This is a genomic window from Phormidesmis priestleyi ULC007 (assembly GCF_003003695.1).
Classification (GTDB): Bacteria; Cyanobacteriota; Cyanobacteriia; order Leptolyngbyales; family Leptolyngbyaceae; genus Phormidesmis_A; species Phormidesmis_A priestleyi_A.
The window spans coordinates 1-48,331 of sequence record NZ_PVWG01000035.1; the positions used below are offsets into that span (position 1 = coordinate 1).

Here is a 48,331-nt window from a genome sequence, read left to right on the forward strand (position 1 = left end):
ACGACAAAAAGGGGGATGATTTTGTGAAGATTTCTAGAAGTGTCGGACTCTGCCGCCTAACAGCGGCGCGGGAACCCCTTGTACATCCCCATATCTGAAGCTAGGGGCTTTAAGGGTTCCCGAACCCTCCGTTCCGGTAAGTATGTTTGGCGAATCGTTAGATTTGAGAAGTCACGATCGTGTAACGTGCTCTCTGCGTCGCTCAAATCACTGTGCAGTTGCCAGAACAAATTCAGCAAATTCCCGGCTCCATAGCCACTTTCCAACAATTCGTTGTGTGGAGCAACTAATAGACGGTTGAGGTGATTTTCGAGGTTCTGCTGATTTTCAAATGCTGACAGCAGCTTGTCTTTAACAGGTTGCAGAATCAAACGGATTTGGGCTTCTCGAATGTAATCTTTTGCTTGCGCCTTGACTAAAGCGTAACGGTTGAAGAAAGTCAATTTGTGAGCAGAAATGTCGTAGTAGAATTGTCTCACCAACTGCTCGGTCAGATATTCCATCACCACAGGTTGTTGGGAGAAACCAACAGCATTGATCTCTATGAGACTTCGTGCCTGCAATGACGATAAAGCCTCTAACAATTTCCGCTGTGAGACTTTGGGCACAATGTCATCTCGCAATTCCTCCAGTGTCACCTGTTCACGGGAGATCGCTAACCAGTACATCACCTGCTGTTCTAAATCTGAGAGACGGTTGAACTGCTGGTCGAGTAGCTCACTAATGTTGCCAAAGACAACCGTTCCCTGCGTCAAGAAAGCCTCAATATTGCCGTCAAACAGCGATCGAATGGTTGTGGCTGCAATTTTAAGTGCCAGAGGGTTGCCGCTATAGTGTTCAATCAGTGGTTGACAGTTTGCATCGAATAATCCCTTCTCATTCAGAATCTTTTGTCCTTCTAAGAGTGGCAGCCCCGTTAATTGCAGCGATCGGACAGGTAGAGTATGTCCTTCTCGAATGCTGACTTCTGCTGGCTTCTCTCGACTAGTCAACACCAAACAACTTTGATGCCGCCCATCACTCACCCGTTCAAGCAGTTGACTATAAGATTCGTAGCCTTGACGATAGCGTCCAGTCCGTTCACCGCTCTGAAGAATTGATTCCACATTGTCCAACACCAGCAAACAGCGATGCTGGCGCAGATAGTTCATCAAGCACGAAATCTGGCTGTCAACCGATTCTGGTAACTTCACTTCCTGCTGATTTGAGAGCAAGGAAATCAGGTCGGCTAACAATTCTTGCAGCGATGGAGCATGACGTAAACTGCGCCAAATTAGATAGTCAAACTCGTTCTGCACCTGCTCGGCTAATTTGACAGACAGAGACGTTTTGCCCATTCCACCCATGCCCAGAATGGTCACTAAACGGCAGCGATCGTGCTGAATCCATTGGGTTAGTTGAGCTAATTCGTGGGTGCGATCGTAAAAGATAGAAACATCGATCGCTTCGCCCCAGTCTTGATGAGAGGTGAGGTGTGGGGTATATGTAGCATTGTTGTGCATAGGAGTATAGGTATTTCCTCCTACCTCTTCATTGTTCGATCGCTGCTGCCTCATGACTCGCTTCAGCACAACTTGAAAGTCGCGCCTCGTCACCTTCTCTCCCAAGATATCAGAGAGCAGTTTCCAGAGGTCAGAACCTGTATCCTTGATGTAACCAAGGCTGTAATCAAACTGTTCGGCAATCTCTTTATAAGACTGACCTTCCCATGAGTGCCGAAACACAACTTCCTGAACTTTGCTTAACTGTCCCTTTGGTAAAACCTGCTCAATAAGCTCTAGTCCTTTTTCAACGGTCACGACCCCAATCTCCTCAGGCGAACGGACTCAATGCGGTAGCAGAACAAGTGCTCTGCTAGATTTTTGGTGTTGTAGCGATCGACCCCTGATTTCTTCCAGTTGAGTTACCCGCTTCCAAAGCCGAAATTTATCTCTATGAAGAGATTCAGCTTTAGAAGCCTGCCTTCCGGCAAATTTCTCAGTAATTTTTCTCAACCTGTTTCTAAATTTAATCAGGCTTGCTGGTAAATTTGCTGGTCTTTATCTGACTTTTATCCGACCTTTATCCGACCTTTTCCCGACTGACGAAGGTTATGAACGGAAGCTAGATTACATTCAGCAGAACTCAATGTGTTTCAGTACAAGAATCTGGAGATGAAGCTATGGCAACAGTAACGACACAAGGTCTCGACAGAAGTTCTCTGTCTGAAAAAGAAAGCCATGCCTTGGATATTTTGGTGAATCTACCTGTCGATAAGTTCAACACACTCAAGCAAAGATTGGAGTTAGATGTACCTGGAGTCGTGGGTCGCACCACATTAGATAAGTTCATTCAATTTTGCGACGGCAAAGGTTTGGATTTCTCAGCGAATGGAGTAAGTGCTTTCAAGGCTGCACGTAAGCTCGGTGATTCTGGAGTGCTAAAGGGTGTCATCGGTCCACAAACGGCTGGGATTTATTTTGATGTCCTAATGGCAACTCAGGCTTTTTCCTCACAGAGCCGAAGGATTAACCAGGCAGGGCTAGATCTCATCAAAGAATTTGAAGGTTATCACCGTGGGGTATTTCAATCGGGTCCCCAAAAAGGTCAGTCCGTCCCAGATGGAAATGTAACAGCCTACTTTGATCCTGTTGGTGTTGCAACAATTGGATTTGGAAACATTGATTCTGTAAAGCCAAGTGATGTTGACATCAAAGTCATCACACTTCAGGAGGCAGAAGATCTGCTCAGACGCGATTTGGCAACGGCTGAAGATGCAGTAAGTGAGTTGATTACCGTTCCATTAGACGATAACCAGTTTGCTGCTCTTGTTAGCTTTACTTTCAATTTAGGGGCAGGAACTCTGGAAGCTTCTACCTTGAGAAAGCTTCTGAACGATGAAGACTATCAAGGAGCAGCCGATCAAATCCTCCGTTTCGTTTTTGGCGGAGGGGAAGCTCTGCCAGGTTTAGTTAGAAGGAGAACTGCGGAGAGAAAGCTGTTCTTGTCTCCCTAAATCTGCTTATTCGTCTAACTGCATTTGTCCAGTCACAAAGATCGATGGAGAACAACTATGTCACGACTTAAAATTCTTCAAGACACATTTCTCAAGCAAAGCCCGGAGCAAGCTTCTACACTTCCTGATGACGAGAAACAATTTCTGACTGCGGGAACAATTCTGGCTCTTCATTCAGAGTCAGATGCCCCTAACAATCACATCAAAGTTGCCTTCAAAGATACTGCATTCAAAGGGCTAAACACATGGTTTGCTTTCGCAGATCACGTTGATGTGATTGCAGACACAGTTAAATTAACCGTGACTACTTCACTAGCATCTCAAGAAGAACCGTTCCCAGCAGAGGTTAGGCTTGATGTTAAACATCTCGACCAACTTGATAATCGTTTTGCACCAACAACTACATGTAACGTTACCTGCTGTGCAATGATTCTTCAGTTTCATGGAATCAAGCAACGTAAACAAGGCGCTAGTTTTGAAGATGAATTGTATCTATGGATAGAGAGTCAGGGTTTAGATCGCTACAATCATACACATCTAGTTAAACTCCTTCAAGAGTATGGTCTTGAAAATGAGTTTGTAACTACAGCAACCTGGAAAGAAATCAAGCGGCATCTTGCTAGTGGCAATCCCGTGATCTGCCCAGGAGATTACACTCCTAGTGGACACATTATCGTTCTCTCAGGCTATAACTCCGAAGGATTTATCGTTCAAGATCCAAACGGAGAAATCTTCTGGTCACCCGGCAATGATCCTTTCTACGAGCACAACTCAGCAGCAGAGCCACACCGGGGTGCTAATCTAACCTACTCATACGATCTGATGAATACGTTAGCTGGTCCTAACGGTAGAGTATGGGCGCATTTTCCCCGAAAGTAATAGTTGTGTAACTATTGCAAACCAAATCTGCGATCGCTCTTTATCCCTCAAGGAGTTGAAGAGCGATCGCACTCAACAAATCAACCAACAGGAGATTTCATCATGGATAAACTCATCCAAATGATTGTTGCTCATAAAGGACAATCAACAGACTATCGGATTGTCATCAAAGGTGTTCATGTATTCCCACTCGGTGTTGAACTGGACATCATTCACTTGCCAAGTAATGAGCATGCGACGTTAGTTGTTCCATAAGGGGCAATTAGAGTTTTACGATCGCTCTTCACCAATTAACAAGTTGAGGAGCGATCGCACTCATCCTCTGCATTGATTGAGTATTGGATAGATTTGCGATCGTCACTTGTGATCAAAATCAACAATGTTCACACACATACGCTACGGAATTCTAACTCATGAACAAACTCCAAATTCCTGCAAACTCCGAATTCGACTCCCTTCGAGCAATGGAACTTGCCAATTTGATTGAGCGCGCCTATCAGCAGTATGACTCTCATCAGGCAGGTCAAACCTGGCTACCTGACCCTGGACAAACAGGAGTGTTAACAGGCTCTACAACGCTCAATCTTAATGCGACTGATGCACAGACCGGAAAAGTCGAATACAAAATCCTCAATACATTTTACTACACGGGATTTTGGATGCTGCAACCTGAAAAAGTGCCCTTTGGCTTCATCGCTCAACGACAGCTTGAGAACGGCACCTTTGAGATTTTTGTTGTATTTAGAGGAACACAGAAAGAGTCAGAATGGATCAGCGACTTTCAAAATAGACAAGTTCCGTTCCTGTGGGACGAAAACTTAGGATGGGTTGGTCGAGGATTCAATAAAATCTACACCCGTCCTAATGCAGAACATCCTGAATTTCTTATTTCACCAGTCGAACACGCCTCAATAAGCAAGGTTGTTCTCGATACACTGAGCGCCTGTTCCCCAGGTTCTCAAGTATTCGTGACAGGACACAGTTTAGGCGGTGCTTTAGCGACACTGGCAACGCTTCATATAAAAAATGCTACAAGCTTCAAACAACCCACTCTGTATACATTTGCCAGCCCCAGAGTAGGCGATCCAACGTTTGCTGCCCATTTCACAGGTTTGGAATGTTTCCGAATTGCTAACAGTGAAGATATTGTTCCCACTGTGCCACCAGCAACTACTAAGCTCATTGGAGAAGATATGCTCAAGCCTGAGTTTCGTGGTCAGGTTAACGATGATGATGCAAGTGATGAAGAAATGCTGAGTCGGCTTTCTCCTGGAAGATTTGAAACAGCCAAATCTCTGCGGCAGCTTGAAACTCGATTTCTTACCAATACAGTGCCACGCAAACAACTATATCAGCATATTGGAATGTCGCTGTACTTTACTGATCAGCGAGGTAGTGTTTCCTATAACCATAATATGGCTAAGACTTATCGTGAGGCTTTGCCTTAAGGGAATGCTTGAGTTGAAACTAGCGCGCGATCGTCACTATCTTTAAAGAAGAGCAGTTAAGTTAAGTCATTCTTCTCTGTGTGAGTGGCAATGTTGGGGTTCCTTTCGCCAACCCAACCTACACAGCAGACTCAGCTAAAGAAAGTGTGTGATCGCTCTTCACCAATTAACGAGTTGAAGAGCGATCACCCCTACCTCAAATTCACGAATGGTTATCAGCTCAAATAGAGATTAAAAAAGCGAGTAAGTGCTACCGCTTATGCAATAACCAGACAAGTTTTGTCATACAGAGAGGAGGCTTTAAGTGAACATAGAAGATGGATTTTCCAGTTTATCTGCAATTATGCAATTTGAGGTTTGGTTCTTGTTAGTAAGTCTGGCATCGTTGATATTTTACTTGATTTTGACAGGAAAAATCAACACAAAAGGTCTGTTTCTTGAGGGAAATAGGAGCCAAACTTACAGTTGGGAGAAAGCTCAAGTGATTATTCTCACGCTGGCATTTGTTGCTTACTATTTGATTCAGGTTAAATATAGCCTTCACTCAGGTGAGCTACCAACGATTCCTCCAGAGTTTCTCCTGATATTAGGTGGAAGCAACCTCATTTATCTCTGGAATAAACTCTTCTCGATTTTGAAAGATAGGAGAACATCGCGTGTTTAATATATCTATTTCTTCAGCTTTTGCTTTTTTAGGACTAGCGATCGGCTGGATAGTTGCTCTCTTTATCCTAACTTTGGAGATCCTCATTTTACAGTTTATCTGGGTGGGAACAAACAGTAGACCGAAGTACGACAAGGAAAGAAAGGAATGGTATAAGCCCAAAGGAATTAATCTTGAAAAAGTAATTAGTGACGAAAAAGGTGATGCAAGTCTGGCACGTTTTCAGTTTCTAATTTTTACCTTCATCATTTCCATGAGCTTAGTCCTAATCATTGTTAGCGGACGGGACGGGCCTGCATTTCCTACAAAGATACCCCCAGAGATACTGGGTTTACTAGGTATCAGTAGTGCTTCGTATGTACTTGCAAAGGGAATTCAGGCAGGTCGAGATGTGAACTTACAGGAGAACAATCTCGCGGAGTCGCCGGACGGTTTAAACAAAATTCCACCGCCAAATCAAGCTGGAGCTACTGTTTCTCCCGCTTCAACAGAGCCTCAACCTAGAGTAGACATATTTGTTCATCTGCCTTCGGCTCAAATTACGGCTGATGCCACCAACCAAACCCCATCTCCAGAGCCAACTGATCCAAATGACACTCATGAAACCTCCGAGAGCGAAGGGACTGTTAGCAAAGCGTGAGGGGTTTGCAATCAAAGTGTTTTTTCTAACCCATATCATCGTCGCTGGCATCTACGGTGCCGCTACGATATAACCGTCAATTCTAGTGTTTCAAAAGCTCCCTGCTGCCGTTGCTTTGCTTCTAGTATGGCTAGAACATCACGGTTATGCAGAATTGATATGAGCAACTGATGCGATCGTTCTCCATAATTAGACAAAGCGCGATCGTCCCCTTCACCCTTCATTTCAACAAGTTTCTGAAATTTTGAGGACTCCGTTTATGCGTTTAGCACTTTACAAATGGCTGACACTTATCAGCTTTGTTTTGTTCATCGGCTTAATCCCATTCACAAATCCTGCTGTTGCGGCAACCAGTACTGCAACAGTATTGAGTGATAATGCTGCTGCTGATGTAATTACTAAAGACATCGAGAAGTCAGCAGAGCCAGGATTACGAGCACAGCACCCAAAAGCACACGGGGTTGTTTGGGCAGAATTTACCGTTGAGCCTAACCTGCCAGAAGATCTAAAAGTTGGTGTTTTCAAAGAACCTGGGAAAACTTTCCCCGCCTGGGTTCGTTTCTCCAATGCCGTAGACAAAGACGATACAAAAAATGGTGTTCACGGCATGGCAATCAAGCTGATGGATGTCGAAGGCGAAAAAGTATTGCGGGATGAGAAAGATGCCAAAACTCAGGATTTCATCTTAGTGGATCATCCAGTTTTCTTTCTTCGTAATGCTCAAGATTCTGCTGATTTCTTCAATGCTTTGGCTCAGTCTCCCGGTAAGCCTCCACTCAAGTTCTTCTTTTCTGGAGCAAATCCACTCAAGTGGCATACTCATGAACTCCAGATTCTGATGGCAATGAAGCAAAAGAAGATTGACAGTCCGATCGCGACTCAGTATTGGAGTACAACTCCCTATCAACTGGGTTCAATGGCAGTCAAGTTTTCTACAAAACCTACTAGTTCTTCAATAGAGCGATCGGCTAACAAAACGCCAGACTATTTGCAGACCGCAATGGTTGAGCAACTAAAGACTCAAGACGCATCCTTTGATTTTCTAATCCAACGACAAATTGATCCGGTCAAAATGCCCGTTGAAGATCCAACGGTTGAGTGGAGCGAAAAAGAGTCGCCTTTCCAAAAAGTTGCAACGATTAGAATTCCTCGCCAAGCGTTTGATTCCCCTGAGCAAAAAGCGTTTGGCGAGAGCCTATCCTTTACTCCCTGGCATTCTCTACCTGAACATGCTCCCTTGGGAAGCATCAACCAGGCTCGCAAAATCATTTATCAATCACTTTCAGAGCAACGTCACCAATTTCAAAGAGTGGCTTCTCAAGAACCGACTCTGCAATCTTTTACTCCTTCGTTGTTGAATTCTGACGATCGCCCTTCATGAGTTAACGTGAATTTGATGAAGCTTTTCGCTGCGGTTGCAAATCCGGGCTGCCCCCTAAATCCCCCAATTCTGGGGGACTTCAAGCCCAGAATTTAGTGTTCAAAGTCCCCTAATTTTGGGGGATTTAGGGGGCTGAAGCGCTGAAGAACGAAGCGAAAGAACTCATCGAACTCACGTTAAAGAGGTGCGATCGCCTCTTTAACAAAGAAATATAAGGGTACATCACCCAGGTTAACCATTCAAATATTAAGAGCGATGATGGCTGTCAATATCAATCCCAATGAAATTTGGAAGTTGATGAGGTTTCTAGATCAATACGGTAGCTCAAACATGAATGACTATCAGTTTGTACTTGATCCGAGTTTTAGAGGACTGAACTTGAAGGTCGATTTAAGTGTTACATACCTACCTCAAAATAAGACGCTTACAGTGACTCTCGATCCTTAGCCAGTTTAAGTGGGTGAGAAGAAGCGGCAATCTATTGCTAATGATGATGGCAATCATGTATCGACTCAGTGAGGACGGTAGACATTGCTTAAAGAGTTTTAGCAGCAAGTGCTTCGGTTTGTCAGTCAGTAAATATTCAAGCCTTAAAATCTAAGGAGGTTCATCATGGTTACAGTTGCAAGAGTTTCTTAAAAGAAAACAATTTAGCAAACATCTCCAACGATGGAGCAGATTCACTTGATCCATAACCACCGATGCTCATAGTCGTTCTGCTGCCAATAGCGCGGGCATTAATACAGCATCAATGACATGAATCACGCCGTTATCAGTGAGAATATCGGTTTGGGTGACTAAGGCATCATTGACATGAACCCCATTTTTTTGATCGACCGCAAGGATTGACCCCTCGACAGTAGGTGCTTCATCAATTTGGGCTAGGTCGTCCGATCGCACGTCACCAAACAAGACGTGATAAGCCACTACCCGCTTAAGCTTGGCAGGATTGTCTAGTAAATTGTGCCGCAAATCTTCTGGCATTTTTGAAAACGCCTCATCGGTCGGTGCCAGCAGAGTAAAAGGCCCAGGCTGTTCTAGGGTTGGCTTTAATCCTGACTTCTCAACGGCTTCTAACAGTTTTGTAAATGAGCCTGCATTTTTAGCGGTTTCTAAAAGACTTGCCATTGTGAAATCCTTTCAAACTAATTCCTCTTCTAGAAATAGAGGCAGTAGGCTTAAATTTCATCCTTCAAAGGTCAGGTTATCGTCCTAGCGTTAGTTCATCTTTGTTGCCCAAAATTCCTTGGGGTCGCCAGAGCATCAGTAAGATCAGCAGCAAACCAATCAGCATGATTCGCAGTGCCCCAATCTGATCGGCAGCTAGAGGAACGAACTGATCAAGCGATCGAGTCAGCGTGGTGTAACCCCAAAAAATAGCCGCTCCTAGCAAAGTCCCGCCGTTACTTCCGGCACCCCCTAGCACCACGATCGTCCAGGCAGTAAACGTCAGATCCGTCTCAAAGCTTCTCGGATAAATGGTGCTGAGTTGCCACGCGAGAAATGCTCCGGCGATTCCGGCAATAAACCCGCCCAGCATAAATGATTGCAGCTTATAGGCAAATACATTCTTGCCTAACGCTTTGGCAACTTGCTCGTCTTCTCGAATCGCTTTAAGAACTCGTCCCCAAGGCGATCGCACCAATCGTTCTAGCGCCCAAAACGTCACTGCCAGGACAATCACCGACAAAAACATTAGCCCATTCCGAGCCGGATTCTCACTGTAGTTGTAGAGCGCGATCGCACTGACGACATAAAGGCAAAACCCGAAGAGGGAGAGCACGATCGTAGACAACAAAACTGCCCCAGCTTCCCAGGCAGGCAGTTTGGGTAGAGTGCGGCGGGCAACCCCCTGATAGAGCCAGACAACTGCTGCCAGCGATGCAACTAGCAAAGCGCCTTGCAGCCATGCGGGTAAAGCATTCGCGACTTTTAGATTGTGAAAGACTGTGCCAATACCGGATAAAAATAGTGCTAGAGAGCTTGAGTAAGCGCCCAGAACCAGAACACTTTTAACCAACAGAGAGGATTCTACTCGCTTTGTTTGCTGTCGTGCCCACTTCCACAGACTGCGAAGCGCTAGACCCGCGATCGCTGTGATCACTGCAATCATTCCCCAGCGAGTCAAAATCGTCGGTCGAGTCAGACCCGCGAGGGGCAAAGCATAGCCCTGTACGCCGAAGGAGCCACGAGTCAACCATTCTTCATTTAGTGCGACTAGACGCACGACTTCAGACACGCCGATCGTCACGATCGCCAAATAATCTTCTCGCAATCGCAGCGTTGAAAAGCCAATTAACAACCCCAGCAGCGCTGCTACGGCTCCCCCAATCAACACTGCCCAAATCAGCGGCACCCCCGCCAAACTCAGTAGCACTGTGGTGTAGGCTCCGAGTGCCAAAAATGCCGCGTGTCCAAAGTTGATTAAGCCCGTAAACCCCCAGTGTAGATTTAGACCCAAGCTAAACAGCGCGTAGACTGCCGTGAAAACAATGAGCGAGACGAGATAACCGACCATAGAAAGGGGAATGGAGAATTAACTGAAATCGTACCGCACCAAGCGACGCGATTCGTATCTGTTGCGACGCTTGCAATCTTTTCTGACCGCGATATCCGATAAAAAATTGGGCACTCTCAAACTCAGGACTTACGCATTTTGACCAAAACCTCGGAGGTTTAAGCCCCTATGTTGGTCACGATGCTTGATTCTTGGTTAAAACTTCCGAGGTTTGCGTAAGTCCTAAAACTATCAGAATTGCCGATCGTGGCTTCAGTATGTACCATTATGAACCTGTTTCGCAGTCGTGCTCATCACCTTATTGACAACCTCTCTGATCAGGAAGTAGAAGGCTTGTGGATCGAGTTAGAAACGCTTTATCACGATCTCTATATGCTGAAAGCAGTAGAAGCTTCGCAGCATACTCACCGCCCCGGAGACACGCTGACCCGTGAAGATGCTCTGCGCTTGCTGCCCCTGATCCATTCCTCTTCGCGCGCCTTATGAAAACTAATAAATCAGGCTCGATGGGTGGACTGTTGCTTCCAGCGAGGCTTGAAGTTCGTTACGATCGCATCTTTCTAATCGATCTGAAAAGCCTCGAATCCTCTGCGTTTCAAAAAATTCAGCAATTTGTCTTTGGCGAGTTTTTTCAAATCAATCAGCTTCAAGATTTACACGAGTTTCAAACGCTCGGCTCTAGCCAAATTCTCTATCGCTTTACCCTCGACAGCTATTTGATCAGCATCGAGATCACGGGTCAGATTATTAAGTTCTTGCGAATTTTGCCAAAACCGAATATTTGAACCGCGATCGACAACCGCTTCGGCAATTCTCTCAAATGCTTGATATTAAAGAATATCTATACTATCTATTGCTCGTTCTCTAGTCCATATTCTTAAATTTCTCCCTCAAGTTTTTCGCACCTGGTCACTAGCCCCTATAAACTGTTGGGTGGCGACCTCACAAAGGGCAAAGGATTTTATGAACTCGGCTGCACTCTGGCAACGCTATCAAGACTGGCTGTACTACCACGCAGGGTTGGGATTCTATCTTGATGTCAGTCGGATGCGGTTTGATGATGGGTTTGTTCAACAGCTAAAACCCAAATTCGACCAGGCATTTCAGGAGATGGCGGCACTAGAATCTGGCGCGATCGCCAACCCCGACGAAAACCGTATGGTCGGGCATTACTGGCTCCGTGACCCCGATTTGGCTCCGAGCGACGACTTTAAGCGAGACATTGAACAAACGATCGAGGATATTGAATCGTTTGTCCAGAAGATCCACTCTGGCGCGACTTGTCCGCCCCAAGCTGAGAGATTTACTGATATTTTATCGATCGGCATTGGCGGCTCGGCGCTAGGGCCCGAATTTGTGGCCGAAGCGCTGTCTCCTGACTTGCCGCCAATGGGCATTCATTTTATTGACAATACCGATCCCGCAGGCATTGATCGGGTTCTGGCGCGAATTGGCGATCGGCTCAACAGCACTCTAGTTCTAGTGATCTCAAAATCGGGCGGCACCCCAGAACCCCGAAATGGCATGATCGAAGTTCAGCACGCCTTTAGCACCCACAATTTAGATTTTAGTAAACAGGCAGTTGCTATCACGGGCAGAGGCAGCAATTTAGACAACGTGGCCAAGTCTCAAGGCTGGCTCACCACATTTCCAATGCACGACTGGGTGGGCGGACGGACTTCTGAATTTTCAGCCGTGGGCTTAGTCCCGGCGGCTCTGCAAGGCATCGACATCCGCGCTATCCTAGCAGGTGCCAAAGAAATGGATGCTGCCACTCGTCTACCTGAGATTAAGGGCAATCCTGCGGCGCTGTTAGCCCTCGCATGGTATTTTTCGGGCAACGGCAAAGGCGAGAAAGATATGGTGGTGTTGCCTTACAAAGACAGTTTGCTGCTGTTTAGTCGCTATCTTCAGCAGTTGGTGATGGAGTCGTTGGGCAAAGAGAAAGATCTCGACGGCAACGCGGTCTATCAAGGCATCGCGGTTTACGGCAACAAAGGATCGACTGACCAACACGCCTATGTTCAGCAATTGCGCGAAGGAGTGCCAAACTTCTTCTTAACGTTCATTGAAGTGCTGCACGATCGCACCGGGCAGTCGATCGAAATTGAACTGGGTGTCACCTCTGGCGATTATCTGTCTGGGTTACTTCAGGGCACCCGTCAGGCACTCTACGAAAATCACCGGGACTCCATTACGGTCACGATCCCCGAAGCCAATGCCCACAATGTTGGGGCACTGATCGCCCTCTATGAACGAGCAGTCGGGCTTTATGGCTTTCTGATCAACGTCAACGCCTATCATCAGCCCGGTGTCGAAGCGGGCAAGAAAGCCGCCGCCGCAATTTTAGACTTGCAGCGCAACGTCGTGCAGGTTTTGCAAGCCGAAAAAACGCCTCTACCGATCGCAACCTTGGCGCTGAGAGCAGGTGCCCCCGATCAAATTGAAGCGGTCTACAAAATCGTTCGTCACCTTGAGGCAAATCAACGCGGAGTCAAGCTCTACGGAAATCTGGCACAGCCTCAAGGTCTGACGGTTAGTAGTCTCTAGGGTTCATTTCATAAACTTAGGTCGGGCTGCCTGGTTCTGTTGAAAGGTTTCCTCAAGAGTTGTCCAGTTTTCATGATCAATTTCGTGAATTATGCGATCGAGCTGTTCTCGATAAACCAACAGCGATCGCAGCACTTCTGCTCGGTTGTATCGTGCCATCATTAGCCCTAATTCTGGGTTGCCTCCCCCGACTCGACTGGTGTCACGAAAACCAGAGCTAGCCAAAGCTTGAGCGAGTTTGATCACATCGGGATCAGCCTCACTTAAACAGGCAGCAATCAGACTGGCGCTGACCATTACGGGCAGATGAGAAATCCAGGCGACGGCACGATCGTGCGCTTCAGGCTGACATCGATGGAGACGAACCTGCAACGGACGCAAAATCGATTCGAGCAGAGCGATCGCGTCTGAGGGCGTTGTCTCAGTCGGTGTTAGCACATAAGGGTTTCCTGCAAATAAGCCGTGTTGTGCCGCTTCGATGCCGCTTTCTGTAGTGCCTGCCATCGGATGTCCGCCGACAAAGTTACGCCATAGGGGAGCGATTTCTTGGACGATCGAGGCCTTCACTGACCCGACATCCGTTAATATTGTTTCTAAAGAAATATGCGGAATGAGTTGAGAAACTGTTGATCGCATGTGCGCGATCGGGGTACAAATAAAAATCAGATCTGTATCGGCTAACAGCGCTAAATCTGTGGCGGCTTCATCTGTTGCGCCCCTTGCTACGGCTATTTTACACGTTCTCTCTTGACGGCTGACTCCTAAGACTTGATGCCCTAGCGATCGTAAATCCAACCCCAGCGATCCTCCAATCAACCCTAGACCCACAATCCCAATTTTCATAGTCATTAATTCGCCTTGACGTGTAGTATCCAGGCTAATTCTGATCTAAATTTGGGTACGTTAGCACCAAGCCATCTCGCAATTTTTGGCACATTGGTCAGAAACTTAAATGAAAGCTGAGGAAGTTTTAGAACAATACACTGCTGGGTCACGAGAGTTTTCTGCTCTTGACTTGAGAGAAATTAACCTGAGCGGAGCAAATTTGAGCGAAGCGAGTTTTAGTCGTGCTGATCTGAGTGTCGCAAACCTTGCAAGCGCTAATCTAAGCCGCACCAATCTCAGTCAGACAAATCTCAGCGCCGCCAAACTCAATAGTGCTAACCTTAGCAAGGCAAAACTTAACCGTGCGATCCTCAACGTTGCTAATCTGACGATGGCTGACCTGCGAGAAGCCAGCCTCGTGCAAGCAGAGTTGATCAAGGCAGAAATGACACGATCGGACATGAGCGGGGCTGACTTACGAGGAGCCAATTTTAGTAATGCAGATCTTCGAGATGCCAAACTGCGCTATGCCAACCTCAGTCAAACGAATCTGAGTCGAGTCGATTTGCGTCATGCCATTCTGACCGAGGCGAATCTAGAGCAAGCCAATTTAACCAGCGCCGATCTGAGCAGTGCTGATCTCACAGGCGCTAACCTCAGTCAGGCAGAGCTTCGACAAGCAAATCTCAGCCGTGCCAATCTGCAAGGGGCAAATTTGTCGGGTGCCAATCTTCGCTGGGCTGACTTGGGCGGTGCTAATCTCCGTTGGGCTGACTTGACGGGTGCAAAAATCAGTGGTGCAAACCTGACAGGAGCCGATTTAAGCTACGCCACTTTGCTCAACGCTACGCTGGTGCACGTCGATCTTACCCGTGCCAATCTAGCAGGAGTCGATTGGTCAGGAGCCGACCTTAGTGGTTCTACTATGACGGGTCTCAAACTGCATGGCGTGTCTCCCTTTGGCATTAAAACGACTGGGGCGACCTGCCGCTGGATCGATCTCAGTCAAAACGGGGATCAAAGCCAGATTTATACATTCGCGACCGACAATTGCCAAGAATATTTTAACGAAACGCCCCCGATCGTCCAGATTGTGATCGACGATCGCCTGAACACAGATGCCAACTGTGCGTTAGCCGTCACTTATCAGCAGGTGGCTCGACAGTGTGGCTTTTTGGCTCCTCCGCCTGAAATCGAAGTCCATTTACGCCGGACAACGTTGACGTTTCGGTTAGAGCGCGATGAACAGCTATTGATCACCGCTTATGTTGCGATCTTTCCGTTTGAAGATCACAAGATTACTCAACAAACGTTGATGGATTTGCTGCACCAGATCCCCACCCAACCACTCAGTCAAGATGCTGGACAGATTCGGCAGTTTCAGCAGCTTGTGACTCTGTTGGGTCAGCAAGTGCAGCAAGTCAACGCTGTTAAACTGTTGCAGTCGATTCCGATCGCGCTCAAAAAAATGCAGTTTTTTCAAGCGCCTACCAAAACTATCCTGGTCAATTCTAATAATCAACAGTTGACGCTCTATCACAACCCTAAGTTTGGCAAACACCCGATCGCCACGGCTCAATCTGACGAAGTTCTCAATGTGCTGAAGCAGATTCAGACCTTTAAACCGCCATCGACTGAGGCAGCGATCGAGTTTGTGAAGGGCTTTCATCCCAGTCTCTAGAGACGTTTCTTGAACTTTCTCTACAGGTAATATCTCACGGTCGTAACCACCCGACTTTTCTTAGTTCGCAGGGCTGCCTTGAGAAATAGCGTCGTCTGATTGTGCAAAACGCTCTCCCACCAGCGGCGTGGCACAAAGGCAGGAATGATAATCGTAGACAGCACCCCAGGATGTTGATCCTCAAAGCTGCTGACAAAATCTAAGATCGGCGTGACCACCGATCGATAAGGCGACTCCAAAATGTGGAGATCAATATCAGACTCTAACTCTTGCCATCGAGTTTGCAGTTTCTCGCGGTTGGTCGAGCCAGTGTCAACGTGAACCGCAACCACCTCATCGCCAATGCTGCGGGCATAGTCTAACGCCTCGACGGTGCCTCGGTGAAGTTGACCCACCACAACGATCGCCGGATGAGTTGCGTTCGCGCCTTTAGGTCGAGCCATATAGCTTCGGGGTGCCAACTCCTGAATGCTGAGGCGGCTTGCTACATACAGATAGTGCTTGCGAATGCTGCCAAAGAGCCACACCAATAGCGGAATTGCAATCACGACCACCCAGGCACCGAGCGCAAACTTTGTCAAAACCACGACGACTAACACGATCGCCGTGGCGATGGCTCCTAGCCCGTTCATCAAGGCGCTGGCTTGCCACCCGCGACTTTTGCCCTTATACCAATGGATGACCATCCCGGCTTGAGAGAGGGTAAACGAAGTAAACACGCCCACTGCGTAAAGGGGAATAATCGCCGTAGTGTCACCCCGAAAGACCACGATCAGCACGGCAGCACAAATACTGAGCAGCAAAATTCCGTTAGAGTAGACGAGGCGATCGCCCAATAGGGCCAGTTGCCGAGGCAAAAATCCGTCTCTGGCCAAAAAGTAGCAGAGCCGCGGAAAGTCTGCATAGCTCGTGTTTGCCGCCAACAGCAAAATCGCCGGGGTCGCAAACAAAATCAGGAAATAATAGAGGGGTGAAATCCCAAAAATTTGACGACTCAGCAGCGACAAAACCGTTTCTGACTCGCTGGGCACAAGCTGATAAATGTGAGCCAGATAAGTAATGCCCAAAAACATGGCACCTAAAATAATTCCGAGATAAAGCAATGTTTGACGCGCATTAATCCACTCTGGTGGCTTAAAGGCCAGCACTCCATCTGAGATGGCCTCGACACCTGTTAACGCGGTACACCCAGCAGCAAAGGCTCTCAAAACTAAAAACAAACCCAGTTGCTCAGTTACCTTATGAACCGTTTCGCCAGCCGAGATCGGAGTCAACTGCCCAGTAGCTTGATTGAACAGCCCCACGCCAATCAGCACAAAAATGCTGACGATGAAGGCATAAGTCGGCACCATAAAAATTCTTCCTGACTCTTTCACGCCTCGCAAGTTAGCCAGCATGATCAGAAAGATTGCAAATAAGCAAAGCTCGACGGTGAAAGGGCGCAGAAACGGGACGGCAGACACAAAGTTATCGATCCCGGCTGAGACGCTGACCGCAACGGTGAGGATGTAGTCAATCATCAGCGAGGCACCCGCGATTAACCCAGGCAGCAGCCCCAGATTGCCACGAGCCACGATATAAGATCCGCCGCCTTTGGGGTAAGCCCGAATCGTCTGACGATAAGACAGCGTAACAATGATCAGCAGCAACACGATCGCCAACGAGATCGGCAGCGAAAATCCGAGAACGCCTGCGCCAGAACCCGCCGCAACTAGAACGAGGAGCGTTTCTTGAGTTGCGTAAGCTACTGATGAAAGTGCATCTGAAGAAAGCACTGCCAGTGCAGCAGCTTTGGTTAATCGTTCTTCGTCATGGGCACTGGTCGGGAGAGTTTTGCCCAATAAAAACTGCTTGACTTGCGAGAAGCTCATGGAGAGAAAGCACCTTCAATTTTGAAGAGATAAATTGATCAACGTTAAATGCTCGAAAACTCATTCTTTGAGACGTTGCGATCATAGACCAGATAGAGGGGTCGATCGCTGATTCTATGCGCGATCGCCGCAGCCGTCTAATCTTCAGATAGATTCAATCTTGTCTGGAGATAACTAGACTAAAGATGTCCCTCTTGAAATAGCTGAAGGGTCAGGCAAAAAATGAGTTCACTGCGCGATCGGTTTAATCAATTTACAGGCAAAAATCGGTTTGTCGTCTGTCGCCTATTCATCCACCTCGCGGGCAAAGAAGTGGCTCCATTGCTGGGTGTGCTTAACCAGGCAGCGCGGCAAGCAGTTGAGGCAGACGGTGATATGCAGGTTTTGGGCGAAGGACTGGTCGAAATCTGTCAAAGTCTGCTGCAATATCAAACCTATTGGCAGTCTGCCGCCAATGAAGGCGACGTGTTTTGGAGCGAAGGTGAAGCCGGGGACTATGTGAACGAATTGTTTACTGACTCTGCTCAACGCTATTTGAGTGCGCCCGAACTGGAAGATGCGTCTGGGCAACCTGTTGATCCCCTATCTCTGCCTGTGACTCAGAATTTGATTGTGATGATCACGATCGCCGCAGAAGGTGAGGTTCCGGATCTGGAAACCGACCTTGCGAGCATTCGGGCTTTAGAGGCAGGATTGAAGGGAGTGATCAATCTCCACTATCAAGAACGGTTACAGGCGATTCAGGTGCATTTCTCCCCGGCGCGACTCGGTGAAGAACTCGACCCTGACCAGCTTCTAGAGTTCTTTCCAGAATTGATTCCTCTATAGCAAACGGTTAGTTTATGACCTCGCCACTATTCACTACCTTTTTTAGGTCTATGTTCCGCCGACTCTTACTGCTTTCTATGTCTGCTGCTTTGTGCTTGACAACGGTTAGCTGCGGTTTCTCTGGAGATTCGCAGGCTAATGGGCAGGGCAACCGTTCTGCTAACACCCGCACTGAGCAGACTCGCCTTCCTGATGGACAATATTCGGTTCAGCAAGCGACTTATAACGATGGAGACGGAGAATACACCGTTATGCTGCTGGACACAAAACCAGGTGTTCCCTCTTCCTTCCGCACTCAAAACCTGCCGCTGGCTCAGTTGACTCCTGATGAAGTCAAAGCAGGGCAAAAAAATTATCTCAAAGTTGAAAACGGTCAGCCGTCGCTCCACATTCCCGAAGACTTTAAGATCGAATATGTCCACAACGTCGCTGAAAATGTGACTAACCCTCAAACTGGGCAAACCGAAACGCAGATCGTGCGCCAAGAGCCGAGTTTTTGGACTCCTTTCGCAGGATCGGTAGCCGGAGCGGTAGCAGGACAAGCGATCGGAAGTCTCCTCTTCCGACCTCAATACTACGTTCCTCCTGTTTATCAGTCTGGTCGTCCGCTCACTGGGTTTGGGGGCTATGGCAGCAGCTATAACCAAGCCGTTAACAGCTATCAGCAGCGCTATCAAGCTCCTCCCGCCGCTGTGCGAAACCGCCAAGTCTTTCGCTCTACGGGGCGCATCAACACGCCGTCTTATCGCAACCCTGGAGTCAGCCGCCCCTCAATTGGGAACGGTCGTCCCACGGGTTCTGGCTACGGCTCTAGCAATTTGCGCCGCTCTACAGGTTCTACTCCCAGTCGCGTCAACCGTCCTAGCTCTTTTGGTAGTGGGCGATCGCGAGCAGGCAGCAGTCGCAGACGATAACCCCTCATTCGTCCCTCATTCTTTATTTTCTCCCTGTGGCTGAATTAATCTCCGCAGGGTTTTTTATCGGTATGTCAGAATGGTCACTAGAGAGTCGATAACCAAGGCTCCCTGACCCATACCGAGGGGCATCCGGGAAAGCGGGTTAAAGCTTAAAGTCTGTGGAGCGAACGCAAGACCGAAAAACTCCTTGAGAGTGGAGGCAGTTGCAATGAAGCAGAAATCTAAATCGTGAGATTTAGTGAATCACTGTTCCTTTAGGTCGGTGAGAATGTCAACTAGTACGACATGAGTTCAAACCTGTGATTGAGGTAGAAGTTCATCAGCAACTCCGCGCCTTTCTGCGAGAGCAGGGCGAACCCTATTGGTCGCATCATCTGACGATGGCGCGGCTCGTTGCGCGGGCCCTGCGGATCGGTCGCAGTGCGTTAATTCAAACCGGGGCACCTTCTGGCTATCATGGGCGCTATCGTCTCAGCTATCTCGTGCCGATTTTGATGTGGAAAGGATCGGTGATTGTGGTGGCTCCTGAGTCGGTTCAGCAACGGCTGTTGATGGTCGAGATTCCGCGTCTGCGGCAGTGGATTGATACGCCCAAGCCAATTCGCACGGGCGATCGCTGGGTTAGCCCCGATTTTGAAGGAATTTTACTCACCACTCCAGAAGCCTGGTTAAGCGATCGCCTCAATGGTGAAGGCAGATTTCCGACGGGCATTCCGACGATCGTCGATGGCGTAGATGACCTCGAACGCTGGGTGAGAGATCAACTGACGATTAATCTGCAAGCCTCTGACTGGAATGATTTAATGTTGGCGTGTCCTCAACACACTGACGAGATTCGAGATGCACGAGTTCAACTGACGAAAGCGATTTTTCATCACCCTGCCAACCCTTATGAGTGTTATCTAATCGAGCAGCCCGAACAAGAGATTCTCGATGCGCTCCATCAAGTTTTGCCGTCTTCTCTACCTGTTAATTGGGAGCATTTTTTCAGACAAGCTCAAACTGAAGGACAACTCGTTTGGGCAGTGATCGCTCGCCAATTAGGGCAGTTTTCCCTCCATTGTGCCCCGACCGAAATTGCTTCGAGCTTGACTGATATCTGGTCGCAGCAACCCACTGTTTTAATCGGTGGTGCTCTAGATCTCGATTCAGACGCAGCGACTTATCGCCAAAAAATAGGTTTGAGCGATGATCTAACCTGTTTAAAGTTTTCGCTCGATCGTCAAGATGACCTAATTCAGCTTTACCAGCCAGAAGGCGTTCCGATGCCCAACACGCCCCAGTTTCAAGGGGCATTGCTGCAAGAACTGCGATCGCTGCTCAGTGCTAGCACGGCGGTGCAAGGGCTGTCGGTGATTTTGATCGGAGATATGCCTCTCAAAGCCCAAGTCGGAACCGTGTTGGCATCAGAGTTTGGCTCTAGAGTGCAAGTAGAGCGCACCTGTCTTGACGACAACGGCATTTTGGTCACGGGCTGGGAGTTTTGGCGAGAGCATCAGAGCGTGTTACCTGCTCCGCATTTGTTGGCGATCGCGACACTGCCCATTCCCTCACTAGAAAATCCGTTAGTGGCGGGGCGGGTGGCTTATTACAAAAAACTTCGGCAAGATTGGTTTCGGCTCTATCTGTTTCCAGAAGCATTAAGCGAGTTGCAGCGAGCGATCGCCCCGGTTCGTGAGTGTCAAGGGGTTGTAGCGCTGCTGGATAGTCGCGTCATTCACCGCAGCTATGGCAATCAAGTTTTGGCTGCCCTTAGCCCTTTAGCCCGCATTAACTATCTGGATGCCAGTTTGTTTACCCATTTTCACACGACGAGTTGGCAAGACTGAAATTGGCACCCAGAAACGCTATTATCAGGAACGAAACCTTCAATTAAAAGCAAAAAGCAATGGGAGAAGCAAAGCGTCGTAAAGAATCTCTGGGCGAAAACTATGGCAAAGAGCCTAATATTTCTCCCTGGTTGCCAGTGACCAAAACTCAAGCACAGCAGTTTGTGCAGTGGTCTTCCACAGGTGCTTGGATCGGCATTGTCGGACTTGTGGCAGCGTGGATTACCATCCGTTTCGTTGGCCCTCTATTTGGCTGGTGGCAAGTTGACTGATTAACGAGGAACTTTAGCGATTCCAAATCGTCCAGAGACTCTTAACGCTACAAAAATTGTGCCGCATCCGCAATTCTATAAAAAACCTAAAAAATTGAGAGATTTGAGCAAACTTGTGCGTATCGATACTTTGTGATTTTGCCCAATTCATTAATATAAATAGGCATCTTTGAGTGTTATTTTTAACACTGTTTGGCGGGCTCTTATCCAGAGAGACCGTTATCCCAAAGGGTAGATCGTTTAGCTCTTAATAAAAGGTTAGAATTAGGTGTGGTGATTGGAGGACGCTTGTGTTCTTAAGACTGGCAGAGCAACACCGACAGTTTGTAAAAGACCTCGTAATGAATCTTCAGGCGATGGCGATCGTGTTGGAGAATCGAGGGTATCTGGCTTCCTGCTATACCTGCGGCGGTCAGATGAATAGTGCCTCGTTTATGGTGAGTTTGGGAGACAACCACCTGATCCGCTTTTTGGTGTCGGATTATGGAATCACCTGGACAGAGATGCGCGACGATCGAGAATTAATGAAGCTTGAAGGCGCAGAAGCGATTAGCCAACTTCAAGAACTTGCAAATCTAGTCAAGTTTCACATCAAGCCTTCTGACTATCGCCCGGCGGTTCCGGCAAAGAGCTTCCATTAGGCTCTGATAGGCACCGCTCCAGGTTTTCACTGATAGTCAATCCAACTAGGATAGAAACCTCTGGTGATAATCTAGATAGCAGGGTCATTCAAGCAAATGCCCCTTTGGGGATCGCTCTACCGTGCCCTTATCGCTGTCTGGCTTAGTCTTATGCTCGCTCTCGATTCTGAATGGCAGCATCAGTTTATTGAAGCCAACCGCATTCGCCTCCATTATGTAACGCAAGGCGAAGGTGACTTGGTGCTATTGCTGCATGGGTTTCCTGAATTTTGGTACTCGTGGCGCTATCAGATCCCGGTGCTGGCACGTCATTTTAGGGTGGTTGTTCCTGATCTGCGCGGCTATAACGATTCTGAAAAGCCCAGTAGCGGTTATGATCTCGACACTTTGAGCACCGATATTCGTAGCTTGATCGAAAACTTGGGCTATAGTCGTGCTCACGTTGTCGGTCATGATTGGGGCGGGGCGATCGCCTGGAACTTGGCCCAAAAATCTCCACAATGTCTCGATCGTTTAGCACTTTTGAGCGCTCCTCACCCGCAACGATTTGTGCGCGAGATGCTCAGTAACTTAGATCAACTGCGCCAAAGTTGGTATGTATTAGCGTTTCAAATCCCTGGGCTACCAGAATTGCTGATTAAACAAAACTTAAAAAACTTTGTCAATAGCATGTTTCAAGAGCAGGCGATTCGCAAGGGAGCTTTTAGCGAAGAGAACGCCCAACTCTATCAGGCTGCATTAAACAAACCGGGCGCGTTATCTGCTGCAATCAATCATTATCGCCACCTGTTTACGTCCTTAAATTGGGTGCGCGACTGGGGGCGATCGCCCGATCCAATCACGATCCCGACTTTAGTTCTGTGGGGTGAAGAAGATTCGATTTTGAGTTACAGACTTGCTGACGGGTTAGACTCTTTAATCCAAGCTCCTCACAAGATTAAATTAGTGCCCCACTGCGGTCACTGGATTCAGCAAGAAGCGCCTCAAACTGTGAACCGAGAACTGCTAGAGTTTCTGCGAAGCCCCGCCTGGGCCTAGTAATGTAAAAATTTTCTCTCACATTTGAGCAGGAATCGATCGTATTTCGCTAAAACTCTCTAGGAATTGTCAAAGATTTTGAAGGGTTTCTCAAGCGCTGACGTGTAGCGAGTCAAGGCTAAAGAGAAAGCTGGATTTTGGATATGAGAAGTCACCCAAAATCCAAAGTTAGATTATCGTTTCACAGAACGTTGGCTCTCGGCAACAGGAATCGCGATCGGCTGAAGTTCATATGAGTTCCAGGTTTGGGCTTGACTCGGACTCCCTAAAACAACGATTGCGATCCAGCTTGCAACGAAAAGTGCAGTTAGAACGATCATGGGATAACCTCTTAAAATTTTTGTATCTTAGTATCTTAGTATTAAGAAACATAACATATCTGAACGACACATATTCTCCGTTTTTAGTTAGATTTAGGATGTCTAATTGATTACATACGCCACAGAAGTAATGTTCTATACTGGTATCTAGAAGTGTGCTGAGTTGATCGTTTAAAGTTAGGAAGGCAGGGCACAATAAGCCAGATCGTCTAACCTCACAGCTAATTGACTATCTATCAGGGAATAGCAGATATCTCGAAACGATCGCTAGTCTTTGCATGATCGATGCACGCGAATGAACAAGCCCATTAAAAAATTAGCCTCGATCGACGAACCCATTAAGTCGCCCTATTCTCAAGAATCTCAGGTTACAAATGTTCTGGATAAGCTGCCTCAAGAAGCAAAACACTGGGCAGAAAGTTTGCCTTGGAATCAGCGCCGCTATGTGCTTTCTCTCTGCCATTTGCTCTGTGCAGCAACTCCCAATATTCAGGCAGAGTTTTTAGATGAATATACCGCCAATGGTCTGATTGCAAAGCTCGTTGAAAATCGAGAGGTTAAACAAAAAGTCAAAGAAAATCTCAAGCGGTTTTACATTCCAACAGAGCTAAGTGAAAGTCTTGTGAGAAGCTATATTCGACAGTTTTATGTTCACTCTGCTCAAGACGTTCGCCGAAAGCCTGATCTGTTTTTAGAATCAGCCTTGCGGATTGTTGCTAGTACTGAAGAACGCAACAGCATTCTCAACTACATTTTGGGATTTGAACTGATCAAAATGCTGTTCAAGATGAGTTGGTTACAGCATGAAAAACTTTATCGGCTGCAAAAAAATCAAGAAGAGTTTATTGACACTTATATCAAACCGATTCGACACGCTCATCGAATCAATCAGATTATCGTGCCAAGAGATGAAAGACTGTTTTTTGCACGACGAGATTACTTTGTTCAAAAACCCAATCTTTTAGATAAGAAATTAGTTGAGTTAGCGATCGCCACATTTACCACAGAAGTGACTACAAACTTTGGGTTTTCAATTGTTCGCCACGCTGACTCTTTAATTTTTAACTACGACGATATTTTCGTAAATGAGCAAGAACCAATTTTTTAAAACTCGTAGAATTGAGCTGATATTAAGCAACTTTGCCGCCACCCATTAGGTAAAGCAGCGCCATCCGTACCGCAACTCCGCTAGTGACCTGCTGCGAAATCAAACTAAATTGAGGGTCATCCATCAAATCAGAGCTAATCTCTACGCCGCGATTCACCGGCCCAGGATGGAGAACTTTAACCTCTGGTTTGCAGAGCTTGAGACGATCGCGCGTGATGCCAAACTGCTGGTGATACTCCCGTAAACTGGGTAACAGATGACTGGTCATTCGCTCTTTTTGCAATCGCAGGGCCATCACAAAATCGGCATTTTCAAGAGCGGGGTTAAGCGTCCAGTGTACAAAAAGCTGGCGAGGATTAGGAGCAGACCGATCATCTGAATCTGCGACGTAATCGGCAAACCATCTGGGCAACAGCGTTGGAGGAGCCGCTAAATGAACTTCAGCCCCGCTTGCTGTTAGGCTCCAAATATTAGAGCGGGCGACGCGAGAGTGAAGAATGTCACCGACAATCGCGATCTTCTTGCCCTCCAATAGCGATAGCCTCGGTTGCTCAGAATCGAACAGTGTGCAGATCGTGAATAGGTCTAGAAGCGCTTGGGAAGGGTGTTCATGTTGACCATCGCCTGCATTGAGAACCCCCACCCGAACGCCCAACCGATCCATTTCAGCCGCGATCGCCTGCGGCACTCCTGCCTCTTTGTGGCGAATCACCATCATGTCGGTGCCCATTGCCAGATAGGTTTTTGCGGTGTCAAGAATCGTCTCTCCTTTTGACAGAGAAGAAGTTCCAGCAGCAAAGTTAAGGGTGTCAGCCGATAGACGTTTGGCAGCTAGCTCAAAGCTGCTGCGAGTGCGCGTAGACGGCTCAAAAAATAGATTAGCGACGACTTGCCCCTGTAGGGTCGGCACCTTCTTAGTTCGGCGAGACAGCACTTCTCGAAAGCTGCTAGCCGTTTGCAAAACGACATCATAGTCAGCCGGAGAAAAGTCAGCGAGAGAAAGAACGTGGCGACGAGTCCAGACCATTGAGGGTGTGCATTGAAGAACGACTGATCATTCATACCCCAAAACGATCGGCCTCACAACCTGCGATTAATTTCACATCAGAATAGATTAGACCTTTTGCGTCGTAAGCTAAAAAATGGCTAAAAGCTTTACGGGTCAGGCATTTCAGCTATTAGTGCCAGAAAACGGCTACAAGTCTTTTGACATATAAGTTTCAGGGCAATTTCTTCGCTATCACGCAAAAGGTCTATTGTAAATTTAGTCGTGCTTGTTGACCCAAACGCCCACCCAGAAATTCATTTCTGGCGGACTCGATCGCAGCAAGCTACGACAAATGACCCAGGATTACAACTAATACAGAATTTTGAACATACCCCATCAGTGGTTGCCCGGAATTTATGCCATACCTGCTGCCTTGAGAACCTCGATCGTGGTCATTCACCAGCTTCCCAAAACTCCAGATACGCTCTGGCTCAGATTGTTGGGGAGAGGCAAAATTCAGCAACAAGCCGTAGAAGAGATTCTTTCTTTACCTAATGATGACCCGCGTCGTTTCCAAACTTTAAACCTCTTAATAACTTGGAGAATTACTATGAGAGTTGAAGACCTTGACGAGGAAGATCAAATTTCATTTATGGCAATTAATCAGGCTTATTTGCAATGGGAACGAGAAATCATTGAGCGTGGCAAACAAGAGGGCAGACAGGAGGGCACCCAGATGGGACAACGCTTGGTCGTCGAGAACTTACTGAAAGCTCGTTTTGGTGAGATGGACGATCGACTCACGACTCTAATTCCGACGATCCTGACATTTTCGGCTGAGGAATATACGCCACTTTTGCTGCAACTGTCGCGAGAGCAACTGTTAGATAGATTCCAGGGTCAATCTGAGTAGAAGCTAATGGGTTAAGTGGGCAGATGCAGAATATTTAAGCTAATTGTAATCAAGGTCAAAAAGAGGATGAAGCCGATCGTGTCTAGCATAGTCGTCACTAGCGGGCCACTGATCAAGGCAGGATCGAGTTTTAGCCGCTTTAACCCCATTGGCAGCAGCGTTCCTAAGGTGACTGCGATCACCGAATTTGCTGCCATCACCAGTCCGGCAACATATCCGACCCAACGGGTTTCGGGTGATGTCCAAATCAGTGACAGCAAAACCATAGTCGTTCCTAATGCCAAAGCGGTTCCTAATCCCGCAAGCAATTCTCTACGGAGAATTTTCATCGTGTCTGCTGGCGTGACTTCACCCACGCCTAGCGATCGGATCGTCACCGTCAGAGCCTGAATACCTACCGTTCCGCCTGTGTTGGAGAACAGCGGCATAATCACAGCCAGCACAGGCACGAGTGAAATGGTTTTTTGAAACGGAGCGATCGCGCTAGACGCTCCAATATAAAGTGCCATCACGCCGACGAGCCAGGGCAGACGATTCCGCAACTTCTCTAACGGATGGGACAGAGACGACTCATCACCACCGCTTACTCCAGCTAATTTTTGGATATCTTCGGTGGCTTCTTGTTCGAGAATATCCACCACGTCATCGACCGTAATGATGCCTACGAGCCGATCTTCACGATCAACAACAGGCACCGCGATCAAGTCATAGCGCTTCATCAGTTGCGCCACTTCTTCTTGCGGCATCTCGGTCTTAGCTTTGATCACTCGATCGCTGGCGATGTCTTCAATCAGCACATCGGGAATCGAGAAGAGTAATTGCCGCAGCGAAACGACCTGTTTAAGCTTGCGGTTATTATCCGTCACATAGGCGTAGTAAATCGTTTCTTTGTCTTGGTCAGCCAGTCGAATCTTGGCGAGTGCTTCGCCCACCGTCAAGCCTTGCCGCAGCCGGACATATTCAGTGGTCATCACCCGCCCTGCGGTGCCCTCTGCGTAGCCTAGAATTGTGGCGGTTGCCTGCCGTTCTTCGGGGCTGAGTTGTTGAACGAGCCGTTTGGCAATTCCGGCGGGGAGTTCATCAAAAAGTTCGGCGCGATCGTCAGGTCGCATCGATTCAACGATTTGACACACCTGAGCATTGTGCAGCAACCCGATCAGCTCTTCTTGAATCTCTTGGGGCAGATATTCAAAAACATCGGTTGCTTCAGTCTTATTGAGCAGTCGAAATGCGATCGCGCGTTTTTCAGGAGGAAGCTCTGCGATGTAGTCGCCCACGTCGATCGCGGGCATCTCGTTTAACTCGTGCTTAAGCTGATTGAGATCAGCAATTTCAGACAGGGAAGTGCGACTTTCCTGGGTTAGCATGAAACCTCCTTAATCTCCCCCGCGCTGGAAGACTGAGGCTTCCAGCGCTAAAGGAGTTTATTACTGTGGGGTAATGGACTCTGGTCCATGAACTTTATAAAATGCAACATCGACATCCGTTTTGGGTGTCGCTAAGTCTATGCTAACCCTGAAGCCACAAATCTACAATGCCAGGGATGACTCTCCCCATTAAAGATCCCCCTTTTGTTAAAGACGATTAAATTTATGATCAACATTCAGAGGTATGTCTCTCCTCTCCTGGGTGAGAAGTCAAAAACCGGAAAAAGGCCCAAACTATTTTTTTACTGGGTGCCGTTGATGATTTCAGTAGGATTGAGTAGCTGTCGGACGGAACCCCCTTCTAATGCTCCTGTCGCATCGTCTCCGCTGACTAGTCCGAGTGTTGTGCCAAGTCCTGCGTTGCCGATTGCAAAAAGTCCGCCAGCGCCATCTCGCACGAGTCAACCGCTTCAGACTGCTTCAGTCGCGTCTAAAAAAACGGTTCCTATAAGTGTTTATAAAGTGGACAACCAGTGTAGAGATTTTGTGGCAGAAAAAACGGCGGTTCCGGCAAATCAGCCCATTACGGGTGCTGTGGGCAAGGTGTTAGAAAACGCGGATAGCGCGGATTTTAGATTATCTGGGTATCGCGTGAACGTCGCTTCGGGTGTGGCAACCATTGATCTGCGAGTTGCCCCCGACTCAAGGCGTAAACTTGTTTCTCTCTCTAGCTGCGAACAAATGGCAATTTTTGGCAGTCTTCGCAAAACGCTGACCAGTAATGCTGAATGGAAAATTAAATCAGTGCGGTTTACCGATCGCGGCAAAGAAGTCGTCCTTTAAGAATTCATCCTTTCTTCGACACTGCCGCACAATTTTTGACATACCATCGCCAGGGTAAATCGACTCCTTGAGTTAGCCCGATGCGAGTGGTTTGAACGAACGCGATCGCGTGCTGCTCAATCTGCTCCTGAAATGGGGGACTGCGATGCTCTAACCACAGAGCTTGTCCAGGCTGAAAGGGTTGTGCGGTCAGAGTGAGATCAACTTTAAAGGCGCGACAGAGCTTTCCAGGGCCGGCGGCAACGCGAGTCTGCTTTTCGCCTAAACACCAGGGCGGAAGGCGATCAAGCTGCAAGGCCCGAATCAATACGGCGCTGGGCACTCCGTCGCGATCGGTGACCACATTCAAGCAGTGATACATTCCATAAATGAGATAGACGTAGGTCATCCCGGCGGTGCCAAACATGATGCGGTTACGATCGGTCTGTCGTCGATAGGCATGACACGCTGGGTCGCCGACTGTGTAGGCTTCGGTTTCGACAATCAGGCCTCGCAGCGTCAGCCCATCCGCAAATTGGCGCACCAGTGTGCAGCCTAATAAATCAGGGGCGACTTCTAGCGACGATCGTGATAGCCACTCTGGTTGAATAAAAGATGAATCGATCGTCATTTCAGTCTTTAGAAGAATCTGTCAAAAACCTTTGGTCTGCTAGAATCTGGAAGAGTTTGCGGTACAATCCAGTTCAGATTTGTTCATAAATTTGCGACCTTCAGACTACTCAGCCCTAATAAACCATCATAAGAGCCGTAATCATTATGGATGTCAAACTTGTTTTACTCGTTCTCACGGGAGTCTTTACGATCGCCTGTCTGTTTTTTGGCACCCGCAACGGTTTTTATGACTCCGACAATTATCACGGTAACGGGTCGGCGCACTAGTCATCAGAAAAGTGGGTTAGAAACCCCGTCGTTCTGCGACGGCTTTACAAGTACATTTGAACGATCTATAGTTTGAGCGGGAGGGACGATAACCAAGTTTCTCCCGCCCATACCGAGGGGCATCCGGGAACGCGGGTCAAAGCGGAAAGTCTGTGGAGCGAACATAAGACCAAAAAACCTTAGAGGTGGAGGCAGTTGCAATGAAGCAGAAATCTAAATCGCGAGGTTTGGAGAATCACCGCTCCTTCAGGACGGTGAGTATGTCAACTGGCAAAGAATCGCGAGTTGCAAATTCAATGTTAAGAATCGCAAGTCTCTGTCCACGGTCTGCAGTTTACTGGGCTTAGGATTCATAGTTTCAAATATTAGAAAGTACCACCCAACGTGACTCAACTGGAATGCTTGCCTTATGGCGTGGGTCATGCCGATGAAGGAGTATCTCTCCTGGTTCGCATGGGGCCTTATCGAATTTTGCTTGACTGTGGCTTAAGAGACGTTTCACCTCTAAGTCAGCAAAACTCTGATTTGGCGCACCCGGCTGATTTAGTCTTGTGCAGTCATGCTCATTCTGACCACGCACGAGGGCTACTGGCGCTTCATCAAGCTTTTCCTAACCTGCCAATCTACGCTAGTGAAGTGACCACTCAGTTACTTCCGCTCAACTGGGTGGGGGAGTCAGTGCCTCAGTTTTGTCATGCGCTGCCGTGGCGATCGCCCGTAGAGTTTTTTGATGGGTTGACCGCCGAACTGTTTCCAGCAGGTCATTTGCCCGGAGCGGCGGTGATTTTGTTAACTTATACGCCGCCTCCTGCGTCAACCGAAGAGCAGCGCTCCTACAAGCTGCTTTACACGGGCGATTTTTTCTTATCCAATTCTCGCTTGGTTGAAGGGTTGCGGCTAGAAGAACTGCGGGGGTTAGAGCCAGATGTGCTGATTGTTGAAGGCAGCTATGGCACGGCGCGATTTCCGCATCGACGACAGCAAGAAAACCAACTGACTGAGCGCATCAGTCGAGCGATCGCTGAAGGGCGCTCTGTTCTCCTGCCATTGCCGACTCTGGGGCTAGGGCAAGAACTGCTGATGCTGCTGCGGAGTCATCATCTATTTACTGGGCGAGATTTAAATATTTGGGTTGATGGTACGGTGGCCGCAGGCTGTGACGCTTATCTAGATCTGCTGCCTCATCTCCCCAGCGCTGTGCAAAATTTTGCGCGTCACCAACCGCTTTTTTGGGATGAGCGGGTGCGCCCCCGTGTGCGACATCTGCTGCCTGAACAGCGATCGCAGATTGCAGCTCCTTGCATCGTCTTGACCGATTTAACGGTGGATCTCAATGAGTTTTGCCAATCTGAGGCTTCGTGGCTGGTGCTATTTCCTCAGCAGAGCAGTCAGTTAGAGATAGAATCCAAAGAGATTTCTTCATTCCTCGCGGCTGATTCTGGGCGGGTGACGGTTGAATTTTATTTGCTGGCGCAGCACTGTGATGGCCCTAGCACGACGCAACTCATTCACAATCTGCGCCCTCAGCATGTGCTCTTTGTCCACGGGTCGCCGACTTATCTATCTGACTTAACGGGCTTGGAAGAACTGCACAACCGATATCATTTGCATTCGCCCTCGATCGGCGGGTTAGTTGAGTTGCCCATTGGCGAAACTTTTCTGCAACCTGCCCCCCCAGACAACAGCTATGAAGGGGAATTAGCCGAACTAGGAACGGTGGTGACGATCACGCTGCCCGACGCAATTATGGCTGATCCTCGCTGGCGCACCTTGGCAGATACGGGGCTGATCGAAGCCCGCTGGCAGGGAGAAGATCTGGTTTTGCGGGGTCTGCACCAGCGAGAGTTGTTGAATCTGGGGAACGATCGTTTGCCAATCTGGGCAGATGGAACGCTCAAAGACTGTTGCTCAAATTGTCGTCACTGTCGCGGTCAACGCTGCTGGAATCCAAGTTCGCCGTTGTTTAACTTTAAAGTGACATTAGATGGCTATTGCCCGGTGTTTGAGCCTCTAATTCTCGCTACTGAGATTGAGACGAGCGACCTTGAGGATGAGTCCGATCGCTAATCTGGGATGGAGCCGTTGCTTTCTTGAATCGAGGGAGCCGTTGCTAAGGTTTTTGCCCCTGATTGCATCTGCTCAATGTCTTGGTGCGACCAAGGGTGAATTGATTGATGGTGCGCGACGAGCAGCCCCCACAAGTCATTAGAGGTCAAAATTGGGACGACTAAATTAGCGCGTACCTGCATGTTGCGAAGAAAATCGCGGTGACAGGGCGCGATCGGTTCGGTTTCAATGTCTGGGATGGCTCGAACTCGTCCTTCTAAATACATCTGAGCATAGTCACCGTTAAAGCACTGATCGGGCCCGGTTGAGCCATAGATAGAGAGTTCTGGAGAACTCAATGATTCAAACGTGACTTGCCCTTTCCAATGCCGATAGAAATAGTATAAAACCACCCGATCGACTTCAAGGGCATTGCGAAGTTGATTCGTCGTTTGCTGGACTAAAGCGTCTCGCTCTATGCTAGTGGTGAGTCGATCGAGCACTTTCTGCAATCTGGGAGTATGAGTCAGTTGAGGAAGAGGATCTGAATCAGAAGACATTTTCACGAGCCTAAACTTAATATCTGTTGAGCGTTGTTTAAATCAATATTAGCGAAAACTGATGGGCTTTGCTGCTTTTGAAAATCAGACTAAGTAGCCTTTCTAGGTCTAAACTGCACCCATAAAATTAATAGGCCTAGCCCGATCGCGAGTCCGATCGCGGTGATCAGAATTGCAGATTGACTCGCTTGACGAATGGCGATCGCCACCAATGCCCAAATAATCACAGCCGGAAATGCAACATCGCGATATCGAATCGTAATTGCTGCCGCGATCGCTGCACTGATTGCTGACAAAACCACCGTCCAAATTGCTGGAGAAATCCCGCCACCATTCCAGCCAGAATTATACAAAGCTGATGCAACATTGACAACTGTTGCGACGGTGATCCAACCAAAATAAACGCTGATCGGAATTTGAATCAGCCATTTTTCTGTACGAGAAAGGCGATCGTCTTCTGTTCTAAGTTGCAAGAATGCTGACACTAGAGATAACAAAATGCCAATCATTACAACGACCGAGAGCCAAAAGAGTCGTCCTTGAAAGGCAAACACCCACAGGATTTGAAGTAGAGACGCGGCGATGATCGGCGATCGCACTTCTTGAAGCCGAGGATTATTTCGTTGGGCAGGTGCGACTTGATAGATTCCGAAGGCAATCAGCCCTAAATAAATTACGCCCCAAATCGCGAATGCATAATTGGCAGGAGTCACCAAAACTCCACCAAAAAGCGTGTTTGAAATTTCGCCAATACTCAGCCCGTTGAGCGGAAAAAAATTAGAGAGTGCGTTCACCACGATCGCGCCCAAAATCGCCGCGATCGTCGCAACTTGGTGACTAGAAACTGATTGAGGAGAGCGATCGGAGTGCTGCATAGATGCTTATCCTTTAGTAACTAACTTTAGAATAGCGGGGATGTCAGCACTCTATCCTCTCTCTAATTTCAGGTTTTTTGGTTTTTAAGCAGACATTTGCATCCAATCATCCATGTCAGAGAATGAGCTGCATCCAGTCACTTCCATCAAGGTTTGCAATGTGGCTAAATCGCGCTTTTTCCACTCGTCAAAGATAGTGTCTCGATCGTCGATCGGGGGATGATATCGATAAACCCGAACTCCGCCTCGTCGCCCGTCTGGAGCTTGATCGCGTCCGGTGCAGGTGAGCTTGATGCCAATTTTGCCGAGTAGGGCTTGTACGATCGCCATCGGTGCCAATTTCTCAGTGATCGTGACGTTAAATAAGGTTTTGATGTCGTCCTTATATTGCATCGCAAATGAGACAATATGCTGCACTTCTGGGTCAGTGGCTCGAATCTTTTCGTCAAGCTTGAACATATCGAGGAGTTTGAGCGATCGTAAGGCTTCCACTTGAGCGGTCAGCAAGCACAAATCTTGAACCGCAACTTTACCATTGCCTCGATCCAAATGTCCTTGAAGCTCTTGCATATCATGCAGTTGCACAAACTCAGGATCGTGAGTCAAATAATAATGGAGGCGGAGTTGAGCATACCAGCCTTCATCATCTTTAAGTTTTACTTCTGGCGTAATTTCAACCGAATAGCGGCGTTGCAGTTCGTGTTTGCGTTTGCTGTTACGTTTGCGTGTGGTTTGTGATGAATGATCTTTGAGTTCGTCATATTCTGCGGAACTCAATTCAGCAGAGGTTGAGATCGCGATCGCTTCTGCTTTTTGATTTTGAGTTCTAATTTTTGTGACCGCTTGCACGACTCGCTCAGTGGTTTGTGCGTTGTGTCGCCAGTCTAAAAACTCAAATCCAGGGACTTTCATCGAACCATTTTTTAGTAAATAAAGCATTTCTTCAGTGACCGGAGTTTGTGTAAAAATCTTGGTTGCATCGTCCGTGACGATCGTCACTTGATGACCTTCCATAAATAAGCCGTTGCGGAGTTCTTTGCGATAGCTCCAGAGAGACGCATTGACCCGTGCCGCCATTTTTGCCCAGGTGCGAAGCGCGATCGGGTCACTCTGCTCATCCAAGTCAAAATCGACTTCTTTTAATAGAGAAATGTTGTATTTAACGGTTTTGGTCATCGATCGCGCCACGTCTCGATAGTTGCAGCTTCCGTTGCCAATTTTGACTGGGCTGAAGTGCGCGCCCCACACAAATCGAGGCACCGATTCGCGCACTCGTGCCAATGCCTGACGCGATTCTGAATCGGGAGTGACACCTTGAAAGATGCCAAACACGGCTTTAAAGTGTCCGCGAACGTCGATCGAGACTCCCGTTCCGATCGTGGGCGTTGACAGCACAATGTCATAGTCAGGAATAATTTGATTCAGCCGATCGACGACACGAAACGCAGGATGTTCTGGATCAGCAACACTTTCACTATCGATTCTGAGAATGCGCTTATCGGGGAAGCGCGACTTTAAATAAGTCTCTAAGTTTTTAGAACTCCATTTACCCTTAACTTTTTGAGAATCGACACAGACAAAAACGGCTCCGGTTTCGATCACCTCTTCCATTCGGGCAACGAGCGGCGCAGGATTTTTGGTGTCGTAGAGTGACACATCCCAACCTGTTTCGGGCTTCCATTGGTTGGTGACCAGCCAGGGCGCGATCGGAAATTCTGCCAGTCCTTTTAAATAATCTAAACTGACATCCGACAAGTCGGCATCTTGAGCGATCAGCAGTCCTTGAGTTGAGAGAACGATTTGCACCAATTCTCTCAACGTTTCTAAAATTCTGACTCGTTGGTGATAGCACGTCGAGCTATTGAGCGCATGCCAAAGCACTTGTTCCACCTCATCGAGAATGACGATCGCGCCCTCCCAATCTTCGGGGTTAAATCGCGCTTTTGAGCCTGAGTGCAGCGAGTCAATACACAAGCCGTAGCCATACATTCCTTGAGTTTCAGACTCTTGAACGTCTTCGATCCAATCCAGGTTTAAGCTGTTGCAAATCGCTTTACCCAGTTGAATTCGGTGCGTGATTACTAAGACTCTTCGACCCTGCGATCGGGCTGCTTTAATCAAGTTTTGTAGTGCAGTTGTTTTGCCCGTCCCTTTCGGACTTTTGACTCCGACTAAACCAGATGTTGGGTAAGCTAAATCTCCTAAATAGGGTTGATTGAGTGCAACCGTCGGTGTATAAGTCAACGACCACAGCCGAGATGCTTGCCAAAACTCCAGGGTGATAGCTGACTCATGGACTTCTGCAAATGCCTCCCGTCCACAGGCGACGACGAAATCATCCACCCCTTTTTGTGGCCCCGGTAGCGCAATGATTTTGACTTCACACCCAGCACGAGTCAGCAATTGCCCCAGCCGAGACGTTGCCAGCAAAATGTTTTGAATCGTTTTCGGCTTCGTCTCAAAGTCAAAGCAAATATGCACCGATCGTCCTTCTGTCGCAAAGTGCGCCAACTCTGCAATGAGTTGCCGAGTGTCTCTGCGATAGCCGCTAAAAATGCCAGGAAGCGCGATCGCCACATATCCCAAACTCAACAGACACCCAGCTTTTTTCTCACCTTCCGTCAAAATGAGCGGCAGATTATTTTGCCAAACCCACTGCCAAAAAGATGATTTGTCCTCAAGTTCTGTCGGCATTGCGACCTGGTAGCGATCGGCAACTTGCTGCCAAACCGACTCAGGTACATCTAACAGCACCAGGCGGCTAGATCCCTTGCCTAAACTGGGGCTGAGATATTTTGCAGGCTTGCGATTTGCTCGATCGAACACAGGCGTATCAGCATCTGGCTTAAACCGTCCCCACTCCATGCGCTGCCAGTCGCTAAACGGGTCAATGCCGCTCACCCACCAGCCTCGCACATTTGCCCGTGCCTCCTGCCCAAAGCGCGTCACGCTCCAGTGCAAATGCTCGGCGATCGGATAGGAAACTTCGTGGGTAAACGGGTCGATCGCCGTGTCGCACAGCGTCTGCACGTTGAGGCGAATGATGTCGCGATCGACTCCACTTTCTAGCCATTCTTGCTCGTGCTCAAAAGCCAGACTAGACGGGCGCAAAGATGAATTTAGGGGTTGCCAAAATGAAGACGACTCTAGCATTGAGCCGTCACAACTGGTACAATTTATCAGCATAAGAATCGGTTCCCAGCAAAATGTTGGGATCACAAGGTTGCATTCAGACCCCTTTAGCAGACTGTGGTAGGGACGCTAGAGGGGTTTTGCTTGTCTAGACTTCTGCGAGTGGTAGGTCACAGTCAATCTGAGTGGTAGGTCAGACTGCCTCTAGGAAGCAAGATTGGTCATTACGCCACGGATAGTAGTTCTAGGAACTTCCGTGGTGTGAATGAGAGATTAACACCGAAAATTTGACAACTCAAGGGGCAACCGTTCTGCATACGCGCAAGTTACAGGTCAATTTTACGCAGGAGTTGTAGGCTAAAATCAGACGCGGGAGTGATGGGATCGACTGCCTTTCCTACGCCGAAGTAACAGGTCAGAACTCGACGCTAAAGTTACAGGACAAGGGATGGAATGCTTGGTAGCAAAGAGTCGGATTTGACAAGATGACTCTTAGAGGAACTCTGCAAATGAGACGCTATCATCACAAAGACGACAGATGTTTCTACGCTAAAGTTGTAGGCGAAAAATAGACGCTGAAGTTACAGGTCTATAGGCGAAAAACATACGTGGGCGTTATAGAATCAGATCGAAAGTACTATCTATATGCAGAGTTAGAATAAAGTTTCTCAGAATTAGACCGCTAGATATAGCGTCCAACTTCTGGACAAAATCGAAACCTTAATGCAGGATATGAACGGTTAGCCATTAGCCACGACCCTCATGCGCTACCGTCCCTTTATCTCCGATCGATGAAAAAATTAGAGGCAACGTTCCCGGTTGATGGGCAGCTTTTGATGGTGTTGCCCAGGGCTGCCGCATCTCTCAAAAACCCAGATTTGCAACTCCCGATCTTGCGCTCTGACGCAGACGGTTACTACCTAGAAGTGCGCGTTGAGGCAGACCCTAGAGAGACTAGCGAACTCACCCTGATTCGTCGAGTGCCGCTCGAAAATCTTTCTGCCGAAGAGTGGGAAGACCTCAAAGCCGAATATGCCAAGTTAGATTGGAGCGTTTGCGCCCACAAAGGCATCAGCAAAGGGCTAGAGAAAATTCAAGACCGCAAAACTCAGCGTTTGTTTGCGGCACTGCTGACGTTTCTCAACCCCCGACAGGTGTCGATCGTGCTTTATCTTTACAAGCTGGCTGCACAGCAGGGCAACGGCGCGATCGTCACTTTTCGATCCAACGATTTGTTAGAAATTTTGGGCTATACACGCACTAAAGACGGTGGATTTGCATCTAAGCTGCGATCGCAACTTAACTGCGATTTAGTCTCGCTTCACCGCACTGAATTAGTGTTAGCCCAATCGTTTAGAAAAGGGACTCAAACGATGGGTGCTAAAGTCATGATCAAGAGCGTATTGCGGATCAAAGATTACGAAATTGATCACGTGCCGCGTGATTTTGATCTCAGCAAAGCTGCCGATTATACCTACGAATTAGCAGACGCTTATACGATTTCTCTAGAGTTTTTTGATGGGCCTGCTCGCACCGGAGATTCTGTTTTATTTGCTAACACGATCGATATCACTCAAAAGTTAGGCAGCAACGCTAAAAGTGATTACAAAACAAAGCTCTTGATCTACTTAGCAAGTCGCATGAAATGGGACATTCTTCAAGAGGGTCAATATGTTGTAATTTCTAAGCAATATCTGTTTAAGAACTTAGATTTATTAGGCAGCAATTCCTCTCGAAACAATCAAATTTTTTGGCGAACCGTTGAAGAATTAAAGCAAGAAGGGTACATTTTGGGCGCTCAAGAACTCCCTGGTAAAAATAAGATTGTGAGCGTGCAGTTTCAAATTAACTCGGCAAAGTTGAAATGTCACTAGCGAACACTCTCTCTATCTCCTAATTCCTCACTACATATCGTCCCTAGATTTTATGTGTTAGCATCGGGGCTAATAATGTCTCAATAAATTCATCAATGGGCAAGGTTCTGGTGCTTAATGCCTCCTACGAACCGCTCAACATAACCAGTTGGCGACGAGCGGTCGTTTTGTTGATTAAGGGCAAAGCAGAGCAGGTCGAACATAACGGTAAATATGTTTATTCAGGGTTTCCGCTGCCAACGGTGATCCGGCTGCGTCACTATGTCCGCGTTCCCTACAAAGAAATTCCCCTGACTCGAAAGAATTTGCTGCATCGAGACAGCCATTCTTGCCAATATTGTGGCTATTCGGGGGATGATCTGACGCTCGATCATGTGATTCCGCGATCGCGCGGTGGCGGTGATTCCTGGGAAAATATTGTCACTGCTTGTGTGCGCTGCAACGTCAAAAAAGGCAGTCGCACCCCCAAAGAGGCCAATATGCCTTTGCAATATCAGCCCCGCAAGCCCTACAGCAGTCTCTACTTTGAAGTCACTAAACACGTTAAAAATGGCGTGAACCAAGAATGGCGTAAATACGTCATCGGTATCTAACCCCCTCTTACCTTGTTTGGTGTGGGGGTTTTGCTTAAGTTGTGAACGTTATCCCAGCTTGGTCAATCTTGGGGGAGAACCGTCAACAAATTTCACCGTTTTTTGCGTTTTTTTGCGAAGATCAAAGAAGTGATCGCGTCAAGCGGTTAACGGTTCTTTACAAACTGGCAGAAATGCCCTACCAGGGCAGCATCCTGGCTTTCTCCCCTGTGCCACCCACTATGCAACCTGATTCGAGTCCATCGCTTAATACTTTGCTAATCACAATGGAACCAGATCCTCCGTCTGGCTTGAGTTCGACGGTTGACTACTCCGCCCTTGAACCTGCTGCAAAAGTGGCAAATGGTGGGGGATACGTCAGTGAACATCGGGGTCGCTTTCCCTACGATGCGGCTCGATCGCCCGAACAAGAGCAAAAAATAGACGCATTTCGGCAGCTTCTAGAGCGTCATCGCGGCGATCGTCAAGTTGTGATTTTGCAAGACTTTCCTGATCCCGATGCGCTGTCTTCGGCGTGGACTTATAAGCTGATTGCCCAAAAATATGAGATTCAGTGCGATATCGTCTATGCGGGAACGCTCAGTCATCAAGAAAATATTGCGCTGGTCAAGCTAACCGGGTTGCCGCTGCAACGCTGGACGGTGCAATCGCTCAAGACCAAAGATTTGTCGCTCTATAAAGGCTGTGTGTTTATCGACAATCAGGGAACCACTAGCCAACTGTTTACGTCTATGCAGCAGGCTGGTGTGCCGATCGCTGTTGTTATTGACCATCACAGTATGCAAGACGACATGAAGGCGGAATTTATTGATATCCGTCCCCACACTCGTGCAACTGCCACGATTTTGACCCAATATCTTCAGTCTGGGCTGCTAAAACTCGATAATAATTTGACTGAACACGTCAAGTGTGCTACCTCGCTGATGCATGGGTTGAGGTCGGATACCAATCGCCTGATGCAGGCTCAAGAAGAAGACTTTTTGGCAGCCGCTTATTTGAGCCGCTTTTATGACGCTCAGTTGCTGAATGCGGTGCTGCAATCGTCTCGCTCAAAACAGGTGATGGATGTGATCGAGCGATCGCTCAAAAATCGCACCGTGCACAATAACTTCTCGATCGCTGGAGTTGGCTATTTGCGCTATGACGATCGCGATGCGATCCCCCAAGCCGCTGATTTCTTAGTCACCGAGGAAAACGTTCACACTGCTGTCGTTTATGGCATCGTCCACGATGAAGACGAGGAACTAGAGGTAGTGGTCGGTTCTTTAAGAACGAATAAACTGACCCTTGATCCCGACGAGTTTATCAAAGAAGCTTTTGGGCAAGATGCTCAAGGGCGATTTTTTGGCGGCGGACGATTGCAGGCAGGTGGGTTTGAGATTCCGATGGGCTTTTTGTCTGGCTTCACCGAAAACAGCGATTACGCCAAGATGAAATGGAGTGTTCATGATGCTCAGGTCAAACAAAAACTGCTGCGGTTGGTCAACCCAGAACAAAACTATCCCAAAGGCGTGAATTAAAACCTCTGAAAAAAGGGTAGAACGTAAGGAAGAGCGTTCTACCCTTTTTTTATGTCAACGTTTAATCTATATCTGATTCGTCACGGTTTAGCCGGACAGCATGGCGACTATGAAAACGATCGTGAGCGTCCTTTAACTGAGGAGGGCAAGCGCAAAACTCGTCAAATTGCCAAGCGGTTGAGCGAGTTGGATTTGCAGTTTGATCTGATTCTGACGAGTCCGCTAGTTCGGGCAGAGCAAACGGCTGAGATTCTTCAAGAAGTTGGGTTAAGCAAACATCTCAAAGAAGCTGCCTATCTTGCGCCGGGTGGTAATATCCAGACATGGATAGATTGGTTAGAAGACTGGAAAGCATCCGAAAAGTCTCTGGCACTGGTTGGGCATGAGCCAGACTTGAGTACTTGGGCTGAGACACTAATCTGGGGCAACGCTCAAGGCAAACTCATTCTCAAAAAAGCGGGCGCGATCGGGCTAACGCTTCCTTTATCGGGTTCGCCGATCGCCCACAGCCAGCTATTTTGGCTGACTCCGCCTCGGTTTTTCACAGCTTAAGAACTCTTCACTAAGTTTGATCTGTTTGTTACAACAGTCTTCAGTAAAATTATCTATTATTAAGTGTTCTAAGTAATTCTCAAAGCTAGATGGTTTCCTTGCCCCCTCAACATCAACCTCTGTCAGAGGTGCAAAGCAGTTTAGCGCCCTACGGAATTGGGTATCGGATCAAACTGCTCTCCCAACTCTCAGGGCGCAAATTTCAAGAACGCTTGGAACCCTTTGGGTTAACGCCTTTTCATTGGGTAGTGCTCTGCTGTCTGTGGCAAGAAGACGGGCTGGCAACCTCGACTTTAGGAGATCGCCTGCAACAAGTCGGCGGCACTTTAACGGGTGTGCTCGATCGCATGGCAGAGCGCAACCTGATTCGCCGTGAGCGAGATCTTCACGATCGGCGAGTTTGGCGAATTTGGCTCACCGATGAGGGTCGGAAATTACAAGACATCTTGCCCCCGATCGCGGTCGAGCTGCGAGAAGTCGCGCTACAAGGCATCTCTTATGAAGACCGAGAGCGTCTGTCTCAACTGCTCGATCGTATGCTCGTCAATGTGCAGCGATTTGCGATCCCCAGTTCTGAAAAGTTGTCCAGCCTACCCGTCCCCGTTCCGATCGGTGGGCAAGGCTGGCAAGAGATTCTGGCTCCTTGTAGCTTGGGGTATCGCATCAAACTTTTAGCTCAACTAGTGACCCGCAGTTTTCAGGAAGAGCTAGAGCCGATCGGGTTAACGCCTTTTCATTGGGTGGTGCTCTGTTGTCTGTGGCAAGAAGACGGATTGGCAACCTCAAATATTAGCGATCAGCTTCAGCAAGTGGGTGGGACTCTAACAGGTGTACTCGATCGCATGGCAGAACGAAACCTGATCCGTCGCGAAAGAGACCCCCACGATCGCCGAGTTTGGCGAATCTGGCTCACCCCGGCAGGACGAGAACTCAGCGAAGTGCTGCCGCCCGTGGCGATCAAAGTGGTTGGAGAAACCATGCAAGGCATTTCTGCATCTGAGCAAGCGCAATTTTCGCAGTGGGTCAATGAGTCGATCGTTAATCTCAGTTGATCAGGCAGAACATTTGCAAAAAGTGCGTGAACAAACAGCTAGTCAAACTCTGGTGCCCAGATACTCGAAATCTCCATCTCCCATCCTGGAAACAATTCTGGAAGAGTCAAGATATCTCCGTCTCTCAAAATCTGCGCCTCGTCCTGCCCAGGACGGCATACTTCGACGGCTCGTGTTCTGGGGTCAACGACTACCCCAACCACCATCTCTAATGACAGGTAAAATTTGACTTTCTGACGCTGCTTTTCTAGCGAGTCTGACTTCGATACCACTTCAAAACCGAGATCAGGTACTAACCGCGCAAAGTCCTGTGTGGTTCGTTTTAGACGCTCTGCCTTGACAAAGGAGCAATCAGGGGCGCGAACATCCTCATTCGCGTTGGGGAGCTTGAAGCCAGCACTCGAACCTGCCACTCGTCCAAGTTTGCGAGGTCTGACCCAGTTCGCGAGTTGCCGCCCAATTTCTAGCGCAATTTCATCAGGCTCTAATCCAGATGGACTCATGACAATGATCTCTCCATCCACTAATTCCATCTGGTAGTCAGGAAGCTGCTGCTGGAAGATTTCTAGATCGGTAGCAGTGAGTGGCATAAGCCCTCCAATACAGTTCTCATAACCTATAGGACTGACGCAAACCTCGGAGGTTTTAACCAAGAATCAAGCATCGTGACCGACAGAGTGGCTTAAACCTCCGAGGTTTTGGCAAAATGCGTAAGTCCTGACCTAATATTCTTACTGATTTTCTAAATCCCCAGTGATTTTAAGTTTGAGCTTCTCAAATTCTCCTTTGAGAATGTCTTTGCTGAGGGTAGGTTTTCCGATCGAGCGCCAGGTTTGACTGTCTACAGTCCAGGTTTGAAGTTGAGCCAGTTGAGCATCATTGAGCGTGACTGGCATCACATAAGCACAGTGATGAGGGTCTTCAAGGGCAAAAAACAGCACATAATATTGCTTGCGTTCGACTAGAAGACGGATGATTTGCCGACCCTCAACCGCCTTTAAATCTAGATAGCAGCGCAACCAACGTGGGCCTATTTTTTTATGGTGAAGTTGATTATAAAGAGCAGTCATCCACAGCATCATTGGGTGCGGAGACATGCAGCACAAAAAGTTTTTATAGAGCTTGTTATAAAGCTTGCCTAACTGAATATTCTCAATTTCCTGCTGTGGTAGCATCACCCAAACTGTTGCAATTTCCTCTCGCTTCGTTTTCAACACATGAGGAAAGACAATTTGAGCGATCGGCTTATTTTGAGGCCACGTCGTCAGTTGACACGCCTCATCGGGCGAAAGCGCTTCAGGGTCGCGAACCGGAGCCGCCACTGGTCGCCTGAGCAAGGCTTCACCAATGCGGTGACTGATCTGACGAGTCGCGTTATAGCGCTGCTCTAATGGCTCTAGCGCTTTTAAGACTTCGCCAACGGTTTGAGGACGATCGTTGGCTGACTTTGCCAGACAACTCATCACCAGGCTCTCTAAAACTTTAGGAACCTTGAGATTGGGGTTGACCGATTCAAAGCTTCGCGGCACCTGAAAGTGATGCGTTTTATACCAACTGCCAAAAGAATGGGTTTCTGCCTGAAGCGGCATTTTGCCTGTGAGCATCTCAAATAGCATCACCCCCAAACCATAAATATCCGATCGAGAATCTAGCTCTTTGCCTTCCATCTGCTCAGGCGACGAGTAGGCAAGGGTGCCCATAAACGAGCTGGTTTGATTAGCATCGGCTTGCAGAATTTTAGCAATCCCAAAGTCTAAAATCTTGACCAGTTCGCCCCAACTGGGATCTTGGCTGACCAAAATATTACTAGGTTTGACATCGCGATGAATAATCGGATAGATCGAGCCATCGATCGCGATTCCTTGGTGAGCGCACTGAAGCCCCTGGCAAATCTGACGCGCGATGCTGAGAAATCGCGGCAGCGGCAGGTTTTGAGTGGTGATCACCTCACTGAGGCTGTGACCTTGCAAATACTCCATTACATAGAAAGGCACCCCTTCATCATTAACTCCATAGTCCATCACTCGGACGATGTGCATACTTTTGGTGCTCAAGAGCGCCGAGGTGCGAGCTTCACTGCGAAAGCGATCGCGCATTCGAGGAGTCAGAAGGGTCTGGGCCAAAAACTTAACTGCGACGATCACGCCGCCCAGCAAAACATCCTCGGCTCTGTAAACCTGCCCCATTGCGCCGCGCCCTATCAACTCCATGAGCCGATAGCGATTAGTCAATAGAGATTCGCTGTTGAGGTCTGTCATTGAAGGTGAACGATTCTGCACGGGGTGAAAGTAGAGGGTGCTAGTTTTGACCGTCAAATTCAGTCTGATACTCTATTGTAGAGTTTGAATTTCTCGATCGCTCAGACTGGTTAGAGGTAAAGAGTGATACCCCTTCATAAATTTAATTATGGACACGCTCTCGCACAAAGTAACGGGAGACTGCTATTCTGGTTGTCGTTCGAGGGTGGCTTCCATCGCGCTGGTTAAGTAGTGCCCCGAAAGAATGCCGCTTGAAAGGTAATATTTATTGTCGTCAAGACGCACCATCGTTTCAAAACCACTGCGACGCTGACGATCGCCCAACACCCAATAGCGCTGCACGAGCGATTCAGGGGCAACCCAGCCTTCGCCTTCGACGCGACCGAGCAAACTGTGTTGCAGCACAAAGGTATAGCGCCGTTCTCCAGAATCTAAGCGCCCTCTATATTGAGAGCTAATTTCGTCACGATCGGCGTTGGGAAAGACCAATTTTGTGACGATCGTAAACCAGTCGTCGCGGCTCCAAGCAACAATGGTTCTACCTTTGACCGTAATCGGCATACCATGACGTTCTAACCAGCTTCCTTGAAGAGTCCACCGTCCTGGTTGTATTAAAAAGGTGTGGGTCACGGTGCCATTCCTTGCCTCAATTTAGATCAACTAGATGGCTGGCAGATTTGGGAGTTTTATCAGCTTACGCCCGATCGTGTGCCAGTGAGTCTAATGGCACCTTATGCTATCACGCGAAAGTTTTCACGAGCGTAGTTAATTTCACCTAAAAGCACGGCTTTTGAGGCACCTGTGGTTTCAGGAGAATTACCAGGGATCTTCCGATGCCTCCAGTAAGCTAACACCGCAAAAGCGATCGCTTCTTTAAAGTCTGCGCTTAAGCCAGCTTCGTCAGTGGTCATGACTGGAATGTCGCTGAGCCTAGATTGAATTCTTTGCTTTAAGCATAAATTGCGACTACCGCCGCCGCAGAGCAGAATCTGATCGGGCATTTGGGGCAGGAAGGTGCGATAGCTGTGGGCGATCGAGGCGGCTGTGAGTTCGGTAAGGGTGGCGAGAATCTCAGCAGGATTGAGTTGATAGGCATTGGCATCGATCAAGCAGGTTTGCAGATAGCTCTGTCCAAAGTGTTCTCGCCCGGTAGATTTGGGCGGCAGTTGTTGAAAAAAGTCTTGTTGAAGCCAGCGATCGACCAACGCTTGACATGGCTCTCCGGTGGCTGCCCAAGCTCCATCTTGGTCGTAGGTTCTTGATCCCTGAGAGAGGTGCTCGACTGCGAGGTCAAGCAGCACGTTTCCGGGCCCGGTGTCCCAGCCGCGCATGGGGGAGGGTTGAGTTGCAGACGTTGCAGGCAGATAAGCTACATTGCCAATGCCGCCGATGTTTTGAACGCAGCGACTGTAGGTTGGGTGACTGAGCAGTGCGGCATCGACAGTCGGAACAAGGGGGGCACCGTGTCCACCGATCGCGATGTCTGCTTCTCGAAAGTTGCTGACGGTGGTGATGCCAGTTTGGTCAGCGATCGTTGCGCCTCGCCCCAATTGAAGGCTATACCCTAATTCCTTTTTAAGCGGAGGTTGGTGATAAACCGTCTGTCCGTGAGAGCCGATCAGATCTGCGATCGCCTGCCCATTTTGAATCGACAGCGCGGCTTGAGCAAATTGAGTGGCGATCGCGTCATCTAATTGAGCAAAGTCTGCCATTGACAGCGCTGCACCGCCACAAACTGCCAGAATTTTTTCTCTGAGATCAGAGGGATAGGGATAGGTTTCTCCCGCTAAAAACTGGACGGTGAGATCGTGAATGCTGCCTGAGATTTCAACCAGCGCTGCATCAATTCCATCGACAGAAGTGCCGCTCATTAGTCCGATTACCCGCATCGATTTTCTGCTCCACAACTCATTTGCAATCATAGGTAGGTCGATGCATTTGAGCAAGCACACGGCTGATTTGATTGTCTAGAATCACTTCAGTGAGTAGGCAAGGTCAGGGTAAATGCAGTCTCTCCGGGCGGGGTCATGTCGAGGGTAAGATGCCCGTTGTGTGCCTGTACGATTTCTCGTGCCAGACTTAGCCCTAATCCGAGTCCTTCTATTTTGCGAGTGCGGGCAGGATCGCCACGATGAAAGCGATCGAAGATGCGATGGCGATCATTCGCTAAAATCTCGTTTGAACGATTGCTGATGGTCATCAAGATGACTGAATTCTGACGACGAGCTACAATCCGAATCCAGCCGTTGGGAAGATTATATTTGATCGCATTGCTAATCAGATTTTGCAACACCTGCACAAGTAAGTCGTGATCGCCCTGCACGAACAAGCGATCGGCAATTTCTGTTTGAAGATCTAAGTGCGGTGCCAGCAGTTCAATGTCTTCTAACATCTCGATTAACAAGCGAGACAAATCTACCTCAACTCGATAGAGAGACATCTGCCCTGCGTCTGCAAGAGACAACAACAGTAGTTTGCGGACAATGCCACTCAGACGGCGAACTTCATCGAGCAAGTTGCTCAGACTTTGCTGCACCTCTGACCCTGGCTCGGCTTGTTGTATGGGGTGCGACCTCTATCTGATGTCCCAAGGAAACTCTCGGTTCTTTGTTCCATGAGGTTTTTGATAATTTATTGTGGAAGTCAATGAGTAAATTTAATATCTGCTTTGAAGAAACTCAAAAACCTTCTCAAATATAGATTATAGGCATTTTGTATCAAGTAGAGGTCGCACCCGTTGTATGGTTTGTTCTAGCTCTCCTTGTAAAATAGCGAGAGGCGTTTTGAGTTCGTGGGCGGCATCTGCACTAAAGCGAGAAGATTGTTTAAAACTGCGTTCCAGACGTTCTAACATCTGGTTAACTACCTGAATTAATTGGACAAATTCAACATCGGTTGACCCGATCGGCACCCGTTGTTCTAGTCCACTGGCGGTGACACTGCCAACAATCGTGGTGAGTTGGTGAATTGATCGCAAACTGTTTGCCGCGATCGCCCATGCGCCGCCTGCTACCAACAACAGCACTCCTGGAATCGAAATCAAAAAGATATTGCGAATCACTGCCATTTCTTGATCAATCGCGTTTAAGCTGACGGCGATCGCTACTTGAGTAAAGGGAGTGGTGACTGACCCCATGCGCCAAGCTCCGCTAGGGGTGCGTTGTGTGATGAAGCGAGGCGTAGGGGGCAGTCGATCGGAGGGACGCAAAGCATCGGGCTGAACGCGATCGACCGTCGGTGGAGCAGTCGGCATAGGTCTCGGTGGTCGCGATGTCCAGAGGTTGGTAATGTTGAGATCTGGGTTCCATGCGGGTGAGCGATAAAGCACTGTGTCATCGCCTCCGATCACGAGGAGCGCGATCGCGTTTTTGGTGCTGGTTTCAAACGCTCTTGGAAGAAAGGCTTCATAAGACTGCCAGCGATCGGGCGATCGGGGGCGACCCGCTAAAATCAACTGACTTTCTAGTTCTGCATCCAGGCGGCTGACTTTTGCCTCATAAATCAGCCACGAAGAAAGCACTCCAAACCCGACGAGTGCGCCTCCTGCCAAAATCGCAGCCATCAGAGCAATTCGGAATCGAAAGGAACGTAACTTCATGACTTAGGATTGTGGATTAAATAAAGCCGAAATCTGCGTAAGAGTTTTTCCCTCTTTAACTTCTTGAAGAGAGACACGAAGATGCGCCAGAATCAGTTTATCGGGGTCGTCGTCTGGATCACCTTCTTGCTCTGTGTGGGCTACAACCAAAAGACGTTGTGATAACGTCTTGACCGAGAACTTGCGGCATAACGACACAGTTGAGCCGACTCAGACAAACTCTAGTTTCAACAGATAGGTTTGATACGTCGGCTCTCCAACACAGCGTTAGGCTGCGACCTCGACATAGGCTGATGAGGTCGTAGGCTGTGGAATCTCTAAACCCTCTAACTTCAATCCATCAAGATGAAACTCGATCGCTTCATGCATATTCTGTTCAACTTCTTCACGGGTTGCCCCAGTCGAGACACACCCTAGTAGGTCAGGAGAATAAGCAGAATATCCAGTTTCTGTCTTCTCAATCACAATAAGGTACTGCATTATTTCAAACCCGCTTGCTTCAAAATGCTATCCAATGTTCCTGGCGCTAGGTCGTCCCCTGGTTTTTCGGGTACAGTCACTAGACCTAGCTTGTTGGGATGTTTGTATTGACGATGGCTGCCCCGTGTCCGAGCCAAATACCAGCTATCTTGCTCAATCAGTTTGATGAGATCCCTCACCTTCATATCTCAAGCTTAGGGAGAGGACAGAGACTTGTCAACGCAAGCACTTGTTTCGTCTGAGCAGATGCCTCAAAACCTTGTCTTACAGATAATTCCGAGGCAACCCGGTTCTGAACGCTGCCAGATAATCTTAATAACTTGAGTGTTGTGATGTCGAGGGAGAAAAATCGAAGTCCTTCTATGGCGGGATGAACAGGAGTGAGGAATGCGGGAA

The 48,331-nt window shown here is 48.2% G+C and carries 49 protein-coding genes; 27 read left to right on the forward strand and 22 right to left on the reverse strand.

Annotated elements, in window-relative coordinates; translation table 11 throughout:
- Nucleotides 1-56: 56 nt before the first annotated feature.
- Nucleotides 57-1,799, reverse strand: coding sequence for a helix-turn-helix domain-containing protein (locus C7B65_RS20150; RefSeq protein WP_073074518.1), 1,743 nt, complete (start codon nucleotides 1,797-1,799; stop codon nucleotides 57-59).
- Between the two features lie 362 nt (nucleotides 1,800-2,161).
- On the opposite strand from C7B65_RS20150, the gene C7B65_RS20155 reads away from it, so the two are divergent.
- From C7B65_RS20155 to C7B65_RS20180, 6 genes are all read left to right on the forward strand, one after another.
- Entirely contained in the window at nucleotides 2,162-2,995 is an 834-nt protein-coding gene (locus C7B65_RS20155) for a lysozyme (protein ID WP_073074517.1), read from the forward strand.
- A gap of 57 nt (nucleotides 2,996-3,052) precedes the next feature.
- Entirely contained in the window at nucleotides 3,053-3,874 is an 822-nt protein-coding gene (locus C7B65_RS20160) for a C39 family peptidase (protein ID WP_073074516.1), read from the forward strand.
- 102 nt (nucleotides 3,875-3,976) lie between these two features.
- Nucleotides 3,977-4,129, forward strand: coding sequence for a hypothetical protein (locus C7B65_RS28000; protein ID WP_181314456.1), 153 nt, complete (start codon nucleotides 3,977-3,979; stop codon nucleotides 4,127-4,129).
- Between the two features lie 158 nt (nucleotides 4,130-4,287).
- Entirely contained in the window at nucleotides 4,288-5,322 is a 1,035-nt protein-coding gene (locus tag C7B65_RS20170) for a lipase family protein (RefSeq protein WP_073074514.1), read from the forward strand.
- Nucleotides 5,323-5,626: 304 nt separating this feature from the next.
- The gene (locus C7B65_RS20175) at nucleotides 5,627-5,986 is read left to right on the forward strand and encodes a hypothetical protein (protein WP_073074513.1); all 360 of its coding nucleotides are present in this window, start codon (nucleotides 5,627-5,629) and stop codon (nucleotides 5,984-5,986) included.
- Entirely contained in the window at nucleotides 5,979-6,626 is a 648-nt protein-coding gene (locus C7B65_RS20180) for a hypothetical protein (RefSeq protein WP_073074512.1), read from the forward strand. Before C7B65_RS20175 ends, C7B65_RS20180 begins: the two co-directional genes overlap by 8 nt.
- Before the next feature lie 62 nt (nucleotides 6,627-6,688).
- Here C7B65_RS20180 and C7B65_RS28005 read toward each other — a convergent pair whose 3' ends face one another.
- Nucleotides 6,689-6,850: a hypothetical protein gene (locus C7B65_RS28005; RefSeq protein WP_181314457.1), complete on the reverse strand. Its 162-nt coding sequence runs from the start codon at nucleotides 6,848-6,850 to the stop codon at nucleotides 6,689-6,691.
- Nucleotides 6,851-6,885: 35 nt separating this feature from the next.
- On the opposite strand from C7B65_RS28005, the gene C7B65_RS20185 reads away from it, so the two are divergent.
- A complete protein-coding gene (locus C7B65_RS20185) occupies nucleotides 6,886-8,007 on the forward strand; it encodes a catalase family protein (RefSeq protein WP_083583159.1) in 1,122 nt (373 codons plus the stop codon).
- Between the two features lie 705 nt (nucleotides 8,008-8,712).
- On the opposite strand, the gene C7B65_RS20195 is transcribed toward C7B65_RS20185, so the two are convergent.
- Entirely contained in the window at nucleotides 8,713-9,135 is a 423-nt protein-coding gene (locus C7B65_RS20195) for a fasciclin domain-containing protein (protein ID WP_073074510.1), read from the reverse strand.
- A 76-nt stretch (nucleotides 9,136-9,211) separates the two neighbouring features.
- Nucleotides 9,212-10,525: a branched-chain amino acid ABC transporter permease gene (locus tag C7B65_RS20200; protein WP_073074509.1), complete on the reverse strand. Its 1,314-nt coding sequence runs from the start codon at nucleotides 10,523-10,525 to the stop codon at nucleotides 9,212-9,214.
- Between the two features lie 246 nt (nucleotides 10,526-10,771).
- Between C7B65_RS20200 and C7B65_RS20205 the strand changes: the two genes are divergently transcribed.
- From C7B65_RS20205 to C7B65_RS20215, 3 genes are all read left to right on the forward strand, one after another.
- Nucleotides 10,772-11,011: a hypothetical protein gene (locus C7B65_RS20205; protein ID WP_223257467.1), complete on the forward strand. Its 240-nt coding sequence runs from the start codon at nucleotides 10,772-10,774 to the stop codon at nucleotides 11,009-11,011.
- Nucleotides 11,008-11,310: a cytotoxic translational repressor of toxin-antitoxin stability system gene (locus tag C7B65_RS20210; protein WP_181314458.1), complete on the forward strand. Its 303-nt coding sequence runs from the start codon at nucleotides 11,008-11,010 to the stop codon at nucleotides 11,308-11,310. Before C7B65_RS20205 ends, C7B65_RS20210 begins: the two co-directional genes overlap by 4 nt.
- 178 nt (nucleotides 11,311-11,488) lie before the next feature.
- Nucleotides 11,489-13,075 carry a glucose-6-phosphate isomerase gene (locus C7B65_RS20215; RefSeq protein ID WP_073074507.1) on the forward strand — a complete coding sequence of 529 codons (1,587 nt, stop codon included), beginning with the start codon at nucleotides 11,489-11,491 and terminating at the stop codon, nucleotides 13,073-13,075.
- A 3-nt stretch (nucleotides 13,076-13,078) separates the two neighbouring features.
- Here C7B65_RS20215 and C7B65_RS20220 read toward each other — a convergent pair whose 3' ends face one another.
- A complete protein-coding gene (locus C7B65_RS20220) occupies nucleotides 13,079-13,963 on the reverse strand; it encodes a prephenate/arogenate dehydrogenase (protein WP_342353013.1) in 885 nt (294 codons plus the stop codon).
- A 64-nt stretch (nucleotides 13,964-14,027) separates the two neighbouring features.
- On the opposite strand from C7B65_RS20220, the gene C7B65_RS20225 reads away from it, so the two are divergent.
- On the forward strand, nucleotides 14,028-15,581 hold the full coding sequence (locus C7B65_RS20225) for a pentapeptide repeat-containing protein (protein WP_073074505.1): 1,554 nt from the start codon (nucleotides 14,028-14,030) through the stop codon (nucleotides 15,579-15,581).
- A gap of 20 nt (nucleotides 15,582-15,601) precedes the next feature.
- On the opposite strand, the gene C7B65_RS20230 is transcribed toward C7B65_RS20225, so the two are convergent.
- Nucleotides 15,602-17,452: an APC family permease gene (locus C7B65_RS20230; RefSeq protein WP_073074504.1), complete on the reverse strand. Its 1,851-nt coding sequence runs from the start codon at nucleotides 17,450-17,452 to the stop codon at nucleotides 15,602-15,604.
- A 222-nt stretch (nucleotides 17,453-17,674) separates the two neighbouring features.
- On the opposite strand from C7B65_RS20230, the gene C7B65_RS20235 reads away from it, so the two are divergent.
- The 6 genes from C7B65_RS20235 to C7B65_RS20260 all read left to right on the forward strand — a co-directional run bounded on the left by C7B65_RS20235 (nucleotide 17,675) and on the right by C7B65_RS20260 (nucleotide 22,977).
- Nucleotides 17,675-18,280: a DUF1517 domain-containing protein gene (locus C7B65_RS20235; protein ID WP_073074503.1), complete on the forward strand. Its 606-nt coding sequence runs from the start codon at nucleotides 17,675-17,677 to the stop codon at nucleotides 18,278-18,280.
- Nucleotides 18,281-18,357: 77 nt separating this feature from the next.
- Nucleotides 18,358-19,194 carry a hypothetical protein gene (locus C7B65_RS20240; protein ID WP_244913250.1) on the forward strand — a complete coding sequence of 279 codons (837 nt, stop codon included), beginning with the start codon at nucleotides 18,358-18,360 and terminating at the stop codon, nucleotides 19,192-19,194.
- A gap of 302 nt (nucleotides 19,195-19,496) precedes the next feature.
- Complete coding sequence (locus C7B65_RS20245) at nucleotides 19,497-21,026, forward strand: ATP-dependent DNA helicase (RefSeq protein WP_073074501.1); 1,530 nt, start codon at nucleotides 19,497-19,499, stop codon at nucleotides 21,024-21,026.
- Between the two features lie 59 nt (nucleotides 21,027-21,085).
- Nucleotides 21,086-21,298 (forward strand): DUF2839 domain-containing protein, encoded by a 213-nt coding sequence (locus tag C7B65_RS20250; RefSeq protein ID WP_073074500.1) that lies wholly within the window; start codon nucleotides 21,086-21,088, stop codon nucleotides 21,296-21,298.
- Nucleotides 21,299-21,588: 290 nt separating this feature from the next.
- Nucleotides 21,589-21,939, forward strand: a complete 351-nt coding sequence (locus C7B65_RS20255) for a DUF1815 family protein (protein ID WP_073074499.1) — start codon at nucleotides 21,589-21,591, stop codon at nucleotides 21,937-21,939.
- Nucleotides 21,940-22,089: 150 nt separating this feature from the next.
- Nucleotides 22,090-22,977 (forward strand): alpha/beta fold hydrolase, encoded by an 888-nt coding sequence (locus C7B65_RS20260; RefSeq protein WP_073074498.1) that lies wholly within the window; start codon nucleotides 22,090-22,092, stop codon nucleotides 22,975-22,977.
- Nucleotides 22,978-23,150: 173 nt separating this feature from the next.
- On the opposite strand, the gene C7B65_RS28010 is transcribed toward C7B65_RS20260, so the two are convergent.
- The gene (locus C7B65_RS28010) at nucleotides 23,151-23,297 is read right to left on the reverse strand and encodes a hypothetical protein (RefSeq protein WP_181314459.1); all 147 of its coding nucleotides are present in this window, start codon (nucleotides 23,295-23,297) and stop codon (nucleotides 23,151-23,153) included.
- Nucleotides 23,298-23,592: 295 nt separating this feature from the next.
- On the opposite strand from C7B65_RS28010, the gene C7B65_RS20265 reads away from it, so the two are divergent.
- Entirely contained in the window at nucleotides 23,593-24,405 is an 813-nt protein-coding gene (locus C7B65_RS20265) for a cobyrinic acid a,c-diamide synthase (protein WP_223257466.1), read from the forward strand.
- 22 nt (nucleotides 24,406-24,427) lie between these two features.
- On the opposite strand, the gene C7B65_RS20270 is transcribed toward C7B65_RS20265, so the two are convergent.
- A complete protein-coding gene (locus C7B65_RS20270) occupies nucleotides 24,428-25,432 on the reverse strand; it encodes an aspartate carbamoyltransferase catalytic subunit (protein WP_073074497.1) in 1,005 nt (334 codons plus the stop codon).
- Nucleotides 25,433-25,775: 343 nt separating this feature from the next.
- Between C7B65_RS20270 and C7B65_RS20275 the strand changes: the two genes are divergently transcribed.
- Nucleotides 25,776-26,306, forward strand: coding sequence for an RpnC/YadD family protein (locus tag C7B65_RS20275; RefSeq protein WP_143162101.1), 531 nt, complete (start codon nucleotides 25,776-25,778; stop codon nucleotides 26,304-26,306).
- Nucleotides 26,307-26,317: 11 nt separating this feature from the next.
- Here the strand turns inward: C7B65_RS20275 and mgtE are convergent, their stop codons facing one another.
- A complete protein-coding gene (gene mgtE / locus C7B65_RS20280) occupies nucleotides 26,318-27,673 on the reverse strand; it encodes a magnesium transporter (protein ID WP_073074495.1) in 1,356 nt (451 codons plus the stop codon).
- Nucleotides 27,674-27,991: 318 nt separating this feature from the next.
- On the opposite strand from mgtE, the gene C7B65_RS20285 reads away from it, so the two are divergent.
- Nucleotides 27,992-28,516 (forward strand): hypothetical protein, encoded by a 525-nt coding sequence (locus C7B65_RS20285; protein WP_073074521.1) that lies wholly within the window; start codon nucleotides 27,992-27,994, stop codon nucleotides 28,514-28,516.
- Nucleotides 28,517-28,520: 4 nt separating this feature from the next.
- Here the strand turns inward: C7B65_RS20285 and C7B65_RS20290 are convergent, their stop codons facing one another.
- On the reverse strand, nucleotides 28,521-29,126 hold the full coding sequence (locus C7B65_RS20290) for a DNA-3-methyladenine glycosylase (RefSeq protein ID WP_073074494.1): 606 nt from the start codon (nucleotides 29,124-29,126) through the stop codon (nucleotides 28,521-28,523).
- Nucleotides 29,127-29,272: 146 nt separating this feature from the next.
- Here C7B65_RS20290 and C7B65_RS29355 point away from each other — a divergent pair, with 146 nt between their 5' ends.
- Together C7B65_RS29355 and C7B65_RS20295 are read left to right on the forward strand one after the other, a co-directional pair.
- On the forward strand, nucleotides 29,273-29,395 hold the full coding sequence (locus tag C7B65_RS29355) for a hypothetical protein (protein WP_262983563.1): 123 nt from the start codon (nucleotides 29,273-29,275) through the stop codon (nucleotides 29,393-29,395).
- A gap of 384 nt (nucleotides 29,396-29,779) precedes the next feature.
- Nucleotides 29,780-31,462 (forward strand): MBL fold metallo-hydrolase, encoded by a 1,683-nt coding sequence (locus tag C7B65_RS20295; protein ID WP_073074493.1) that lies wholly within the window; start codon nucleotides 29,780-29,782, stop codon nucleotides 31,460-31,462.
- On the opposite strand, the gene C7B65_RS20300 is transcribed toward C7B65_RS20295, so the two are convergent.
- From C7B65_RS20300 to C7B65_RS20310, 3 genes are all read right to left on the reverse strand, one after another.
- On the reverse strand, nucleotides 31,459-32,001 hold the full coding sequence (locus tag C7B65_RS20300) for a GAF domain-containing protein (protein WP_073074492.1): 543 nt from the start codon (nucleotides 31,999-32,001) through the stop codon (nucleotides 31,459-31,461). The genes C7B65_RS20295 and C7B65_RS20300 overlap by 4 nt on opposite strands.
- An 89-nt stretch (nucleotides 32,002-32,090) precedes the next feature.
- On the reverse strand, nucleotides 32,091-32,876 hold the full coding sequence (locus C7B65_RS20305) for a tryptophan-rich sensory protein (RefSeq protein WP_073074491.1): 786 nt from the start codon (nucleotides 32,874-32,876) through the stop codon (nucleotides 32,091-32,093).
- A gap of 84 nt (nucleotides 32,877-32,960) precedes the next feature.
- Nucleotides 32,961-36,062, reverse strand: a complete 3,102-nt coding sequence (locus tag C7B65_RS20310; RefSeq protein ID WP_223257465.1) for a plasmid replication protein, CyRepA1 family — start codon at nucleotides 36,060-36,062, stop codon at nucleotides 32,961-32,963.
- A 737-nt stretch (nucleotides 36,063-36,799) separates the two neighbouring features.
- Here C7B65_RS20310 and C7B65_RS20315 point away from each other — a divergent pair.
- The 5 genes from C7B65_RS20315 (at nucleotide 36,800) to C7B65_RS28870 (ending at nucleotide 41,599) form a co-directional block, all read left to right on the forward strand.
- Nucleotides 36,800-37,882, forward strand: a complete 1,083-nt coding sequence (locus C7B65_RS20315; protein ID WP_073074489.1) for a hypothetical protein — start codon at nucleotides 36,800-36,802, stop codon at nucleotides 37,880-37,882.
- Nucleotides 37,883-37,977: 95 nt separating this feature from the next.
- Nucleotides 37,978-38,475, forward strand: coding sequence for an HNH endonuclease (locus tag C7B65_RS20320; RefSeq protein ID WP_073074488.1), 498 nt, complete (start codon nucleotides 37,978-37,980; stop codon nucleotides 38,473-38,475).
- A gap of 41 nt (nucleotides 38,476-38,516) precedes the next feature.
- Nucleotides 38,517-39,995 carry a DHH family phosphoesterase gene (locus tag C7B65_RS20325; RefSeq protein WP_244913251.1) on the forward strand — a complete coding sequence of 493 codons (1,479 nt, stop codon included), beginning with the start codon at nucleotides 38,517-38,519 and terminating at the stop codon, nucleotides 39,993-39,995.
- Between the two features lie 51 nt (nucleotides 39,996-40,046).
- Entirely contained in the window at nucleotides 40,047-40,547 is a 501-nt protein-coding gene (gene sixA / locus C7B65_RS20330) for a phosphohistidine phosphatase SixA (RefSeq protein ID WP_073074487.1), read from the forward strand.
- Between the two features lie 89 nt (nucleotides 40,548-40,636).
- Nucleotides 40,637-41,599: a MarR family winged helix-turn-helix transcriptional regulator gene (locus C7B65_RS28870; protein ID WP_244913252.1), complete on the forward strand. Its 963-nt coding sequence runs from the start codon at nucleotides 40,637-40,639 to the stop codon at nucleotides 41,597-41,599.
- A 38-nt stretch (nucleotides 41,600-41,637) separates the two neighbouring features.
- Here C7B65_RS28870 and C7B65_RS20340 read toward each other — a convergent pair whose 3' ends face one another.
- The 9 genes from C7B65_RS20340 to C7B65_RS28505 form a co-directional block, all read right to left on the reverse strand.
- The gene (locus C7B65_RS20340) at nucleotides 41,638-42,189 is read right to left on the reverse strand and encodes a Uma2 family endonuclease (protein ID WP_073074486.1); all 552 of its coding nucleotides are present in this window, start codon (nucleotides 42,187-42,189) and stop codon (nucleotides 41,638-41,640) included.
- Between the two features lie 141 nt (nucleotides 42,190-42,330).
- Nucleotides 42,331-43,857, reverse strand: a complete 1,527-nt coding sequence (locus C7B65_RS20345) for a serine/threonine protein kinase (RefSeq protein ID WP_073074485.1) — start codon at nucleotides 43,855-43,857, stop codon at nucleotides 42,331-42,333.
- A gap of 183 nt (nucleotides 43,858-44,040) precedes the next feature.
- Nucleotides 44,041-44,487: a hypothetical protein gene (locus C7B65_RS20350; RefSeq protein WP_073074484.1), complete on the reverse strand. Its 447-nt coding sequence runs from the start codon at nucleotides 44,485-44,487 to the stop codon at nucleotides 44,041-44,043.
- Between the two features lie 101 nt (nucleotides 44,488-44,588).
- On the reverse strand, nucleotides 44,589-45,746 hold the full coding sequence (locus tag C7B65_RS20355) for an anhydro-N-acetylmuramic acid kinase (protein WP_106254110.1): 1,158 nt from the start codon (nucleotides 45,744-45,746) through the stop codon (nucleotides 44,589-44,591).
- Nucleotides 45,747-45,835: 89 nt separating this feature from the next.
- A complete protein-coding gene (locus C7B65_RS20360) occupies nucleotides 45,836-46,393 on the reverse strand; it encodes a sensor histidine kinase (RefSeq protein ID WP_223257464.1) in 558 nt (185 codons plus the stop codon).
- 165 nt (nucleotides 46,394-46,558) lie between these two features.
- Nucleotides 46,559-47,455, reverse strand: coding sequence for a HAMP domain-containing protein (locus C7B65_RS20365; RefSeq protein WP_083583154.1), 897 nt, complete (start codon nucleotides 47,453-47,455; stop codon nucleotides 46,559-46,561).
- 267 nt (nucleotides 47,456-47,722) lie between these two features.
- Nucleotides 47,723-47,935, reverse strand: a complete 213-nt coding sequence (locus C7B65_RS20375) for a type II toxin-antitoxin system HicB family antitoxin (RefSeq protein WP_073074482.1) — start codon at nucleotides 47,933-47,935, stop codon at nucleotides 47,723-47,725.
- Entirely contained in the window at nucleotides 47,935-48,114 is a 180-nt protein-coding gene (locus C7B65_RS20380; protein WP_425320471.1) for a type II toxin-antitoxin system HicA family toxin, read from the reverse strand. The genes C7B65_RS20375 and C7B65_RS20380 overlap by 1 nt, the downstream gene beginning before the upstream one ends.
- A 2-nt stretch (nucleotides 48,115-48,116) precedes the next feature.
- On the reverse strand, nucleotides 48,117-48,331 hold a 215-nt coding region (locus C7B65_RS28505), incomplete at its 5' end, for a hypothetical protein (RefSeq protein WP_219898671.1).

Excerpts from the sequence above, each read along its gene's own strand:
- mgtE (WP_073074495.1), bottom strand. The coding sequence starts at position 27,673 with ATGCTAACCCAGGAAAGTCGCACTTCCCTGTCTGAAATTGCTGATCTC.
- C7B65_RS20315 (WP_073074489.1), top strand. The coding sequence starts at position 36,800 with ATGAAAAAATTAGAGGCAACGTTCCCGGTTGATGGGCAGCTTTTGATG.
- C7B65_RS20355 (WP_106254110.1), bottom strand. The coding sequence starts at position 45,746 with ATGCGGGTAATCGGACTAATGAGCGGCACTTCTGTCGATGGAATTGAT.
- C7B65_RS20215 (WP_073074507.1), top strand. The coding sequence starts at position 11,489 with ATGAACTCGGCTGCACTCTGGCAACGCTATCAAGACTGGCTGTACTAC.
- C7B65_RS20170 (WP_073074514.1), top strand. The coding sequence starts at position 4,288 with ATGAACAAACTCCAAATTCCTGCAAACTCCGAATTCGACTCCCTTCGA.
- C7B65_RS29355 (WP_262983563.1), top strand. The coding sequence starts at position 29,273 with ATGGATGTCAAACTTGTTTTACTCGTTCTCACGGGAGTCTTTACGATC.
- C7B65_RS28000 (WP_181314456.1), top strand. The coding sequence starts at position 3,977 with ATGGATAAACTCATCCAAATGATTGTTGCTCATAAAGGACAATCAACA.
- C7B65_RS20235 (WP_073074503.1), top strand. The coding sequence starts at position 17,675 with ATGAGTTCACTGCGCGATCGGTTTAATCAATTTACAGGCAAAAATCGG.
- C7B65_RS20210 (WP_181314458.1), top strand. The coding sequence starts at position 11,008 with ATGAAAACTAATAAATCAGGCTCGATGGGTGGACTGTTGCTTCCAGCG.
- C7B65_RS20185 (WP_083583159.1), top strand. The coding sequence starts at position 6,886 with ATGCGTTTAGCACTTTACAAATGGCTGACACTTATCAGCTTTGTTTTG.
- C7B65_RS28005 (WP_181314457.1), bottom strand. The coding sequence starts at position 6,850 with ATGAAGGGTGAAGGGGACGATCGCGCTTTGTCTAATTATGGAGAACGA.
- C7B65_RS20195 (WP_073074510.1), bottom strand. The coding sequence starts at position 9,135 with ATGGCAAGTCTTTTAGAAACCGCTAAAAATGCAGGCTCATTTACAAAA.
- C7B65_RS20225 (WP_073074505.1), top strand. The coding sequence starts at position 14,028 with ATGAAAGCTGAGGAAGTTTTAGAACAATACACTGCTGGGTCACGAGAG.
- C7B65_RS20375 (WP_073074482.1), bottom strand. The coding sequence starts at position 47,935 with ATGCAGTACCTTATTGTGATTGAGAAGACAGAAACTGGATATTCTGCT.
- C7B65_RS20345 (WP_073074485.1), bottom strand. The coding sequence starts at position 43,857 with ATGACAGACCTCAACAGCGAATCTCTATTGACTAATCGCTATCGGCTC.
- C7B65_RS20300 (WP_073074492.1), bottom strand. The coding sequence starts at position 32,001 with ATGTCTTCTGATTCAGATCCTCTTCCTCAACTGACTCATACTCCCAGA.
- C7B65_RS20340 (WP_073074486.1), bottom strand. The coding sequence starts at position 42,189 with ATGCCACTCACTGCTACCGATCTAGAAATCTTCCAGCAGCAGCTTCCT.
- C7B65_RS20305 (WP_073074491.1), bottom strand. The coding sequence starts at position 32,876 with ATGCAGCACTCCGATCGCTCTCCTCAATCAGTTTCTAGTCACCAAGTT.
- C7B65_RS20365 (WP_083583154.1), bottom strand. The coding sequence starts at position 47,455 with ATGAAGTTACGTTCCTTTCGATTCCGAATTGCTCTGATGGCTGCGATT.
- C7B65_RS20285 (WP_073074521.1), top strand. The coding sequence starts at position 27,992 with ATGATTTCAGTAGGATTGAGTAGCTGTCGGACGGAACCCCCTTCTAAT.
- C7B65_RS20320 (WP_073074488.1), top strand. The coding sequence starts at position 37,978 with ATGGGCAAGGTTCTGGTGCTTAATGCCTCCTACGAACCGCTCAACATA.
- C7B65_RS20240 (WP_244913250.1), top strand. The coding sequence starts at position 18,358 with ATGTCTGCTGCTTTGTGCTTGACAACGGTTAGCTGCGGTTTCTCTGGA.
- C7B65_RS20270 (WP_073074497.1), bottom strand. The coding sequence starts at position 25,432 with ATGGTCTGGACTCGTCGCCACGTTCTTTCTCTCGCTGACTTTTCTCCG.
- C7B65_RS20310 (WP_223257465.1), bottom strand. The coding sequence starts at position 36,062 with ATGCTGATAAATTGTACCAGTTGTGACGGCTCAATGCTAGAGTCGTCT.
- C7B65_RS20230 (WP_073074504.1), bottom strand. The coding sequence starts at position 17,452 with ATGAGCTTCTCGCAAGTCAAGCAGTTTTTATTGGGCAAAACTCTCCCG.
- C7B65_RS20265 (WP_223257466.1), top strand. The coding sequence starts at position 23,593 with ATGAACAAGCCCATTAAAAAATTAGCCTCGATCGACGAACCCATTAAG.
- C7B65_RS28010 (WP_181314459.1), bottom strand. The coding sequence starts at position 23,297 with ATGATCGTTCTAACTGCACTTTTCGTTGCAAGCTGGATCGCAATCGTT.
- C7B65_RS28870 (WP_244913252.1), top strand. The coding sequence starts at position 40,637 with ATGGTTTCCTTGCCCCCTCAACATCAACCTCTGTCAGAGGTGCAAAGC.
- C7B65_RS20160 (WP_073074516.1), top strand. The coding sequence starts at position 3,053 with ATGTCACGACTTAAAATTCTTCAAGACACATTTCTCAAGCAAAGCCCG.
- C7B65_RS20250 (WP_073074500.1), top strand. The coding sequence starts at position 21,086 with ATGGGAGAAGCAAAGCGTCGTAAAGAATCTCTGGGCGAAAACTATGGC.
- C7B65_RS20260 (WP_073074498.1), top strand. The coding sequence starts at position 22,090 with ATGCTCGCTCTCGATTCTGAATGGCAGCATCAGTTTATTGAAGCCAAC.
- C7B65_RS20290 (WP_073074494.1), bottom strand. The coding sequence starts at position 29,126 with ATGACGATCGATTCATCTTTTATTCAACCAGAGTGGCTATCACGATCG.
- C7B65_RS20200 (WP_073074509.1), bottom strand. The coding sequence starts at position 10,525 with ATGGTCGGTTATCTCGTCTCGCTCATTGTTTTCACGGCAGTCTACGCG.
- C7B65_RS20155 (WP_073074517.1), top strand. The coding sequence starts at position 2,162 with ATGGCAACAGTAACGACACAAGGTCTCGACAGAAGTTCTCTGTCTGAA.
- sixA (WP_073074487.1), top strand. The coding sequence starts at position 40,047 with ATGTCAACGTTTAATCTATATCTGATTCGTCACGGTTTAGCCGGACAG.